Source organism: Pantoea rodasii (assembly GCF_002095465.1).
GTDB classification, from domain to species: Bacteria; Pseudomonadota; Gammaproteobacteria; order Enterobacterales; family Enterobacteriaceae; genus Pantoea; species Pantoea rodasii.
The window spans coordinates 1-57,671 of the sequence record NZ_MLFP01000019.1 but is presented as its reverse complement, the minus strand read 5'-3'; the positions used below and the strand labels follow the sequence as shown (position 1 = coordinate 57,671).

The 57,671-nt window shown below is 53.4% G+C and carries 43 protein-coding genes, 7 pseudogenes and 1 riboswitch (1 of these 51 running past the window's edge); of the genes and pseudogenes, 23 read left to right on the top strand and 27 right to left on the bottom strand.

From position 1 onward, the window contains the following. The 7 genes and pseudogenes from HA45_RS19485 to ddpX all read left to right on the top strand — a co-directional run. Positions 1 to 970, top strand: partial view of an ABC transporter substrate-binding protein gene (locus HA45_RS19485; RefSeq protein WP_100700236.1) — the 3' portion only. Its footprint begins 629 nt before the window's first position; the window shows 970 of its 1,599 coding nt (coding positions 630-1,599); its start codon lies off the left edge, out of view; it ends in the stop codon at positions 968 to 970. Between the two features lie 9 nt (positions 971 to 979). Next, the gene (locus tag HA45_RS19480; RefSeq protein WP_100700235.1) at positions 980 to 1,927 is read left to right on the top strand and encodes an ABC transporter permease; all 948 of its coding nucleotides are present in this window, start codon (positions 980 to 982) and stop codon (positions 1,925 to 1,927) included. Next, on the top strand, positions 1,920 to 2,747 hold the full coding sequence (locus HA45_RS19475; protein ID WP_100700234.1) for an ABC transporter permease: 828 nt from the start codon (positions 1,920 to 1,922) through the stop codon (positions 2,745 to 2,747). The genes HA45_RS19480 and HA45_RS19475 overlap by 8 nt, the downstream gene beginning before the upstream one ends. Continuing rightward, on the top strand, positions 2,747 to 4,384 hold the full coding sequence (nikE, locus tag HA45_RS19470; RefSeq protein WP_100700233.1) for a nickel ABC transporter ATP-binding protein NikE: 1,638 nt from the start codon (positions 2,747 to 2,749) through the stop codon (positions 4,382 to 4,384). Before HA45_RS19475 ends, nikE begins: the two co-directional genes overlap by 1 nt. Before the next feature lie 10 nt (positions 4,385 to 4,394). Next, positions 4,395 to 5,620 (top strand): annotated as a pseudogene (locus tag HA45_RS19465) (M20 family metallopeptidase). Further along, on the top strand, positions 5,620 to 6,732 hold the full coding sequence (locus HA45_RS19460; RefSeq protein ID WP_100700231.1) for a M24 family metallopeptidase: 1,113 nt from the start codon (positions 5,620 to 5,622) through the stop codon (positions 6,730 to 6,732). Before HA45_RS19465 ends, HA45_RS19460 begins: the two are co-directional and overlap by 1 nt. Positions 6,733 to 6,747: 15 nt before the next feature. Beyond that, positions 6,748 to 7,308: a D-alanyl-D-alanine dipeptidase gene (gene ddpX / locus HA45_RS19455; protein ID WP_100700230.1), complete on the top strand. Its 561-nt coding sequence runs from the start codon at positions 6,748 to 6,750 to the stop codon at positions 7,306 to 7,308. 3 nt (positions 7,309 to 7,311) lie between these two features. On the opposite strand, the pseudogene HA45_RS19450 reads toward ddpX, so the two are convergent. Continuing rightward, positions 7,312 to 8,797 (bottom strand): annotated as a pseudogene (locus HA45_RS19450) (MFS transporter). 173 nt (positions 8,798 to 8,970) lie between these two features. On the opposite strand from HA45_RS19450, the gene HA45_RS19445 reads away from it, so the two are divergent. Beyond that, positions 8,971 to 9,918, top strand: a complete 948-nt coding sequence (locus HA45_RS19445; RefSeq protein WP_244563480.1) for a helix-turn-helix domain-containing protein — start codon at positions 8,971 to 8,973, stop codon at positions 9,916 to 9,918. Between the two features lie 93 nt (positions 9,919 to 10,011). Here the strand turns inward: HA45_RS19445 and HA45_RS28710 are convergent. The 8 genes and pseudogenes from HA45_RS28710 to HA45_RS19405 form a co-directional block, all read right to left on the bottom strand. Next, positions 10,012 to 10,326: pseudogene (locus tag HA45_RS28710) on the bottom strand (iron chelate uptake ABC transporter family permease subunit); the annotation flags it as partial. A 62-nt stretch (positions 10,327 to 10,388) separates the two neighbouring features. Then, the gene (locus HA45_RS19435; RefSeq protein WP_128599008.1) at positions 10,389 to 11,843 is read right to left on the bottom strand and encodes an iron ABC transporter permease; all 1,455 of its coding nucleotides are present in this window, start codon (positions 11,841 to 11,843) and stop codon (positions 10,389 to 10,391) included. Continuing rightward, the gene (locus HA45_RS19430; protein ID WP_100700228.1) at positions 11,840 to 12,724 is read right to left on the bottom strand and encodes an ABC transporter substrate-binding protein; all 885 of its coding nucleotides are present in this window, start codon (positions 12,722 to 12,724) and stop codon (positions 11,840 to 11,842) included. Before HA45_RS19430 ends, HA45_RS19435 begins: the two co-directional genes overlap by 4 nt. Then, complete coding sequence (locus HA45_RS19425) at positions 12,724 to 15,072, bottom strand: TonB-dependent siderophore receptor (RefSeq protein ID WP_100700227.1); 2,349 nt, start codon at positions 15,070 to 15,072, stop codon at positions 12,724 to 12,726. Before HA45_RS19425 ends, HA45_RS19430 begins: the two co-directional genes overlap by 1 nt. Before the next feature lie 79 nt (positions 15,073 to 15,151). Further along, the gene (locus HA45_RS19420; RefSeq protein WP_244563479.1) at positions 15,152 to 16,192 is read right to left on the bottom strand and encodes a FecR family protein; all 1,041 of its coding nucleotides are present in this window, start codon (positions 16,190 to 16,192) and stop codon (positions 15,152 to 15,154) included. Next, positions 16,189 to 16,689, bottom strand: coding sequence for an RNA polymerase sigma factor (locus HA45_RS19415; protein ID WP_100700225.1), 501 nt, complete (start codon positions 16,687 to 16,689; stop codon positions 16,189 to 16,191). Before HA45_RS19415 ends, HA45_RS19420 begins: the two co-directional genes overlap by 4 nt. A 158-nt stretch (positions 16,690 to 16,847) precedes the next feature. Beyond that, a complete protein-coding gene (locus tag HA45_RS19410; RefSeq protein ID WP_100700224.1) occupies positions 16,848 to 17,138 on the bottom strand; it encodes a type II toxin-antitoxin system RelE/ParE family toxin in 291 nt (96 codons plus the stop codon). Beyond that, positions 17,131 to 17,373, bottom strand: coding sequence for a type II toxin-antitoxin system ParD family antitoxin (locus HA45_RS19405; protein ID WP_100700223.1), 243 nt, complete (start codon positions 17,371 to 17,373; stop codon positions 17,131 to 17,133). Before HA45_RS19405 ends, HA45_RS19410 begins: the two co-directional genes overlap by 8 nt. Before the next feature lie 239 nt (positions 17,374 to 17,612). Here HA45_RS19405 and pagP point away from each other — a divergent pair, with 239 nt between their 5' ends. Together pagP and HA45_RS19395 are read left to right on the top strand one after the other, a co-directional pair. Further along, entirely contained in the window at positions 17,613 to 18,170 is a 558-nt protein-coding gene (gene pagP, locus HA45_RS19400; RefSeq protein ID WP_100700222.1) for a lipid IV(A) palmitoyltransferase PagP, read from the top strand. Beyond that, complete coding sequence (locus HA45_RS19395) at positions 18,160 to 19,665, top strand: alpha/beta hydrolase (RefSeq protein WP_100700221.1); 1,506 nt, start codon at positions 18,160 to 18,162, stop codon at positions 19,663 to 19,665. Before pagP ends, HA45_RS19395 begins: the two co-directional genes overlap by 11 nt. Here the strand turns inward: HA45_RS19395 and HA45_RS19390 are convergent. The 3 genes and pseudogenes from HA45_RS19390 to HA45_RS19380 form a co-directional block, all read right to left on the bottom strand. Beyond that, positions 19,655 to 20,620 carry an acyltransferase family protein gene (locus HA45_RS19390; RefSeq protein ID WP_100700220.1) on the bottom strand — a complete coding sequence of 322 codons (966 nt, stop codon included), beginning with the start codon at positions 20,618 to 20,620 and terminating at the stop codon, positions 19,655 to 19,657. The two genes, HA45_RS19395 and HA45_RS19390, sit on opposite strands and share 11 nt — an antisense overlap. Continuing rightward, positions 20,617 to 23,679 (bottom strand): efflux RND transporter permease subunit, encoded by a 3,063-nt coding sequence (locus HA45_RS19385; protein WP_100700219.1) that lies wholly within the window; start codon positions 23,677 to 23,679, stop codon positions 20,617 to 20,619. Before HA45_RS19385 ends, HA45_RS19390 begins: the two co-directional genes overlap by 4 nt. After that, positions 23,679 to 24,763 (bottom strand): annotated as a pseudogene (locus tag HA45_RS19380) (efflux RND transporter periplasmic adaptor subunit). The gene HA45_RS19385 and the pseudogene HA45_RS19380 overlap by 1 nt, the downstream one beginning before the upstream one ends. Before the next feature lie 757 nt (positions 24,764 to 25,520). On the opposite strand from HA45_RS19380, the pseudogene HA45_RS19375 reads away from it, so the two are divergent. The 4 genes and pseudogenes from HA45_RS19375 (at position 25,521) to HA45_RS19360 (ending at position 31,853) form a co-directional block, all read left to right on the top strand. Further along, a pseudogene (locus HA45_RS19375) lies at positions 25,521 to 28,207 on the top strand (cation-transporting P-type ATPase). Between the two features lie 87 nt (positions 28,208 to 28,294). Then, a riboswitch (TPP riboswitch) is annotated at positions 28,295 to 28,424 on the top strand. A gap of 99 nt (positions 28,425 to 28,523) precedes the next feature. Continuing rightward, complete coding sequence (locus HA45_RS19370) at positions 28,524 to 29,606, top strand: LuxE/PaaK family acyltransferase (protein ID WP_100700216.1); 1,083 nt, start codon at positions 28,524 to 28,526, stop codon at positions 29,604 to 29,606. Continuing rightward, positions 29,603 to 31,054 carry an acyl-CoA reductase gene (locus HA45_RS19365; protein WP_100700215.1) on the top strand — a complete coding sequence of 484 codons (1,452 nt, stop codon included), beginning with the start codon at positions 29,603 to 29,605 and terminating at the stop codon, positions 31,052 to 31,054. Before HA45_RS19370 ends, HA45_RS19365 begins: the two co-directional genes overlap by 4 nt. 28 nt (positions 31,055 to 31,082) lie before the next feature. Next, the gene (locus HA45_RS19360; protein ID WP_100700214.1) at positions 31,083 to 31,853 is read left to right on the top strand and encodes a 3-oxoacyl-ACP reductase; all 771 of its coding nucleotides are present in this window, start codon (positions 31,083 to 31,085) and stop codon (positions 31,851 to 31,853) included. A gap of 168 nt (positions 31,854 to 32,021) precedes the next feature. Here the strand turns inward: HA45_RS19360 and HA45_RS19355 are convergent, their stop codons facing one another. The 7 genes and pseudogenes from HA45_RS19355 to HA45_RS19320 all read right to left on the bottom strand — a co-directional run bounded on the left by HA45_RS19355 (position 32,022) and on the right by HA45_RS19320 (position 41,028). After that, the gene (locus tag HA45_RS19355; RefSeq protein WP_100700213.1) at positions 32,022 to 33,947 is read right to left on the bottom strand and encodes a methyl-accepting chemotaxis protein; all 1,926 of its coding nucleotides are present in this window, start codon (positions 33,945 to 33,947) and stop codon (positions 32,022 to 32,024) included. A 340-nt stretch (positions 33,948 to 34,287) separates the two neighbouring features. After that, complete coding sequence (locus HA45_RS19350; protein ID WP_244563478.1) at positions 34,288 to 35,505, bottom strand: ABC transporter ATP-binding protein; 1,218 nt, start codon at positions 35,503 to 35,505, stop codon at positions 34,288 to 34,290. A gap of 53 nt (positions 35,506 to 35,558) precedes the next feature. Continuing rightward, positions 35,559 to 36,032 (bottom strand): ABC transporter ATP-binding protein, encoded by a 474-nt coding sequence (locus tag HA45_RS19345; protein WP_128599005.1) that lies wholly within the window; start codon positions 36,030 to 36,032, stop codon positions 35,559 to 35,561. Next, positions 36,029 to 37,743: pseudogene (locus tag HA45_RS19335) on the bottom strand (ABC transporter ATP-binding protein/permease). The gene HA45_RS19345 and the pseudogene HA45_RS19335 overlap by 4 nt, the downstream one beginning before the upstream one ends. 46 nt (positions 37,744 to 37,789) lie before the next feature. Continuing rightward, complete coding sequence (locus tag HA45_RS19330) at positions 37,790 to 38,584, bottom strand: ABC transporter substrate-binding protein (RefSeq protein WP_128599002.1); 795 nt, start codon at positions 38,582 to 38,584, stop codon at positions 37,790 to 37,792. Next, positions 38,581 to 38,886, bottom strand: coding sequence for a hypothetical protein (locus tag HA45_RS19325; RefSeq protein WP_128599001.1), 306 nt, complete (start codon positions 38,884 to 38,886; stop codon positions 38,581 to 38,583). The genes HA45_RS19330 and HA45_RS19325 overlap by 4 nt, the downstream gene beginning before the upstream one ends. A gap of 15 nt (positions 38,887 to 38,901) precedes the next feature. Then, positions 38,902 to 41,028 (bottom strand): TonB-dependent siderophore receptor, encoded by a 2,127-nt coding sequence (locus tag HA45_RS19320; protein ID WP_205960921.1) that lies wholly within the window; start codon positions 41,026 to 41,028, stop codon positions 38,902 to 38,904. 424 nt (positions 41,029 to 41,452) lie between these two features. Between HA45_RS19320 and HA45_RS19315 the strand changes: the two genes are divergently transcribed. After that, positions 41,453 to 42,274 (top strand): helix-turn-helix domain-containing protein, encoded by an 822-nt coding sequence (locus HA45_RS19315; RefSeq protein ID WP_158087321.1) that lies wholly within the window; start codon positions 41,453 to 41,455, stop codon positions 42,272 to 42,274. 445 nt (positions 42,275 to 42,719) lie between these two features. Here HA45_RS19315 and HA45_RS19305 read toward each other — a convergent pair whose 3' ends face one another. Further along, entirely contained in the window at positions 42,720 to 43,592 is an 873-nt protein-coding gene (locus HA45_RS19305; protein WP_100700207.1) for an EamA family transporter, read from the bottom strand. A 68-nt stretch (positions 43,593 to 43,660) separates the two neighbouring features. Here HA45_RS19305 and HA45_RS19300 point away from each other — a divergent pair, with 68 nt between their 5' ends. After that, entirely contained in the window at positions 43,661 to 44,182 is a 522-nt protein-coding gene (locus HA45_RS19300) for a MarR family winged helix-turn-helix transcriptional regulator (protein ID WP_100700206.1), read from the top strand. 228 nt (positions 44,183 to 44,410) lie between these two features. Here the strand turns inward: HA45_RS19300 and HA45_RS19295 are convergent, their stop codons facing one another. Further along, complete coding sequence (locus tag HA45_RS19295) at positions 44,411 to 44,812, bottom strand: winged helix-turn-helix transcriptional regulator (RefSeq protein WP_100700205.1); 402 nt, start codon at positions 44,810 to 44,812, stop codon at positions 44,411 to 44,413. A gap of 85 nt (positions 44,813 to 44,897) precedes the next feature. Between HA45_RS19295 and HA45_RS19290 the strand changes: the two genes are divergently transcribed. Further along, the gene (locus tag HA45_RS19290) at positions 44,898 to 45,836 is read left to right on the top strand and encodes an aromatic alcohol reductase (protein ID WP_100700204.1); all 939 of its coding nucleotides are present in this window, start codon (positions 44,898 to 44,900) and stop codon (positions 45,834 to 45,836) included. Between the two features lie 256 nt (positions 45,837 to 46,092). Here the strand turns inward: HA45_RS19290 and HA45_RS19285 are convergent, their stop codons facing one another. Beyond that, positions 46,093 to 46,413, bottom strand: coding sequence for a putative quinol monooxygenase (locus HA45_RS19285; protein WP_100700203.1), 321 nt, complete (start codon positions 46,411 to 46,413; stop codon positions 46,093 to 46,095). A gap of 59 nt (positions 46,414 to 46,472) precedes the next feature. Next, complete coding sequence (locus HA45_RS19280) at positions 46,473 to 47,486, bottom strand: NADP-dependent oxidoreductase (protein WP_100700202.1); 1,014 nt, start codon at positions 47,484 to 47,486, stop codon at positions 46,473 to 46,475. An 88-nt stretch (positions 47,487 to 47,574) separates the two neighbouring features. Between HA45_RS19280 and HA45_RS19275 the strand changes: the two genes are divergently transcribed. After that, positions 47,575 to 48,477, top strand: coding sequence for a LysR family transcriptional regulator (locus HA45_RS19275; protein ID WP_100700201.1), 903 nt, complete (start codon positions 47,575 to 47,577; stop codon positions 48,475 to 48,477). Positions 48,478 to 48,603: 126 nt separating this feature from the next. On the opposite strand, the gene HA45_RS19270 is transcribed toward HA45_RS19275, so the two are convergent. Continuing rightward, entirely contained in the window at positions 48,604 to 49,539 is a 936-nt protein-coding gene (locus HA45_RS19270) for a LysR family transcriptional regulator (protein WP_100700200.1), read from the bottom strand. A gap of 97 nt (positions 49,540 to 49,636) precedes the next feature. Here HA45_RS19270 and HA45_RS19265 point away from each other — a divergent pair, with 97 nt between their 5' ends. Both HA45_RS19265 and HA45_RS19260 read left to right on the top strand, forming a co-directional pair. After that, a complete protein-coding gene (locus HA45_RS19265; protein WP_100700199.1) occupies positions 49,637 to 50,071 on the top strand; it encodes a DMT family transporter in 435 nt (144 codons plus the stop codon). 9 nt (positions 50,072 to 50,080) lie between these two features. Further along, complete coding sequence (locus HA45_RS19260) at positions 50,081 to 50,572, top strand: DMT family transporter (RefSeq protein WP_100700198.1); 492 nt, start codon at positions 50,081 to 50,083, stop codon at positions 50,570 to 50,572. 494 nt (positions 50,573 to 51,066) lie between these two features. Here the strand turns inward: HA45_RS19260 and HA45_RS19255 are convergent, their stop codons facing one another. Further along, positions 51,067 to 53,091: a helix-turn-helix domain-containing protein gene (locus tag HA45_RS19255; protein ID WP_100700197.1), complete on the bottom strand. Its 2,025-nt coding sequence runs from the start codon at positions 53,089 to 53,091 to the stop codon at positions 51,067 to 51,069. Between the two features lie 131 nt (positions 53,092 to 53,222). Between HA45_RS19255 and HA45_RS19250 the strand changes: the two genes are divergently transcribed. The 3 genes from HA45_RS19250 to HA45_RS19240 all read left to right on the top strand — a co-directional run bounded on the left by HA45_RS19250 (position 53,223) and on the right by HA45_RS19240 (position 57,030). After that, on the top strand, positions 53,223 to 54,476 hold the full coding sequence (locus HA45_RS19250; RefSeq protein WP_100700196.1) for an MFS transporter: 1,254 nt from the start codon (positions 53,223 to 53,225) through the stop codon (positions 54,474 to 54,476). Positions 54,477 to 54,488: 12 nt separating this feature from the next. Continuing rightward, the gene (locus HA45_RS19245; RefSeq protein WP_100700195.1) at positions 54,489 to 55,886 is read left to right on the top strand and encodes an amidohydrolase; all 1,398 of its coding nucleotides are present in this window, start codon (positions 54,489 to 54,491) and stop codon (positions 55,884 to 55,886) included. 67 nt (positions 55,887 to 55,953) lie between these two features. Then, positions 55,954 to 57,030 carry a porin gene (locus HA45_RS19240; protein WP_100700194.1) on the top strand — a complete coding sequence of 359 codons (1,077 nt, stop codon included), beginning with the start codon at positions 55,954 to 55,956 and terminating at the stop codon, positions 57,028 to 57,030. 63 nt (positions 57,031 to 57,093) lie between these two features. Here the strand turns inward: HA45_RS19240 and HA45_RS19235 are convergent, their stop codons facing one another. Together HA45_RS19235 and HA45_RS19230 are read right to left on the bottom strand one after the other, a co-directional pair. Next, positions 57,094 to 57,360 (bottom strand): DksA/TraR family C4-type zinc finger protein, encoded by a 267-nt coding sequence (locus tag HA45_RS19235; RefSeq protein WP_100700193.1) that lies wholly within the window; start codon positions 57,358 to 57,360, stop codon positions 57,094 to 57,096. Between the two features lie 38 nt (positions 57,361 to 57,398). Then, positions 57,399 to 57,671 (bottom strand): annotated as a pseudogene (locus tag HA45_RS19230) (polyphosphate kinase 2); the annotation flags it as partial.

Sequence of the window (57,671 nt, the reverse complement as noted above, 5' to 3'; positions counted from 1 at the left end):
GCTGGTTTCCTACGATCCTGAACGCAAAATTGTGGTGAAGCGTAATCCGCATTACTACGATCCGGCACGTCCTTATCTGGATGGCGTGGAAGTGGTGGTTTATCCCGATGGCATCGCGGAAAGCTCGGCGCTGATCTCCGGCGATACTGATTTGATGTTGAGCGCACAGTCGAGCGAATTTGCCCGTCTTTCTAAATCGTCCGGTGTATTGCCACTGCGCGTGGCGTCTGGTCAGTTCCTCAATGTGAATATGGGCTGCGATCAAAAGCCGTTTAATGATGTGCGCGTGCGTCAGGCACTGGCCCTGTGTGTGGATCGCCCGGCATCGGTGGATTTTGTTGCCGATGGCCTCGGTTCACCGGGCAACGATACGCCGATCAACGCCGCTTACCCTTACTTCGCCAACCTGGCAAAAAAAGCGGTGGATTACAGCAAAGCCAAAGCATTACTGGCGGATGCGGGTTATCCCAACGGCCTCGATTTAACCTTGATTGCCTCGGATAAACCGGCGACTCGTACCCAGCTAGGTATCGCGCTGCGTGAGATGGCCAAGCAGGGCGGTTTCCGCATTGACGTGCAGACCATGGCACACAGCACCTATCTCGATCAGGTGTGGAAAAAAGGCAACTTCTACGTCGGCTTCTACAACATGCAACCGACGCCGGATGCGGTGTTCTCGCTGCTGTACACCTCGACCGCATCATGGAATGAAACCCGCTGGAACAACGCCGATTTCGATAGCGCAGTCAACGCCGCCGGTGAAACCAACGATGATGCCCAGCGCACCACGCTGTACGGCAAAGCGCAGCAGCTGATGCATGACGAAGTACCTTCGCTGATCCCGACCTTCTTCGATTTGCTGGCAGCCAGCCGCGATTACGTCGGCGGCTATCATCTGCATCCGCGCGGTGCGGTGTTCCGTCTCGACCATACCTGGTTAACTGACAAAGCACCCAAGCGTGCAGTGTAAGGAGCGATCGTGACAGCGAGTTATCTGCTTAAACGCCTGCTGCTGATGATCTACACCTTGCTGGTGGTGTCATTGCTGGTCTTTGGCATCACGCAGCTGTTGCCAGCGGACGCCGCTGTCACCTTGCTGGGTCAAAACGCCACGCCAGAGGCGCTTGCCGCCGTGCGTGAGCGGCTGGGATTGGATGCGCCCGCCTGGTTGCAGTATTGGCATTGGTTAAGCCAGGCGTTGCAGGGCAATTTTGGTGTGTCGATGCGCAATGGCCTTGAAGTGGGGCCGACCTTGTTAACCGCGCTGTCGCGTTCTCTGCTGCTGGCGGTGTGCGCACTGCTGCTGATGCTGGTGATCGCCATTCCGCTCGGTATCTGGGCGGCAGTCCGGCGCGGCAAAACCGCTGATGTGCTGGTTAGCGTCATCTCCTATATCGGCATCTCATTCCCGGAATTTGTCACCGCCACGCTGGTGCTGCTGCTGTTTGCCGACGTCTGGCAGATTCTGCCCGCCACCGGCTATGTGCCGCTGAGTGAAAACTTCATCAGCGGCGTGCAGCACCTGATTTTGCCGTCGATTACCGTGGCGCTGATTCTGGTGGCACACGTCTCGCGCATGGTGCGTTCGGAGATGGTCGATGTGCTGCACACCGACTACATCCGCGCCGCCTGGCTTAAAGGGCTGTCGCGCCGCCGCATTCTCTGGCGTCACGCGCTGCGCAATGGCTTGTTGCCGACCATCACCATTGTGGCGTTGGATGTCGGTTACCTGCTTGGCGGCATTGTGGTGGTCGAGGAAATCTTCGCCATTCCTGGTATCGGTCGTGAGCTGATTGTTGCCGTGCAGGCACGCGATCTGCCCACCATTCAGGCCGGCGTGATGATTCTCGCCGCGATCTATTCAGTGGTGAACTTCCTCGCCGATTTGACCTACGTGGTACTGGATAAGCGGATTTCTTATGCCTGATATTTTAAAACGTTTACTGCGTTCACCGCAGGGCGCGGTGGGTGTGCTGATTATCCTGCTGTCGCTGCTGATGGTGGTGGGTGGCGCGCATGTCGCGCCCTTCGATCCCGAGTCGATCTCAATTCTGACGCGTTACAAACCGCCAAGTGCCGTGCACTGGTTTGGCACCGATCAGATGGGCCGCGACATCTTCAGTCGGGTGATGGTCGGCGCACGCTCTACCATCGTGCTGTCATTACTGGCAACCGCATTAGCCATGGTAATTGGCTCGATACTGGGCACCGCTTGCGCCTATCTGGGCGGCAAGATCGATGAGTTTATGATGCGCACCATGGATGCGGTGATGGCGATCCCCAGCCTGCTGTTTGCCCTGTTGATTGTCAGCACGCTAGGTCAGAGCAGCATGAATGCGGTGCTGGCGATCACCATCGCGTTTGTGCCGGGCATGGTGCGTATTTCACGCAGCGTGGCGCTGGCGGCGCGGCAGCAGGATTACATTAACGCGGCGATTGCCCGTGGTGAAGCTGGGCACTACATCATCCTGCGCGAGATGCTGCCGAATATCCTGGCACCGATCATCGTTGAAGCCACCATCCGCGTTGCCTTTGCCATCATGCTGTTTGCCACGCTGAGCTTCCTTGGTTTGGGCGCACAACCGCCTGAGCCAGAGTGGGGATTGATGGTCTCTGAAGCGCGCACTTATTTCTTCACCGCGCCGTGGATGATGATGATTCCCGGCCTGGCGATCGCGCTGGTGGCGATTGGTTTTAACTTACTGGGTGATGGGCTGCGAGATGTGCTCAATCCAAGGAGCCACTGATGAGTGTGAAACCTGAGCCGGTGCTGTCGGTGGAAAATTACAGCCTTGATTATGCGTTACAAAACGGTGAGTTACTGCCGGTGCTGCGCGACATTACCTTGAACGTGATGCCCGGCGAGGTGCTGGGTTTAGTCGGGGAATCCGGCTCCGGTAAAACCACGCTTGGCTGGGCAATCATGCGCTGGCTGGCGGGAAATGCGCGAGAGAAGTGGGGCGACATCCGCCTCAATGGAGAGAGCCTGCTGAGTTTACCCGCCCCAAAACTGATGGCCTTGCGCGGCGCGAAGCTGGGGATGATTTTTCAGGACCCGAGCGCTTCGCTCAATCCTACTCTCACGCTGGGCGAACAGGTGACGGAAGTGCTGCGTCGCCATCGTGGCTTAACCGCGCGTGAAGCGCAGGCGCTGGGCGAGTCGCTGTTGCATGACGTCGAATTAAAGCATCCAGCGCGCATGATGCGCCGTTATCCACATCAGGTTTCCGGTGGTGAGAAACAGCGCATCCTGATCGCCACGGCTTTCGCCTGCCAGCCGGACTGCATGATATTCGATGAGCCCACCACCGCGCTGGATGTCATCAGCTCGGCACAGATCCTCGATCTTTATGAACGCCTGCGTGAAGAGACGGGCGTGGCCTCGCTGTATATTTCGCACGACCTGGCGCTGGTGGCGAAAGTCGCCGATCGCGTTTGCGTGCTGGAAAAAGGGCGGATTGTGGAGCAGGCCGACACGCATAGCCTGTTTAGCGCACCGCAAAGCAGCTACACCCGCAAGCTGATTAACGCTGTGCCGAATCCGCAGCAGCGTCTGGTACAGGATGCTGCGGGCTTACAGCCGTTACTGACGCTGGACAACCTCACCATCGACTACGGCCATCAAGGCTTTGTCGATCGCTTGCTCAAGCGTGAAGCCAATACCACGCGTGCCGCCAACGCGGTTTCGCTCACCGTGCATCAGGGCGAAATCCTCGGTGTGGTCGGAGAGTCGGGCTCAGGGAAATCCTCGTTGGGCAAAGCGATTACCGGACTGGTGCCGTTCAGCGGCGAACTTGATTTCTGCGGCTATGTGCTGCAGGGCCGGGCGCAGATGGATAAAGAGTATCGTCGCCGCGTACAGATGATCTTCCAGCATCCTGATGCCTCACTGAATCCGCGCATGACCATCGGCGAAATCATCGCACGTCCGCTGCGCTTATACGGTTTGCCACCGGGGGAAACCGAAGCGCAGGCCGTTGCACGTTTATTAGAGGAAGTGCGACTTCCGGCTGAATTCGCCTCGCGCTATCCGCACGCGCTGTCCGGTGGTCAGAAGCAGCGTGTTGCCATTGCACGCGCGTTCGCCAATCCACCGGATCTAGTGATTTGCGATGAGATTACCGCCGCGCTGGATGTGTCGGTGCAAGCCACCATCATCGAACTGTTGCTGGAATTGCGCCGCCGTTACGGCACCGCGTATCTGTTTATCACCCACGACCTCAACCTGATACGTCAGATCGCTCATCGCGTGGCGGTGATGTATCGCGGCGATGTAGTGGAAGTGTTGCCCGGTGAAAACATGACCGCGCTGGCACAGCATCCCTATACCCGTGCACTGCTTGAAGCGGTGCACGTTCCCGACTTATCCCAATCCGTTGCTTAACGAGAAAAGCATGAATCCTGAACAGTTAATTCATCATATCGATCGCGAGTTCTGCCTCTCTTTCCTGGCCAAAATGGTGCAGCACAAGAGCTATAGCGCCACCGACGGCGAACGTGAGTTAGCACGCTACATGGCAGAACAGATGGCGCAGCTGGGCCTGGAAACCGAACTGCAAAAAGTGCCCGGCGATCGTCTCAATGCCATCGGCCGCCTGGCGGGCAGCGGTGGCGGTAATAGCCTGCTGTTCAACGGTCATCTGGACACTAATCCGGTGACCGAAGGCTGGACGGTGGATCCTGGGCGGGAAAAATTGACGACCAGTTCATTTACGGCATTGGCGTCTCCAACATGAAAGCGGGCGATGCCGCCTATTTCTGCGCGCTGAAAACGTTGATTGATGCCGGCGTGAAACTGAAAGGCGATGTGATTCTGACCTACGTGGTGGGCGAATTGCAAGGCGGTATCGGCACGTTGGCAGCGATTGAGCAGGGCGTACGCGCCGATTACTTTATCAATGCGGAACCCACCGATCTCCAGGCACTGACCATGCACGCGGGATCGCTGATGTTCACCATTGAGTTGACGGGCGATACGCGTCATCTGTCGAAACGTGAAGACGCGGTGGATGCGATCAATGCCGCCGTCGAACTGATTCCGCAGATAAACGGCATGGTGTTCAGCGGCGCAAAAAGCGATGAGCATCTGAAGGTCAACCGGGGGCATATCGGTACCGTACACGGCGCACTGGGGCGCGATCTGGAAGAGTGGCGTCCGCCGCAGGTCGCAGACTTCGTGCGCTTGAAAGGTTCAGCCCGCTTTGCACCGGGTCAAACCGTTGAAGGCGTGTTAGCGGACCTGCAAGCGCTGCTGGATACGCTGTGTCAGCGCTTCCCCGGCCTGAAAGCAGAGCTGTTTGATGATGGTATCCGCGACAAGCCAACCATGCTGCCGTTTGAAGTGTCGCCAGAGTCACCGATTGTCAAAGCGGTGAATCGCGGCTGGAAAACGGTGCGTGGCACCGAACAGCCTACTGGCGTCATCACGCCGCCAGCGTTCTTCGGCACTGACGCCGCACATCTTTATCAGCATGCGGGTATGGAAGGTATCGTGTGCGGCCCCGGCGGCAAATACAACACCATGCCGGACGAACGCGTTGAGATCACGGAATTCCTCGATATGGTGCGCATCTATCTGCTCGCGATACTGGAGATCTGCCAGCCGGTCGAGGGCGCATAATGAATGCTGCCGCGCTAAGCCGCCTGCGTGCCGCGATGCAGCAGGCCAATGTGGATGTGATGATCGTCGATCATGGCGAACTGCTGGCCTGGCTGACTGGTTATACCGTGTCGGAAACCCTGTATCGCGCTTGTCTGGTTCCGCTTAACGGCGATCCCTGGATGGTGCTGCGCCAGTTGGATGAAGCACCGTGCCGCGCGCAATCGCCCACGCTGGCGGTAGAAAGCTATCGTGACGATCAGGACCCTTGGTCGGCGGTGGCGCACAGTCTGATTCGACGCGGTTATCAGCGTGCACGCCTTGGCGCGGATTACACCTCCTACGGCATGACGGTGCACAGCTGGCAGCAGCTGTCGCGCCATCTGCCAGACGTGCAGTGGTGCGATTTAACCGGTGTGAGCGATCGGCTGCGCAGCGTGAAATTCCCGGCGGAGCTGGAGGCGCTGCGTCAGGCCTCCGCGATTGCGGATAGTACGATGGATAAGATTGGCAAAGCCGTACAGGGCGGCTGGCGCGTACGCGATGTCGCTGCGCTAGCGGCGGGCGAATTTTTGCGTTTGGGTGCAGACACCGGAGAAACCGGGCCCATCGTCATTGCCAGCGGCGATAACGGTTTTCTGCATGCCAGCGGTCACGAGCAGCGTTTACAGCGTGGCGATGTGCTGCACGTTGAGCTGATCCCCAAAGTGAAACACTACAGCGCGCGCCTGATGCGTCCGTTTATTGTGGGTGAGATTTCCGCCCAGCGTGCTGAGCTGGCGCAGCAGCTCATCGCGATACAGGATGCACAGTTTAGGGCCATGAAACCCGGCGTTAGCGCACGGGAAGTGGATGCGATTGTGCGCGAGGGGTTATTGAATAAGGGACTCCGCGCGGATTACCCCAACATCACCGGTTATGCGCTCGGGCTGTATACGCGCACGCCGCGCCCGAGTGATTTTTCCTGTAGCTTCCATGCAAAAGCGGAGTGGTTACTGGAGGAGGATATGGTGTTCCATATGTATACTTCTGCGCAAAGTCTGGCGTTCAGTGAGACCATCCGCGTGACGCCGCAGGGCGCAGAGCGGCTGACAACGCTGCCGCGCCAGCTATTATCATTGCCGGAACATTGATCAACAGGATAAAGGATGACGCAGGACCTTTTACTCACCGACTTAGCCGCTACTTTTCCGACTTTGGCTTTTGATCTGAAATACGCCACGACCGATAACATCACCGGGCACGCCATTTATTGCGAAGCGCGGGCCTTGCTGCATCCAGAAGCGGCGTGCGCGCTGCAAAAAAGTGTCGAAGTTGCCCGACTGGCTGGCTTAACCTTATTGGTCTTTGATGCATATCGCCCGCAGCAAGCGCAGTGGCATCTGTGGGATGCCTGCCCGGATGCCGACTACGTAGTACCGCCCGCCACGGGCTCGAATCACAGCCGTGGCGTGGCAATTGATCTGACGTTAGTGGATGACGCAGGCAACGTGCTGGATATGGGCACCGCCTTTGATTCAATGGAAGATCTGTCGCATCCGTTTCATCCCGATGTGCCGCAACAGGCGCAGCGGCACCGTTTGATGCTTAACGCGATTATGCTGGCAGGCGGTTTTGTCGGCATGCCAACCGAGTGGTGGCATTTTGAGTTACCGAATGCGCAGCGATATCCGCTGCTGGAAGACCGCTTTGGCTGCGTGGCGCGATAGCCGTTAATCTCGCCGGCATTCACTGACCGCCCGATTAGCGGTGTTGGGCATTTTCAGGTTAAACAGCAGGTAACTCGCCAGCGCCAGAACGCCCACACCTAGCGCGCCATAGGTCAGCACTGCGGAAAAACCGTCGGCCAGCACCTGCGAGGCGATATCGCGGCTAAGTGCAACCTCCGCGCCAGCCGCTATCCGCTCTGCTAAAGCGGCCACATCGCTGGAGGCAGGGATCCGCTGCCGCAAACTGGCGGCGATACCGGCCACCAGCAGGCTGCCCATCAATGCGATGTTGATCGCCAGCGTAATTAAACGCGCACTGATATCAATCCCAGATGCCATGCCGACCCGATTGGCCGCAACGGAACCGGTGGTTGTATTGGTCACAGGTGTATTGGTGAGTCCTAGCGCTGTTCCCGCCAGCAGGGCACCGGGCAACAAACTCAGCTGATACGCAACGGCCAGCTTCATCAACACAAACCCCAAACCGATCGAAAATAGCCCGAGGGGGAATGATGCGGGCAGCGCCAAATCGCAGCACCAGCTTTTCCCCTATCGGCGGCATCAATAAGGTGGGCAGGGTATAAGCAAGCAACGCGATGCCGGTTGCGATACTGCTGTACCCGAGCCCGCTCTGATAATAAACCGGCAGGTAAATCATCAGCGGCCAAAAGCTGAAGTTCATGCCAATCGAACCCATCAAAGCCCCCGAAAAGGAGCGAATGCGAAATACCGAAAAATCAAACATCGGGTGCGGATGGCGCTTCTCCGTTCGGATAAACAGGACCGCGCTAATCAGGATCACCAGTATGATTAGCCGGGCCTCAAGGCTACCCCAACCGATGCTGCCGCCCTGGGTGATGAGATAGGTCACCCCGACCACGCATATCGTCAGCGTCATCAAACCGCCCACATCGAGTTTTTTAGCCTGGCTATCCTGGGATTCCACCACATTTTTCAGCGCCAGCACCAACGTCAGCAGCGCGATAAAGCCGTGCACCAGAAATACCCATTGCCAGCTCAAAACCGCCACCAGTATCCCGCCGATGATAGGACCGAAACCGAGGCCAAAGCCAAAGGTAATCCCCCACGCGGCAAATGCCCGGCTACGCGCTTTTCCCTGGGGAAACTGGAACGACAGAATGGCGATCAGACAGGTCAACATCGCGCCGCCGCTCAGTCCTTGCAGGAAACGTCCCACAATCAGCCAGAACGCACTCCCGGCCAGCCCACACATCACTGAGGTCAGGCCAAAGCCGATGATGCTGATGATAAAGATGCGTTTGCGGCCATAGTTATCTGCCAGCGTGCCGGTCGCCATTAAAACGGCGGTACAGGCCAGCGTATAGGCATTCATGATCCACTGCAGATCGTGAAAATTTGCCTGCATCTCCTTTTCCAGTACCGGTAAAATCACTGGCACGCTGGAGATTTCCAGCCCCGACATCAATGCGGCTAAGCACACCGCCATCAGCGCCAACATGTTTTTCATCCTGAATTCCTGCGTAACGTTTAGAGCGTGCCAGCATGGAAGATTGAGGTAGCAGTGGAAATCCATGCCGATGCCAGATATCGTCAAGATCGTGCCAACATCATGGTTAAGGCTCACATGCAAATCACATCTTATCTGCGTTCCCATCCTGCTGCGCCGAAAACCGGCGGCTGGTGCTCCTGGCATATGAATGCCTCTGTACATTTGAATTTGGTACTGCCGTTGAGGCCTTTGGTCGCGCAGATGAAGTGCTTGGCCATCCGCTGTATGACCTGAGCGTGGCGTCGGTGGAAGACGGCGTGTTTGGTGCGCAGGGCGGCGTTCGTTTGGTGGTGGATGGCGGGCTTGAGTTACTGGAAGACGCCGGAACCATCGTCATCCCCGGCTGGCGCAGCGTATCTGCACCGGCATCTGATGCGCTGATTGCGGCATTACAACGTGCCCATGCTAATGACGCACGGATTGTCTCGATCTGCGCCGGAAGTTTTGTGCTCGGCGAAGCGGGTTTGTTGAATGGCAAGCGTGCCACCGCCCACTGGAACAGCACTGAGATCCTTGCCGAGAGATTTCCGCAGGTGCAGGTGGAACATGGCATGATCTACGTGGATGAAGGCAGCATCATCACGTCAGCGGGCGGTGCGGCCGGCGTCGATTTATGCCTGCATTTGATTCGACGCGATTACGGTATCGACGTCGCCAACCGCACCGCGCGCAGAATGGTGACGCCGCCGCTGCGGGAAGGCAGCCAGGCGCAGCTGATTCAACAACCGGTTCCACAACGCCGCAACAATAGCCTCGCGCCTCTGCTGGACGACTTGCGTAATAATCTGAACGCGCCACTGGTGATTGAGCAGTTGGCACGGCAAGTGGGCATGAGCCGTCGAACCTTTATTCGTCGCTTTCATGATGCTACCGGCACGTCGCCGGGCGAATGGTTGCTCGGCATTCGGCTGGAAAAGGCCTGCGCGATGCTGGAGAACAACGGGCTCAGCATTGATCAGGTCGCTGAGCAGGCGGGGTTTGGTTCTCCCGAAGCGCTGCGCCATCACTTCAGACAACGGTTCAACACCACGCCGACAAAATGGCGCAAGGCGTTCAGTGAGCGAGTTGTGATGGGGTGAATGTTGCTCAGCCTGACGTTCTGCGCAGCTGCCACAAAACCACGGTGCACCGATAAACGCGGTTAACAGCCCGGCGGAGATCGGCCACGGCCAGGCAATATTGCGCCCCAACCAGTCGGCGAGCACCATCAACAATCCTCCCATCAACGCGGCGGCACACAGCTGATGACGCAATAGATTGGCACCCAAGGCTCTGGCGCATTGCGGTGCCAGCAAGCCGATAAAACTCAGCGGGCCGACCAGCAGCGTGCCGGCGGCGGTGAGCAGGGCCGTCAGCAGCAGGATCAACAAATTTGTGCGGCGCAAGGCGATGCCCAATGACTGAGCGGTCGGCTGCCCTAATCCTAATAGCGTCAACCAGCGTTGCATCATCAACGCCAGCGGACACAACACCATCGCGGCAACCATCGCCCCGATGGCCATGCTTGCATCAATGTTGGCGGTCGAACCGGTGCTCCAGTTCAGCAGCATCAGGCTCGCGGGTCGCCACTCAGCATCAATATCATATTCAGCGCGCTGGCGAGGCTGGTGAGGCTCAAACCAATCAGCACCATTTTCTGTGGGTTAAACCCACTGCGTGCGCCAAACAAAAACAGCAACAGCATGGCGAGCAGACTTCCGACCACCGCAGCAGGCAGCATAAAAGTGAGTGGCCAGGAGGTGAACAACACGGTCAATAACACCGCCAGCGCTGCACCGCTGCTGATGCCGGTCAGCTCCGGGCTTGCCATCACATTGCCGGTTAAGCGTTGAATTAACACGCCCGCACACGCCAGCATCATGCCAGCACAGAGTGCACCGCTGATTCTCGGCCAGCGCCAGACCAGCAATTGCGAAGTGATTGCGCCCGGCGGTGTGCGGTTGAGCCAGAGAGACGCCGGCAGGACCAGCAGCAAAAGCAGCAACAGGATCCCCAGTTGACGAGTGTTGAAACGTGGTGTGGCGCTGACCCGCGTTTGCCCGGCCGGAAGATGTGTGGTGCGTTGCCGCATCAGCAGTATCAATAACAACGGTGCGCTTAACAGTGCCGTCACCGCACCTGTCGGAATATCGCCCGCCGCTGGGGAGAATCGAAATGCGAGCTGATCGACCAGCAGCAGTAAGGTTGCACCGGTGAGCATGCTGGCGATCAACTGCTGTGGGAAGCGGCGCAGGCCGCAGGCTTTCACCATGGCCGGAGCCGCCAGCCCGATAAAACTGATAATCCCCACCTGACTGGTGATCATCGCACTCAGCAAGACCGCCACGCCCAGCGCCATAATGCGCACCTGCACCGTGGCCAGGCCCAATGCACGGGCATTTTGTTCGGATAATCCCAGCACCGTTAGCGGCCTGACCAGCAGCAGGCTGGCGATCAGCGCGCAAGCCAGCGTTACCGACAATACCAGGCTGCTGCTCCAGCCGCTTTGCGTCAGTGTCCCGGCCTGCCAGCTAAACAGATCGCTGAGGTAGTCATGATTGAACAGCACCAATAGCGTGTTCAGCGCGTTGCCGTACAGGCTGAGAACCATGCCCACCAGAATCACGCTTAGCGGCGCGAATCGGCGGCCAGCGGTGAGCGCGATCAGGATCAAAATAGCCATCCCCGATCCGATCAGCGCCAGCAACGGCAAGCCGATGACCAGCAGGCCCGGCGCGAACACCAGCGCTGCGGACATCGCCAGATTGGCTCCGGCAGCCACACCGAGCGTTCCCGGCTCGGCCAGCGGATTTTGCAGCACCTGTTGGAATAGCAAACCGGCCAACGCCAGGCCCGCGCCGCACAGCAGGCTGATAGCGATGCGCGGCAGAAAGCTTTGCTCAACCAGCAGTAATGCAAGTGAGACGGGATAGCGTGCCAGCAGCGCGGTGTAATTGACGGTGACCAGCGTCAGTGCCGCAATAAAAGCAGCGCACACCAGCACCATGGCACTAAGGGGTTTCATGATGTGTATTCCAGCACGCGAGTGATATCGTCCGCCAGCCCAAGCGCCGTCGCGAGGCTGCCGAACGGGAAGAAATGATCCAAACGGGTGACACGCCCTTGTGCCACCATCGGCAAATGGTGCCATAAACCGTTCGGCTGTCGGGCGCGCATCAAACGCGTCATCGCCGTGGGTAACTCGGTGTAGAACAGCCAGTCGCACGGCAGATCGGCCAGTTCCTCAATGCGCACTCGCGCCACGTGCGCAGCGTTGACGGACGTTTGCCAGGCGTTGATCAGGCCCAACTGACGTAACACCGCATCAGCCAAACTGCCGCTGCCGTAAAGGGTCGCGTATTTTCCATCCTGATCCAGCACCATCACCAGCACGCGCTTGTGTTGATGATTAACCAGGCGCTGGCGATAAGAGTGCATTGCCGCATCGACCTGTTGCAGCCACTGAGTTGCGCGGAGGGTAACATCCAGGCGCGCGCCAAGTTGCTGGGTCCAGTCATGCAGGGTTTGCCATAAATCACCGGACGTCGCATATGCGGTGACGGTTTCTAGCGGGGCGATGGTCGCCATTTTGGTCATGACGGCCGCCGGGAGTGCATCGCTGATAATCAGTGCGGGGCGCAGGGCTGCGAGCATTTCGAGATTGGGCTCCCAGAAAGGCCCGATATCCTGCACGCTGGCAGGTAATAACGGTCGCGGAATGCGTTGGCGAAAATAGTGGCTATCGGATATCGCCAGCGGTGTGACGCCCAGGCTCAGCAGCGTTTCCGCTGCCGCCCAGTTAATCGCCACGATACGGTGGCGATCGAGATGCACCTGGCCCGCGCGTGCCGCCATGGGCAGCACGACGAGCATTTTAAGGCAGGTGCGACGACTGATGTTGGACATCAGAAGTTCAGTTTCAGCGAGCCTATAAAGGTGCGTTCCTGGCCAGGATAGCAGCTGGTATCGCCATCGCAGGTGCCGACATAGTGATGATCAAACAGGTTCTGCACGTTGAATCCGACCTGAATATTTCTGTTCACCTGATATTTCACGCCCGCATCCACCAGAGTGAAATTCTTCACCGGGATGGTGTTGGCGTTGTCGCCGTACATGCTGCCGATGTAACGCACGCCAGTGCTCAGCAACAGACCATCAAAGATGCCCTGATGGAAGCCGTAGTTCAGCCATGCCGATGCCATGTTTTTCGGCACGTTAGCCTGCTGCTTGCCCTGATCGCCATTGTTGCTTTTGGATATCTCGGCATCGGTGTAGGTGTAGGAAGCCAGCACATCGAGGTTAGACGTCAGCTGGGCCTGCGTTTCCCACTCGATGCCGCGTGAGCGCACTTCACCCGATGCCACCTGATAACCCGTGGCGAGGCCATCGACGATTTCATTGGTGAGCACGTTGGATTTGGTGATATCAAATGCGGCCAGCGTCATCAGCAGGTTGCTGTCCGGCTGATATTTCACCCCAATCTCATACTGATGCGCCTTGCTCGGGTCGAAGGTGCGGTTCTGGCTGTCGGTGCCGCTGTTGGGTACGAAAGACTCAGCGTAGCTGATGTACGGTGCCAAACCGTTGCCGACCAGATAGGTTAATCCCGCGCGGCCCGTCCAGGCATCTTTGTCCACCCATGAGCTGCTGCCGCTCAGGTTGTTCTGCGTGCGCATGCTGATATCGTCATGACGTCCGCCGAGCGTCACCAGCCATTGGTCGGTCACATGAATTTGATCCTGCAGGTACACACCCAACTGGGCGGTGGTTTGATCGTTGTTGTTCACGGCGTTGGTCGGATCGGCAATATCCAGACCGTAAACCGGATTAGTGATGCTGAGCGCAGGCGCAACGGCGCTGAAGCGTTTGGCGTTAGCATCCAGCCAGCTGTAATCCACCCCGGCCAGCAGCGTGTGCGCGACAGACGCCGTGTTGAAATCCATCTGCAGCTGGTTATCGATGTTGAAGGCTTTCATGTGCTCATCAAAACGAATGGCGTTGCGGGACACGGTGTTGGTGGTGAAGTCCGGATCGCCCGGCAGCAGGTTATTCAAAATGGTGTCAGTCTGGCCATAGCGCAGGTTCTGGCGGAACTTGATGCCTTCTGAGAGCTGCTGACTGAACTCATAGCCAACGCTGTATTGCTCCTGACGGAAGCGGTTGTAGTTGTAATCGCCGAGCAGCGTATCGGTGGTTTTGTTGCCTGGATTGGTCAACACTGCCACGGTGCCGCCGGAGGTATCACGCAGGTAATCAGCGCGCAGCGTCAGGCTGGTATCGGCGGAAGGCAGCCAGGTCAACGTTGGCGCAAGGTAAAGGCGATTATCTTCGACGCGCGGTCCATCGCGATACTGGAACTGGGTATCGCTGTCACGTGCAAGACCGACCACGCGATACAGCCATTGACCTTCATCATCGAGCTTATCGCTCATATCAAACTGCGCCTGGCGGCGGTTGAAATTCCCCAGTTGAACTTCGACTTCATGCACGCCGCGTGCGTCAGGCATTTTACTGACGCGGTTCACGATCCCGCCAGCATCACCGAGGCCAAACAGGGTTGATGAGGGACCGCGCACAATATCGACACGTTCGAGCGCGTAGGGCTCGGTACGGAAATAGCTGTAGCTGTTGTTGAGCTGGCGCAGGCCGTCACGGTAATCGTTGGTGGTCAGGGCGTTGAAGCCGCGAATGTAAATCCAGTCATAGCCTTTTGGATCGACTCCGTAGGTTTCGGTTTTCACTCCCGGCACGTAGCGCAACGCTTCGGTGACGCTTTGGACATTCTGGCGGTCCAATTGCTGACGCGTAATCACGGAAACCGACTGCGGCACTTCAAGCAGTGGCGTATCCGTTTTGCTGGCGCTGGTGGTTTGCTGCGGCACGGCGGAAGAGGCGTCGAGCGATTTGTTCACGGTGAGCGTGTCTTCACCGGTAGCGGATGGCGTGATGGACACGGTATCACCGTTCAACCTGGCGTTGAGCCCGCTGCCCGTTAATAACTGGCTCAGCGCGCCTTCTAACGTCATCGATCCGCTGACCGCCGGGGCCATTTTATTGGCAAGGGTAGCGGGTGCCGCAATCAGTTGCACATTGGCCTGGCGCGCCAGTTGATTAAGTGAGGTAGCCAGCGGTTGCGCGGGCAGAGCCAATGACAACGTCGCCGCTGCGTAGATACCCGCAGCCGGTAACGCCGCCGCCAGCGCGACCGCAAGATGCGGTGTACGCAACGCGCGTAAAACAGAAATAACAGCCATTCGTAATCCCCAGATTTAAGATGAATAATAATCATTCTCTTCTGAAGACGACGCGCAGGGTAAAACCCTGACGTCCCTTTTAATTATTTTTTAACGTTTCCATCGATGAGGTGACAATCATCTGATTTTTAACATTTTTTATTTTCACTGGCAGCACGCGTGGCAGCGCCCTGGCAAAGCTATCGACACGTTCGGTGTCAAAACTGCCGCTCACGCGTAATGCGGCGACGCCCGGCGAATTCAGCACCAAAGAGACATCGCGATAGCGGGCAAATTCCGCTAATGCCATATCCAACCGGGTGTTATCCAGCACTATGCGGTCATCACGCCAGGCGGCAATGCTCTCTGCTGGCAATGACGAACGCGATATCAGTCGCCCCTGTGCATCGGTCAATGAACGTTCCGATGCGCGCAGCACGGTGATATGGCGCTGAGCCTGAGGAAGGTGCAGATGCTGCATGGCGCGCCACCAGCGGTTCTGCCAGTTCTCTCGTGGGCCAACGCGCACGGCGCCAGCGCTGACCGCCACATAGGTTCCGTCACCGCTCATGGTGTGTGGCAGGTAGCGCACGCTAAACTCGGTGCCGACCACGGTGACGCGTGAGGGGCCGCTCAACACGTTGAACGGTTGCTGAGGATTGTGCGTAACCTGGAAGAAAGCCTGACCTTGCGGCATGTCCACTTCTCTGCGATTAGCAAAATAGCGCACGTTTAGCCGGGTACCCGCATCCAGCGAGACGCGGCTGCCATCAGGCAATTCAACCGTGCGCATCTCGCCTCGTCCGGTATGCCAGCTCGCGCTGTAAGTGGGTGCCGCAAACTCGTTGCGCAGCGGGAAGTACAGCACCGCTGCCAGCAACAACAGGGCACAGCCAGCCAGCACAGGACGCCATAAGCGGCGAGGAGCGGGTGCCGGGCGAAGATGCGTGACAGATGCGACGGGTATCTGCGCGGTTTGTTGCCACAAGCCGCTTAAATCCTGATATTCCGCCTGATGAGCGGGGATGTTTAACCAGCGCTGGAATGCCGCTTCCTCGGCTGGCGTCAGGCCTTCCTGTTGACGCAGCAGCCAGTGAATCGCCTGTTCGGCAGGGGTCTGTTGATCATCACGCGTCATCATGACTTCCTTGTTGACTGTTCGGCACGCCAGCTGTCACGGCTGGCACGACAGGCAAGCATGGCGCGGATGATGTGTTTTTCCACCATGTTGGTGGAAATGCCCATGCTGGCCGCGACTTCGCTTTGCGACTGCCCCTCAATGCGATGGCGAATAAACGCCTCGCGACAGCGTGGCGGCAGGGTCTCAATGGCGGCAACGATGTGATCCATATAGCGCTGGTTCTCCAGCAGGCTGTCGGGCTGTTCGTGCCCCGGAGCCAGCAACTCATCAGCGGCAATGTCTTGCGAAGGTTCATACTGTTTTTGCAGGCGATAGCGATCAACCAAAAGATTTCTGGCGATATGGTAGAGCAAACCGCGGTGTGAGGAAATCTGTTCCTGGGAAGCCAGCGCGCGGCTGAATGTTTCCTGGGTCATCTCTTCTGCGAGATGCTTATCCCGCAACTTACCGCTTAAAAACCGGAACAGTTCCGTGTAGTAACGCTCAAAGGCTGACAAGGTAGCTTCCCAACAACCGCACACGGCTGCATGCGTGAAAGAGTGACAGCCTGTATTTGAATGAAAATCGTTATCGTTATCAAGATGGGATGAGTGGAAAAGGTAAAAAAAGCGTTGTCGAGGAAGATTAGGGGCGAGGTAGGGAGCTTGAGGTGGAATTAAAAGTCGGGTAAGTGACGAGCCGTGTCCATCTGTTGATGTAAAATTCGGGCAATAAATATCCCATAAGGAGAGGCAGTATAAAAAATGGTGTGCGACTGGAAAACAATACGTTTTACATCCTGCACCCGCGGGTAATCCTGTCCCATCTCAGGCATTTTCGACAATGTTTCAAGAAACTCATCCAATGCGTCGGTGTAGCGATCGGCTTGTGCTTCACCAAATTTAAGCAGGGTGTAGTCATAAATATTGGAAAAGTCACTGTCGGCAAGTTCAGACAGTTTATACACGATTGAGCTTCTTTCTTTCAGCGGCAATCTCACGCAGTGAACGCGGGCTTTCGCCACTTTCCAATCCTTCAACTACGGCATTTCGGACAACTTGATCATGTGATTCCTGTTGTTCCAGCAGCCGCAAAGCCGAACGCATCACTTCACTGGCTGATCCATATCGCCCTGAATCAACCATGCGGGAGATAAAGTTATCGAGTTGTTCACCAACGCTAACTGACGTTATTTTTCTCATTGAACTCACCGTGTATTAACTGTTAATACAAAAGAGCATAGTTTGCTTAAGTCTTCACCTCCAGTCAAATCGACCTCGTTCTTATGGAATGTGCCACGCAACAGGATACTTTGCGCAGCCCCTTAACCTTCACTCAACAACTATAATATTCCCTGACGGTCTGCCCGGTATGGGCACACAGATCATCCCGGCTGTTTACCTTGCTCACTATCATCGGTGCTTTTGCAAAAGGATCACCCATGCGAACTTTTCTGGTGGCGTTGTGTATCTCATTAAGTGTTTTGACCTTCCCGGCCCTGGCGGCGGGCACATTGAGTGACGGCTGGGAATGGCTCAAGCAGGATGTCTCGCAAACCTGGGAGCAGCCACAATATTACGATCTCTATTTGCCGTTCATCAGCTGGCATGCCCGTTTCGCCTACGACAAAGACAAAACCGACAACTACAACGAATCACCGTGGGGTGGCGGTTTTGGTGTATCGCGCTACAACGAGGACGGTGACTGGAGCGCGCTGTATGCGATGGCATTTAAGGATTCGCACAATATGTGGCAGCCGATCATCGGGTACGGCTGGGAAAAGGGCTGGTATCTGGATGAGGCACGCGATGTGCGCTTAGGGTTGGGACTGACGGCGGGCATTACCGCACGTGATGATTTTGCCAACTATGTGCCGCTACCGATCGTTTTGCCGTTATTCTCCGCAGGCTATAAAAATCTTAACGTGCAGTTCACCTATATTCCCGGAACCTACAATAACGGCAACGTGCTATTTGCCTGGTTCCGCTATGGCTTCTGACACGGTGCAGCGTGCTTCTGCGCGTCAGTGGCTGAAAAGAATCATCCTGAGCCTGCTGTCTCTGCTGATTATGTTTTTGCTGATTCGCGGCTATCAGTCTGAGCAGGGGCCGCCGCTGCATCGCTGGCATACCTGGGCGGCTGATGAAATGACGGTGGATCAGATGGATCACGCCAGCTTCGCCGATTACCTGGCGCAGGAAGATGTAATTTTCCAGCAGATGAAGCGCAACGTCACCGATCAACTGAGCGACGAAGAGAAAACCTCGCTTAACCGCTATTACGCGCAAAGCCCCGTCTATCCGGCAGGATTTTCCACTGAATGGAATCGTTCGTTTGTGCTGAAACCCACGGGTGCAATCAAAGGTGCGGCGGTGCTGTTGCACGGATTAACGGATTCGCCCTACAGCATGCGTTATCTGGCTCAGGCTTATCAGCAACAAGGTTATATCGCGGTGGTGCCGAGATTGCCCGGCCACGGCACCGCACCGGGATCGTTAACCAAAGTTGACTGGAAAATGTGGCTTGCCGCCACACGTTTGGCCGTGCGTGAAGCCACGCGCCTGGCGGGCACGCAAGTCCCGTTGCATCTGGTGGGCTACTCCAACGGCGGCGCGCTGGCGATGAAATATGTGCTCGATGCTCAGCAGAATCCGAGTCTGCGCCAACCGCAGCAGGTGTTGCTGCTGTCGCCGATGATTGGCGTCACCGCTTACGCCCGCTTTGCCGGATTAGCGGGGTGGCCCGCGGTGTTCCCGGTGTTTGCCAAAGCCGCGTGGCTGAACATCGTGCCGGAATATAACCCGTTTAAATACAATTCGTTCCCGGTGCGAGCGGCACGTCAATCGTGGCTGTTAACCCAGGCGTTGCAGGAACAGGTGGTGCAACTCGCCCGCGATGGCGAAATACGTGGCTTACCGCCGGTGCTGACGTTCCAGTCGATCCTCGATTCCACCGTCAGTACCCGCGCGGTGGTCAGTGCGCTATATCGTTATCTGCCGGACAACGGCAGCCAGTTAGTGATTTTCGATATCAACCAGGCGGCCAACTTACGCGCGCTGTTCCGGCCTGCGCTGTATTCAGCGGTCAACGATTTACTGCCTGCCGCGCCGCGCCATTACACCACCACGGTGATCACCAACGCCTCACCCACCACTTATGAGGTGGTGGCGCGCATCACGGCTGCCGATCAAACCCATGAGGTGACGCACCCGCTGCAGCTGGCGTGGCCGCAAGATATGTATTCGCTATCGCATATTGCCGTGCCTTTCCCGCTTTCGGATTCGCTGTATGGCAGCGAACCTGGCGAGAAAAATCGCTATGGCATCAGTCTCGGCACCATTTCGCTGCGCGGCGAAACGGCCAGTCTCACCGTGGGTCTGGATACGCTGATGCGCAATACGTCCAATCCATTTTTCGCCTATATGATGGCGCAAATTAATCGGCGCATCGCCTGCAGCCCGCAGCCAGATCTGCAATCGTGCCTCAAAGAGTGATGACTTTTTTCAGCAACGTGATGGAAAGAAACAGTTTTGATATCAGCACCGAAAACACAAAAGTCACCACAATCAGCGTGAGTTTGGTGGCCAGCGAGGTGATCGGGATCAGCGCGGTCACGATGTGAAACACCGAGTAGTGCATGATGTATACCCCGGTCATGGTTTTACTGACGGTGGCTAACAGCGTCTCTTTAAGTGCCACATGGCGACGAAAGCGCACGCCGCTGGCGGCCAATACCAGCGCCACAACCAGCAGGTAAATTTGTGAACCGGTGAGGAGGAAGGCATTGCGGTCGGCTTTAAACAGCGCGAAGAAGAAGTGCTGCTCGTAGAACCAGGTGAACAGGTAAATCAAGGGCAGGGCGAGGGCGGCGGCGAGGGCGGCTCTTTTGCGGCTTAGCCAGTCGGCAATTACCGGCTCACATAACAGTTGGCCGGTAAGGTAAAACAGCAGCCAGGTCCAGATACGATATTGTGGCGCGAGGCTGAACACCCGCACTTCGGGATACAGTACCGACAGCAAATCGTAACCATAGGAAAACAGCAGCAGGGCAGCGACCAGCGCGCAAAATGCCACCCGATGCAGACTGAGCCACGAAAGCAGCGGATTGAAGCTGTAAATCACGATAAACGAGAACACAAACCACGGCTGAATCAGATAGCCACGCTGGTAAGGCTCCCAGAGATAGTAAATCGTCATCCAGAACAGAAACACGATCACCACATTGCGGATCTTATTGAGCTGCCAGCGCAAATCCTGCTCGGCATGGGCATCCATGATGCCGGCCACGACGAAAAACAGCGGTGTAGCGATGGTTGAGATAAACGTCAGAAACGCCAGAATCCAGTGGTAATCATAATCGTAGCGGTCCCAGGTGTTATACAGCGTGAAAAAGGTCACGGCCGCCATGCAGCCGAGTGTCTTGATGACATTCAGCCCGGTGGCATTCATGCTGATGTCGCTTTCTCAGGGCGGTGGAAGCAGGCGTAAATCACCGGCAGAACCAACAGCGTCAGTATCGTCGCAAAGCCCAGTCCGAACATAATCACCACCGCCATGCTCTGGAAAAACACATCGCGCAGCAGCGGTGCCAGGCCTAACACCGTAGTGAAAGCGGTGAGCAGGATGGGACGCAGGCGCGACGTGGCGGCATACAGAATCGCCTCATGCTGCGCTTTGTCCTGCTTCTGTTGCTCAATCTCTTCCACCAGCACAATGCCGTTACGAATCAACATGCCGCTCAGGCTCAGCAAGCCAATCAGCGCCATAAAGCCAAACGGAATGCCGGTGAGTAAAAAGCCTGGTGTCACGCCAATCAGCGCCAACGGCACCGTCAGCCAGATCGCCACCGCGTTTTTCAGCGAGCTGAACATCAGTACGGTAATCACAAACATCACCAGATAGCCCAACGGCAACGTAGTGAACACACCTTGCTGCGCTTCGCTGGAGTTTTCGGCATCGCCGCCCCATTCAATGCTGTAGCCGTGAGGCAGCGGGATGTGATCGATTTGCGGTCTTACCCGCGCCAGAATATCGCCGGAAGTATCGCTGCTGAGCGGGCTGGGATCGGTCAGCACCGTCAGCACGCGGCTGCGATCGCGTCGCAGGATCAGGGGATCTTCCCACTCCAGATTGAAGCCGCTCACCACATTGCTGAGAGGAATGTAGTGCTGCTGGCTTTGGCTCCACACCAGCACGTTATTCAAATGGTTGGCGTCCTGGCGCTCGCTGGCGGGCGGACGTACCACCACCGGCAGCAGATCCGCTCCTTCACGGTATAAACCGACGCGGCTGCCGGAGAAATTCATTTGCAGCGCGTTATCGATTTCCTGCTTATCCACGCCCAGCTCGCGGCCCAGCGCCGGATTGAACTGCGGACGGATTACCTTGCTGCGGTTTTGCCAGTCGTTACGTACGCTGTCGGTGGCCGGATCTTGAGACAGGATGTCCCCGACTTCGCTGGCAATCAGCCGCATGCGATCGGGATCGGGGCCTTTGATGCGTACCTCAATCGCGCTGCCGCCAGAAGGGCCAAACATCACGCGTTTGGTGCTGGCGTTGACCTGCGGATAATCGCGGGCGATGTCGTCATCCACGCGGCGTGACAGCGCGGCGATATTTCGCTGATCGTCCATGCGCACCATGATTTGCGCATAGTTGCTGTACTGTCGCTGCCCATTGTAGGTGAGAATAAAGCGCATGCTGCCCTGACCCACGGTGGTCACCGTGGACACTACGCCCGGCTGGCCGGTGATCGATTTTTCAATATCGCCTGCCATTTGCTCGGTGGCTTTAATGTCCGTGCCGTAGGGCAGCCACAGATCAACAAAGAAAATCGGCGTGTTGGAAGAGGGGAAGAAGTTTTGCCGGACGCCGCCAAAGCCCCAGATCGCCAGCGCCAGCAGGGCGGCCATCACCGCCAGCGTGACGGTTTTTTGCTGTAACAACGCGTTCAGCGTGCGTTGGTAGAGCTGATAAAACCCTCCATCATAGGGCGATTTCTCAGCGGCGGGCGCTGCCGTTTTATCCGTTTTAAACAGCCACCATTTGATCAGCACCGGCGTGATGGTTAACGCTGAGAACCAGCTCAGCATCAGCGAAATCAACAGCACCTGGAACAGCGATTTGCAGTACTCACCGGTGGAATCCTGCGACAACCCAATCGGTGCAAACGCCAGTATCGCAATAATGGTGGCGCCCAATAGCGGGAAAGCCGAACGCCGGATAACAAAGTTGATTGCCGAAGTGCGCGATGAACCTTGCTGACGCGCAATCAGCACCCCTTCAACAATTACGATGGCGTTATCCACCAGCATACTGAGGGCGATAATCAGCGCACCCAACGAAATGCGCTGCAGCTCGATGCCCCACAAATACATGATCAGCAGGGTGCCCAGCACATTCAGTGCCAGCGAGAGCGCAATGATGATGCCGCTGCGCACGCCCATAAAGATCAGTAGCACACCCACCACAATCGCCAGCGCCATCAGGAAGTTAGCAATAAACCCATTCACGGAGTGCGCCACTTCGGCAGCCTGATCGTAAAAGGTGGTGATCTCAATGCCGGCGGGTTTTTCCGCTGACATCTGTTGCAGTTTGGCTTCCAGAGCGCGCCCGACATCAATCACATTGACGCCAGGAATAAAGGAGATGCCCATGGTGACTGCCGGACGTCCGCTGGCGTGATAGATACTGGAGGGGGATTCACTTAACCCACGAGACAGCGTAGCAATATCACGTAACCGGGTGGTGGCGGTGTCACCCATCGGGCTGATCAGCAGATCGCTCAGCTCATCGATATTTTCAAACTCCCCGGTGGGATGCAGGCGAATCGATTCGGTACCGGATTTGATTTCTCCTGCGCTGGAGACCACGTTGAGGCGGCTGAGTGCGGCGGAGAGTTGAGCTGGCGTGATGCCGCGCGCTGCCATTTTTGTCAGCGAGACATCAACGTTGATTTGCTGCGGGATCGCGCCGCCTATCGCCACCTTGCCCACGCCGGGAACCAGCACCAGTTCGCGTCGTAACTGCTCGGCATACTGCACCAGCTCCGGGTTACTGAAGTTGTCGCCGGAAATGGCGAAGAAAAAACCAAACACATCACCAAAGTCATCATTGACGAAAGGGGCCGCCACGCCGGGCGGGAAGAAGCGTGCCGCATCACCCACGCGCCGCCGTAGCTCATCCCAGATTTGCGGCAATTCATTAGAGTGATAGCGCGAAGCAATATTCACCGTGATTTGAGACAGGCCGTTAGAGGAAATTGAACTGACATTGTCCAGGTAGGGTAATTGCTGCAGCGCATTCTCCAGCGGTAGCGTCACCTCTTCTTCCACCTGCTGAGCGGAAGCGCCGGGATATTGCGTGACGATCACCGCTGTTTTGATGGTGAAGGCAGGATCCTCCAGCCGGCCAATATTGAGCAGAGCAAAAATACCGCCCAGCCCTAACAGCAAAATGGCCAGCCAAACGCGAATAGGGTTATCAATAAACTGTTTGGAGATGTCCATTACAACCCTCGCTCACGCGTCCAGATGCGTACCCGCTGTTGAGCATGTAATTCATTAACGCCAGCGGCGACCACGCGTTCACCGGCTTTTAACCCTTGAGTGATGACCACGCCGCGATCGGTGACGTCACCCACCGTGACTTTACGATCCTCCAGCGTCAGCTGCTCGCCGCTGCCTTGCACCACCCAGACGTGCGGGTCATTGCGCTGGCTGTTATCCGGGTTGAATACGGCCTCCACCGGCACCACCAGCGATTCGCGATTAATGTTAGCGGGGAGATTAGCCAGATTAATGGTAACGGTGCCGCTCACCCCTCCAACGGCCGGAAAATCGGCGGGGCGCGGCATGGTTAAGATCACCTGCCAGGTCAGGGTATTGCTGCTACTGCTGCCAGTATGCTCTTTGTACTCGGCCTGAAACTCGCGATCCGGCAGCGTGTTGATGCGCACTACCGGGCGATAGGTCATGTTGCGAATATCCAGCGCGGTGAACAGGTTTTCCGGCACGTTAAACACCACATCGAGCAGGTCGGTGCGCGTCAACGTGGCAATGGTCTGGCCCGCCGCAATCACCTGATGATTACGCACGTTAACCATCGCCGCAGTGCCGCTAAACGGAGCGGACAACGTCATCTGGCTTAACTCTTCTCGGGCGATTTGCAGAGTGGCATTGGCGGCATCTCGATTGGCGCGTTGGACGTCCATTTCTGCCTGAGAAATCGCCTGGCGACCCGCCAGCGTCTGGAAGCGTGCAAACTGCCGTTGGGCTAGCGTGGCGGCGGTCTGGCGTTCGTTGACGCGCTGTTGCGCCTCACGTGCCACCAGTTTGGCGATCACTTGCCCCTGCGTCACATTGTTGCCCTGCCGAATTTCCAGTGAGTCAATCTGCCCACCCCGTTTAAAGGAGAGGTCTGTGGAATCACCCGATTCAATACGTGCGGGAAAGATGCGCTGCTGGGATTCACCGGAAGCGACCACGTTGGCCACTTTCACCATGCGCGGCAGAGGGGCAACTTCCGTTTTTTTTGATCGCAACCTGTTGTTATAAATATAACAATGGCGATCAGCGGAAAATAACGCGTCACGAGTTTATCCTCAATCAGCAATGTTAAATTAATTATTGGCGTTATTATTAGCGTGGTGTTTATTCGCCGAGCATAGAAACAACGGCGTAAGTAAATAACCCCACGGCAGAACAGGTTACAATTGCGAGAACCACATAAAGACTCAGGCGGAGCAGACTATAGTCCGGCATCGTTACCTCCATTAACAGTGGGCGAAATAGAGTCATCTCACTGCGGACGGATAGGAGTGACGGTTAAGGTTTGTTTGTTATGCATGAGCATAGCTGCGTATTTCCAAAAATGTAAAGTTTGATAAATGCAATATCTTTGGCGCAACTCATGGAATTTAAATCTGAATTATTTGTTATAAACAGAGTTATAAACCATGATAACAACATAAGAACAAAGTTAAGCTTTTCCCGCTATTTCATTAACATAGGGGCGGTTTAATTTATCGTCATTAAAATTGGCTTATTTATCCTTGGTTTAAAGTCTGCCTGTAAGCTGGTTTTTTATTACGGATAACTTTTCTCATAAAAGCAGAGTGAGTTGAATGGCCTGTGCTACGTTTATAACGTTCATTTCTCTTGTCAAAGTTCGCCGTATAGATTATTTCCCTGCTCAATTTCAATGAGCAGCCATTAATGACATATCTTTCAGTTATAAACGGGACTCACCTCAGGCAGTGCGTGGATGTTTGTCTTTGTATTTGAAGTGGATCTGTTAATAACGCGATGTCACCGCCTTGGCTTCCGAAACAGGATTTGAGGAGAAAGCGATGAATACTGCTAAATCGGACCGGTCGTACTATCAGCTCTCTGTCGATGAAACGTTGAGCCAGACAGAGAGTTCAATCGAAGGAATCACAGGCAGCGAAGCAACGGCACGCTTACAACAATATGGTGAAAATGCCCTGCCGCAAAAGCCTGGCAAGCCTGCATGGCTGCGTTTTCTCGCCCATTTTAACGATGTGCTGATTTACGTGTTACTGGCCGCCGCGCTGCTCACGGCGGTGATGGGCCATTGGGTAGATACGCTGGTGATTTTGGGTGTGGCGGTGGTTAACGCCTTGATTGGCCATATCCAGGAGAGTAACGCGGAAAAATCCCTGCAAAGCATTCGCAATATGCTCTCCAGCGAAACGGTGGTCATCCGCGCGGGCAACCCCGAAACACTGCCGACCACCGCGCTGGTGCCGGGCGATGTGGTGATAATCCGCGCTGGGGACCGTATTCCCGCCGATCTAAGGGTGATTGAAGCCCACAACTTGCGCGTCGAAGAGGCGATACTTACCGGGGAATCCACCGTGGTGGAAAAAACCACCGATGCGTTGTTCGGGGAACTTCCGTTGGGCGACCGCACCAATTTGCTATTTTCAGGGACGACTGTGAGTTCTGGCGGCGGCAAAGGGCTGGTGGTCGCGACTGGCGGAGAGACCGAACTGGGGCACATCAATCAGATGATGTCCGACATCGAAAAACACCGCACACCGCTGCTGGTGCAAATGGACAAGTTAGGCAAAGCCATTTTCCTGATCATTCTGGCGATGATGGCCGCGCTCTTTGTCTTCAGCCTGCTGTTCCGCGATATGCCGGTCTCTGAACTGATGCTGTCGTTGATCAGCCTGGCGGTGGCGTCCGTGCCCGAGGGCTTACCGGCCATTATCTCTATTATTCTTTCGCTGGGCGTGCAGACCATGGCGAAGCAGCAGGCGATTATTCGTAAGCTGCCGACGGTGGAAACGCTGGGCGCGATGACGGTGATCTGCTCGGATAAAACCGGCACCCTGACCATGAATGAGATGACGGTCAAAGCGGTGATCACCGCAGATCATATTTATCGGGTAGAAGGTGATAGCTATGAGCCGGTGGGTGCTATTCACAAAGTGGATGATGCAACCCCCATTACGGTGAGCGCGGGGTCGGTGCTGGAACACTATTTACGCACCATCGATTTGTGCAATGACGGCCACCTTATCAAGGATGAAAGCGGGTTATGGAAAATTACCGGTGGGCCGACCGAAGGGGCGCTCAAGGTGCTGGCCGCCAAAGGGCAACTGCCGGTGGTCACCACTGAATTGCGCAGTAAGATTCCGTTTGATTCGCAATACAAATATATGTCGACGCTGTATCGCATTGGCGATGAGGAGCGGGTGCTGATCACCGGTGCACCGGATGTGCTGTTCCGCCTTTGCCAGCAGCAGCAAACCGAGAACGGGTTGCAGCCGCTCGATATCAGCTGGTGGGAAGGCAAGATTGAAGAGTATGCGCGCGAAGGGCTGCGTATGGTGGCCGCAGCGTGGAAACCGGCGTTGCCGGGTCAAACTGAACTGACGCATCAGGATCTGCAGCAGGGCGTGATTCTGCTCGGTATTGCCGGAATGATGGATCCGCCGCGTCCAGAAGCTATCACCGCGATTCGTGACTGCCTGCAAGCCGGGATTCGCGTCAAAATGATCACTGGCGACCATCCGCAAACTGCGATGAGCATTGGTCAGATGTTGGGAATTGGCAATGCGGGCACGGCCATCACCGGGCGTGAACTGGAAGTGATGGACGATCACCAATTGAGCGAGGCGGCGCAGGCGTATGATATTTTCGCGCGCACCAGTCCGGAGGATAAATTCCGCCTGGTTCAGGCGCTGCAGAGCAAGAAAGAAGTGGTTGGCATGACCGGGGACGGCGTGAACGATGCGCCCGCTTTGAAGCGCGCTGATGTCGGCATTGCTATGGGCATTAAAGGCACCGAAGTCACCAAAGAAGCTGCTGATATGGTGCTAACGGATGACAACTTCGCCACGATTGCCAGCGCGGTGCGAGAAGGGCGCCGGGTTTACGATAACCTGAAAAAAACCATCCTGTTTATCATGCCCACTAACCTGGCGCAGGGCTTGTTGATCATCATCGCGCTGCTGGCGGGGAATCTCATTCCGCTCACACCGGTGTTGATTTTGTGGATGAACATGGCGACGTCGGCCACGCTGTCGTTTGGTCTGGCGTTTGAGGAGGGTGAAAAAACATCATGCGTCGGCCACCGCGCGATCCCAAACTGCATGTGATGGATGGATTCGCCATCTGGCGCGTGGTGTTTGTCGGTTCGATGATTGCGATTAGTGCGTTTGTGCTGGAAGCCTGGTTGCAGCCGCGAGGCTATTCACCGGAGTTTATCCGCACCGTACTGTTGCAGACGCTGGTGACCGCGCAGTGGTTTTATATGCTCAACTGCCGTGTGTCAGACGGCTTTTCACTGAGCAAAGGGCTGCTGATGAACAAAGGCATTTGGATCGTCAGTGCGGTTCTGCTGGTGCTGCAATTACTGATCATCTACGCGCCGTTTATGCAGCTGCTGTTCGGCACCACTGGACTGCCATTCCGCTATTGGGTGATCACCTTTATCATCGGTTTTGTGATGTTTTTGATTGTCGAAGTCGAGAAACCGCTCACCCGCAGATTCAGAACCGCTTGAATCTGTCGCCGCCCGTCGCGCTGATATTAGCGATGCGGGCGGCATCCACCTTGCTTGACACCCCTGCGCGCAACACCCTAGACTGCGGCTTGTTCCAAGGGGTGCCCAGATAGCGGGCTGAGATTCTACCCGCTGGCGTTTTTCACGCTGGCAACGTAGTGACCCTCCGAACCTGATCCGGCTAATACCGGCGTAGGGAGCGGAACACAGGGTGACACTGCGCCCTGATTCCATCTTTGTGCTTTGTAGCGGACAGACTCTCCTCATCAGGCCCGGCCTGAGAGATTTCGCGCAATCGCAACAGGTGGACCCGCTCATGACCGAAGCTGCTTTGATCGACGCCTTGCTGAATTTTATTCAGCGTCAGGACACAACCGACGACGACTTTAACCGCCTGGCGCTCGCCATCTTCGCTTATCAATTCGAACACAATGCCCCTTATCGCCGCTTCGCCATCCAGCGCGGTCGCACGCCGTTTACGGTAAAAAACTGGCGCGCCATTCCGGCGATTCCCATTACCGCGTTTAAGGATCTGACCCTGAGTTGCCATGCCACCGATGACGTCGAAGCGGTGTTTATGACCAGCGGTACTACCGGCACAGTGAAGGGGCGCAGCTATCATCCGACGCTCGATGTATGGAAATGCTCGATGACGCAGAATTTCCGCCAGCGCTTTATGGCGAATGATGAGCGGATTCGCATGGGTATTTTGTTCCCCGATAACCAGACGCTGCCCAACTCTTCGCTGGCGCATTACCTCACCTTAGCGGTTGAGACGTTCGGCACCGCAAAGAGTGAAGTGCTGCTGGATGACAGCGGAATCGCGATGGATCGCCTTTTTGCTGCACTGGAACAGGCGGAATCGCAGGGCGAACCTTATGCGCTGCTGGGCGCGAGCTACAGCTTTGTCCATCTGCTGGACGAGATGCAACGCCAGGGACGCCGCTTTGCGTTAGCGGCTGGCAGCCGCATTCTGGATACCGGCGGGTTTAAGGGGCAATCTCGGGAGGTCCAAGCCGAACAGTTTTACGCCGAACTCAGTGCTGCTTTAGGTGTGCCGCGCACACACTGCATCAACATGTACGGCATGACCGAACTGAGCAGCCAATTCTATGACGAGGGCAATGTTGCCAGCCCATCGGTGAAATCCGGCCCGCACTGGATCCGCACGCGCGTGGTCAATCCGCTGACCGGCGAAGAGGTGCCGGAAGGGGAAGTCGGAGTGCTGGTGCACCACGATCTGGCCCATTTCAATTCGGTTTCAGCCTTGCTGACGGAAGATGCTGGCCGGGCAGTTGCGGGCGGCTTCCATTTGCTGGGCCGGGTCACCGGGGCGGATGCGAAAGGCTGTTCACTGGCGATGGAAGAATTTTTGGCTGCTGCGCAGGGTACGGTGTGAAAGAGATCGCGGGCTATTTGCCGGGATGCTTATCACCGGCAGACGTGCAGTGGCGCACGCTCAGTTTTAGCCATCACGGCCAGCATCTAGATGTTGACGTCCCTGACCTTAATTCGGCACAGATCGCCGCCGTCAGCGCGCATGTGCGCGATCACGCTCGCGCCTATTTAAAGACGCTCAGCGTGGCGAAGATCGTGGCGATTATTGATCAAGCCATTGCGCGTTTACTGGATCGAAGCCATCCGCTGCGCCGCAAAGCCGAAACGCTGCTGCCGATTGTCACCGGCTACGATGCCGAGATGATTCGCCTTGGGCTGACCGGATACCTCAAAACCTTTCGGCAGCCACAGCTCAAGCGATTTCTGGCCGAAGACTTCAACGATCCACAACTGCTGGATGACTTCCAGCCGCGAGCCAATGGCGGTTTCGCGCGGGCGTTTGGCCCCGATCTTCTGCTGCATATCTGGGCTGGGAACGTGCCAGGCTTGCCGCTCTGGAGCCTGATTTGTGGATTGCTGGTAAAAGCGGGCACCGTGGGCAAACTGCCCGGTGCCGAACCGCTGATGGCGGGCTGGTTTGCCCAACTGCTGGCCGAGATTGATCCCCAACTTGGCGAGTGCATGGCAGTGGTGTGGTGGAAAGGCGGAGATGCGGAGACAGAGAAACATTGGTTTACGCAGCCTGACGTGGTGATGGCGTACGGCGGAAACGCAGCGCTGGCTGCTATCAAACAGCAACTGCCGGTGACGACGCGTTTTCTGCCGCACGGCCATAAAATCAGCGTGGGTTTGGTCGCTCGTTCAGCGCTGGACACAAGGCAGGGCGTCGATTTGGCGCATCGCGTAGCCTACGACGTGATGCGTTATGACCAGGCAGGCTGTTACTCACCGCAAATGCTGTTTATTGAACGTGGAGGGCGCATCACGCCGCAGGAAATTGCGGAATATATTGCCCATGAACTGCGTGCGCTGGGGCATAAATATCCGCGTCGTGCGCTGTCATCGTCTGAAGTTAACAGCGTAGCCGCCTGGCGCAGCCGTGAAGAGGTTCGCGCTTTGCAGGGCGATCGCATCCTGTTTGGCGATCCCTCAGACGGTTGGGCGGTGGTGATAGTAGACGGGCCCGAAGCCCTGACGCCCTCGGCACTCGGGCGCACGCTAAAAGTGGTGGCCGTTGACGAGATCGACGACGCCATTGCCCTGATGGCGCAGCAGAAAATCTATCTGCAAACGGCGGCGGTAGCGGCCGAGCCACAAGAACTGTTCCACCTCGCTACACGTCTGGGACAAGCCGGCATTACCCGCATTACCGCCTTTGGCAGCATGACGTCGCCCGCCGCCGGATGGCATCACGATGGGCGCTTTAGCCTGCTGGATCTGGTCACTATCACGGAAATTGAGGCATCTGCCGAAACTGCCGCCGAGCGCTATGCGCCGTATGCGGATTGAACCCATGTCTTTCTACAGGAGGTAACCTATGAAGTTTGCTGATCAAACGATTCTGGTGACGGGCGCGAGCCGGGGAATTGGCGCGGCTATCGCGAAAGCGTTCGCTGCAGAAGGCGCGCTGGTGGTGGTGAATTACCTGCGCAGTGAAGAAGCGGCGATGGAAGTGGTAAAGTGCTGCGAAGCGCTGGGCGGTTCAGCCTTAGCCATTCGCGCCGATGTCACATCAGCGGAGCAGGTGGCGGCGATGATGGAACAGATCGCCCACACCACCGGCCGTTTGGATGCGGTGGTTAACAATGCTTTCGCGCCCTATGTTTTCGATACCGATAATCGACAGCGCTTTTGGGAAACCTCATGGCAGGGTTACCAGAACCAGTTTGAGGGTGCCGTCGGCGCAGCTTATAACGTCTGCCAGGCTGCGTTGCCGCTGATGCGTTCACGGACGCGCGGCAGCATCATCAATCTTTCCAGTGATTTGGTGGCCCGTCCATCGGTGCCTTACCACGATTACGTCACGGCGAAATCTGCGTTGATAGGCTTCAGCCGGTCACTCGCGGCAGAACTGGGGCCGCTGGGCATTCGCGTTAACTGCGTCGCACCGGGTCTGGTGTATCCCACCGATGCCAGTAGTGCCACGCGGGAAGACGTGCGCGAATTTATCACCGCACAAACGCCACTGCGCCGTATTGCCGAGCCCGTGGATGTAGCCGGTCCGGTGATGTTTTTAGCCTCAGAGTGGAGCGAGTTTGTCACCGGGCAAACGCTGTATGTGGATGGCGGGTTGGTGATGGGAGGCTGAGCACAGGAGCTTCCTGCGAGCTGTTGGCGGCTTTTCAACAGCATTCTCACGGAACTTAGAAGCGCTTCGTTTTCGCGATTGATCAGGCAGGTTTGGCAGAGAGTGATGGTGGGAACGGAAGCGAACCAGGCACGAGGGAATGCCTGGTTCTTATTATGTCTTAAGGGATCAGAACGAACTCCAGTTATCCTCGAGTGAGGTACCTGCAGTGGCCGGCACTGACCGTGGTTTAGAGGGAGAGATAACCCGTTTTGTCACGTCACCTGCAAGCCTGGATGACATTGAATCAGCGTTATCCATCAACTTGAATGAACTGACCAGAGAGGCCATCAATGCCGCCTGCTCTGACATCGATTGTGCTGCGCTGGCCGATTCTTCAACCAGGGCGGCATTCTGCTGCGTCGTGGTGTCAATTTGCCCCATCGCAATATTGATCTGACCAATGCCATCACTTTGCTCACGACTGGCATGCGCAATTTCATCAATCAGCTGCGTCATATTCTGAATATCAGACACAATGCCTGCCATTCCTTGATCCGCTTTTACCACCAGTTCCCGGCCTGAAGCCACTCGTGAAACCGTGTCATCAATCAGTGTTTTAATCTCGCGTGCCGCGCCAGCACTGCGCTGTGCGAGGCTACGGACTTCACTGGCGACGACCGCAAAACCTCTGCCCGATTCTCCTGCTCGCGCAGCCTCTACAGCCGCGTTGAGTGCCAGAATGTTGGTCTGGAAAGCAATGCCGTCAATGACCTTAATAATTTCGGACATTTTGTTCGAATCGTTTGAGATTTCCAGTATCCGCGAAGAGACAGCGTTCATCACGGTGCCGTTATCTTTGACCGCTGAAGCCACACCGCTGACAAACTGTCGTGCCTGCTCAGTATTATTTGCAGTATTGCTGAGCGTTGACGTCAGCTCCTCAAGGGTTGCTGCCGTTTGCTCTAAACTTGCTGCCTGTTCTTCGGTACGAGAAGCCAGGTCATTGTTGCCCCCGCTGATTTCTGTTGATGCCAGAGCGATGTTGTTTGCACCTTCACGCACGCGAAGAAGCACTGTCGAGAGTTTACCGACAAATTGGTTGAATGCCGCTGAGATGTGCGCCAGTTCGTCTCCACCCTGAACATCCAGCCGACGCGTAAGATCACCTTCACCTGACGCCACGTCTTCCAATGCATCGCGTAAAATGGCCAGTCTTCTCAACTGCTGATTGAATATCAACCCGGCGATAAGCGCAGTAATCATCAGGCAAACCAGGGTAATAAGAATACTCTCGCGTTGTAAGGCAGAAAGTGATGCCGTGACTTCATTACGATCAACAGCAATGACCAGCGACCAGGTTGTTCCTTTTACGGGCGATGCAAAAACAAACTGCTGTTCTCCACCGATGGTCAGTTCGGCATGGCCGCCATTGCTGGCCAGATTGTGGATGATGTTGATATCCAGCGAAGGTGACAATTCGGTTAATGGCTTGAGGATAAGGTCTGACTGCGGCGCGGCAATCAGTTTGCCGCTATTGTCCACCAGGAATGCAAAGCTCTTTTCGAGTGGATGGATGGCATTAACGGTGTTTGAAACGGTATCAAGGTGCACATCGCTTCCCACCACACCCAATGTTTTGCCATTTTCGATAACGGGTTGAGCAAAGGTAATGGTCAGTTTGCCAGTCGAAGCATCGACATACGGATCCAATAAAACCGGATGTCCGGCTTTCACCGTTTCCAGATACCAGGGACGCTGGCTGCCATCGTACGTTGCTGTCATAGGATGAACGAAAACATGAGAATGCGGTTCTGGATAGACGATATAGGCATCATCAAATTCGCCTGCTTCGATCGCAGCACGAAGAAAAGGCACAGCATCATCGTGACGACCGAAAGCCGTCTTAATCGAGCCGGTTATACGTTGTTTTTCCGCAGCCCAGCCAGCCAGATCAGCCGCATGCACCCGAGAGAGCTGGCCAATCCGTTCATCAATGCTCTCAAGTGTTTTTGCTCGCACCGTTGTGTAGGTAAAAAGGGCAAGAGCGATAAGTGATACTGCCGTGATGACCACGCTGATTGCGATTAAACGCGAGCGTAATGTTTTAAACATGATTTACCTTCCACCCAACTGGAACACAATGAACGTCTACATTTTCCAGCATGCTCCATGCGTCACTGAAAATACCGAATACGGAATTTGTTATCGGTAACCGCATCGAAAACTGTAGGGAGGGTATTTGTATGGGCGCTGATAAATTTAAGTCGCGAATGGTGAGTGAAAATACTTGAGTGAGTTCAGGGGAGGGCTGAGCTGAAAGTGGTGGTTTTGTAATCTCTAAACAGATTATGGGGTAATCGACTTCAAAGGGAATTGTGACGCCAAATATTAAGGCGTCAACATGATGGACTATCTGATGCTGGACCCTCATGAGCGCGACATCACGATACGCTTACTTCGCGTGAATATTCTCCAGTAATACTGAGAGCGATGTACCTGCGATAGTTAATGCCTCGAAACTGCCCGATGCTGCAATATGTCCATTGGCTAATAGCAGAATGCGTTTGGCGGATTTCAGCATCGGGATACGATGCGCGATCATAATAAGGGTGCGGTTTTTGGGAAGAGACGTAAGGGCGGCAAGGATTTGGCGCTCATTTTCCCCATCTAACCCGGCAGAGACTTCATCCAGTATTATCACCGGTGCGTCACTGACTAAAGCTCGTGCCAACGCAATACGCTGCCGCTGACCTCCCGACAAGTTTTCGCCTCCTTTTGTGCAGACGGTTTGATAACCCTGTGGCAATACGCAGATAAATTCATCCGCGCGTGCAAATTTCGCTGCCTGCTCAATCTGGCTAAAGGTGGCATCGGGGCGGCCCAGGCGAATGTTGTTCTCAATGGTATCGTTAAACAGCCAACTCTCCTGCGATACCCAGGCAATCTGCTGTCGCAACGTTTTCAGGCTAAATGCCGACATGTCTGTGCCATCGAGTGAAAGCGTACCTGATGTCGGATCGTAGAATCGCAGCAATAAATAGGCGAGGGTGGTCTTACCGCTGCCCGACATCCCCGTGATGGCGACTCTTTCTCCCGGTTCAATGGTGAAGCTCAGGTTATTCAGCACCGGGGTATCGCTTTGCGGATAACAAAAACTGACTTTGTTAAATTGCAGTCGATGTCCCTGGGGGGTTATTGACGCCAGGCCGTCATGAAGCTGTTCAGGTAGGTGCTGAAGTAAGAAGATGCGCTCGGCACTGGCTCTCAATGCGCCCCATTGCCCACCGACCTGCAAAACTTCCAGCAGAGGAACGATTGCCGCGGCGCCGATACTCAGGATAAACGGCAGCCAGGTGAGCGGCAGGCCCGTGTGGTGATGGGTGTAAAGAGTGGCCACTAGCAATGCAATCAGTGAAAGCGCCATCAGGCCATCGCGTAATCCCTGCTCCAGTCCGCTACGCGCCCCGTATTTGCGTTGCGCGTTGTTTAATCTGGCGTTGGCCTGTTGCAACGTCATGCTGTAGCGACCTTCAGCACCAAACATCTGAATGTCTCTCCAGCCCTGTGCGAGTTCAGCAATATGGCTGTTTAATACGCTTTTGCTTTCTGCGACGGCCTTTCCCTTTTCTTTCGCCCATCGCGCAGTGAACAACGGCGCCACGACAATCATCAACACACAAGGCAAAAAAACCATGCACAGCGAGGGGCTCACGAACAGCAATATCACGAGGCAATGCCGGGCATCAGAAACGCGGTGAGATAATCCACCAGCATGTGCGCATAAAAACGCTCCATAAGCTCGGCATCGCTGGTGGCTGTCGCCGCGACATCCCCCATACGATGCTGATGTGAACGTCCGGGTGTGGCACGTGCGATGCCATCAAAAATGCCCATTTGCAGCGTTTCAATCAGTGCGAAGGCCAGGTCATGTGACAACCACGCCAGTGCCCAGCGGGATAGAGCGGTAAGCACCATGCAGAAGGCCAGAACAGCGGTGAAGAACCACATTGTATCGGGCGATGAACCGCTGAGCACCAGGGTGCAGATCCAGCCCGAGATAATCATGCAGGCGAAGGTTGTGCATTGCGCCACGGTCCCGGCTATTAGCGTGGAGAAAAGCCGGGATTGATGTGCCCTGAGTGGCGAGAGCAGCGCTCGCCAAAGTGATGGGGCAACAGGCGGGATTCTGGTGTTCAATGGGTCGTCTCCTGCGATTGAAGCAGCGAAGCGTAATAGCCGTTTTCAAGCCTCAAACTGGCGGGTGAACCCTGTTCGATGATGTCACCGTCCTGCAGCACCACGATGTGATCGGCTTGCGCAATGGTGTTCAGCCGATGTGCAATGCTAATGAGTGTGCAATGACCGCTGAGTGATGAGATGACCCGTTGGATGGCTGCCTCGTTGACGACATCAAGATTCGAGGTGATTTCATCCAGAATGAGAATGGGGGACTGTTTGAGCAACGCGCGCGCGATGGCAAGCCGTTGCCGCTGCCCGCCGGATAACAATCCGCCATTTTCACCCACCAGTGTATTCAGGCGCTGAGGCAGTGTTTGAACCCATTCTGCCAGTTGCGCTTGTTGCAATGCCTGCCAGATGGCCGCTTCAGTGGCGTCAGGGCGGCCCAACCGTAAATTTTCAGCCAGGGTGCCGTCAATTAAGAAAACCTGCTGCGACACCCAACTTACACGGCGGCGAAATGCGGCAATCGAAAGTTCACTGATCGGCTCATCCCCCAAAAAATTGCGCCTGATTCAGGTGCGATAAACCGGGTGATCAGCTGGAACAGGGTACTCTTGCCCGACCCTGAAGGCCCGATGAAGGCGGTGTGGCGATTCTCTGCAATGGTCAGCGTCAGATTATTGAACAGCGCTTTTGGCTGGCCTGGCCAGCGATAAGTGATCGCCTCTAAACGCAGCGTGTGACCAGCCGGCATCGGGTGGGGAAAATCAGGGTCGTGGACGGTAGCAGTGGAGGCGGCCATTTCCTGTATTGCCGGGCGCATCTCCTGCGCTGCCCACAAGGTATGGAATACCGTTTCCAGCTGAAGGATAGGGCGAAACGCCTCCCAGGTGATAAACAGCGTTAATAGCAACAAGGCGGGATCCACTGCACCCTGCATCGTGCGCCAGGCGTTTATGATAAGAAGCCCGCAAGTTCCTAATAACGATATGAAGCGAGTAATGCCGCCGCGCATCATCGTCACTCGCAGGGTTTTCATGGATTCGTGGCGCAGTGATGCCGCGTGACCTGCCATTTTTTCGCGAAAGCGTGGCACAGCATTACAGGCTTTGAGCGTCAGCATGCCGCGTAGCGCATCCATCAGATCCTCTGCGAAGCGCTGCATGGCCGCAAACACCCCCACAATATGCTGACGTTGCTGACGCATAAACAGATGATCCAGTACCGGGCAAGCCACCATAAACAGCAGCAATATCGCGCCCGAGAACAGGTCAAAACTGGCCAGGGTGATCACCGTGGCGGCACCGCTGAGTAAAGCCAGCAGCAGCGCGGGCAGATAACGGCTATAAAATCCTTCCATCACTTCCACGCCCTCGCCCAGCGTGACCTGTAATTTTGTCGCTGAATGGTGTTGCATGACGTCAAAGCCAGGTGTCAGCAGAGGGCGAAACAGTTGCTGGCGCAAACGGGTGCGCACATTTGCGGCTAACTGCTCGGTTTGCATGGCCCTGAAGCCAATCAACACGGCCCTGAGCAGTGCATTTCCCGCCAGCATCACAATCAGCATCATGAGCGTATTCGATGTGGATGCGTTCAGCCCGATGATCAATTGCGTGAACAGCAATGCCTGAAGCAGATAGCTGGCGGTGATCAATATGCCTGACAGCAGGTTAAGCGACAGCGCGGGCAGGATCTGCGCCGTCAGAAGCTTCGAGGGTGATTTCATCGTGGTTTCCCCAAGGGCAGCGCAATACTGCGCTGCCCTGCAGTGCTTATTTCGCAGGCAGTGCCGTCCAGAATGTGCCCTTCAGCGGCACCGACAACCACTTGCTGGTCACGGTGTTTAGCGTCGACTCAGGATGCACATCAGCAAACAGCGTGGGATGGAACATTTTCGCCATGGCCTCGATCCCGACGAAATAGAGCGGGCTGTCGAAGAAGAATAACCATACGCCACCCGCATGCCCGGCTTTGACCGCCGGTAAATGGGCGATTTCTGGCGCGGTCAGGAGATGCTGACTGCTCTGGGCGACCTGCTTTGCATCGGCTCCGGTGCCGATTTGTAATCCGTCGCGGCTCACGGCGGAGCCACCGCCCATCAGATAAAAATCAGGGTTACGTGACAGGATGTATTCCGGGTTCAGTTTGCCGATTGGCGCGCTCAGCATATCGGCGCCGATGTTATGTCCGCCTGCCGCAGCAATGAAATCGCTCATATTGCTGGGTCCCGAGGTAAAGCAGCAGTCGCCTTTACCCGGATTGAGATGGAAAAATACCGAGGGACGCGTGCTGACATTTGCCAGGCGTTTTGCAACCTCATCCATGTGCTGTTGCCAGAAAGCGATCACCTGTTCTGCCTGCGTTTCCTGACCGAGTAACTGACCGAGCATCTTCAGGCTTGGCACGGTGTTCACCAGCGGCTTACGGAAGAAATCAACAAACACATAGGGAATGTGGGCCGCATCCAGAGCATCGAGCCCCGGTGGAATCGGTCCATACAGGGTGAAGATCACCAGATCGGGTTTAGCCGCGATCGTCGCTTCCATAGAAAAGGTGCCACTGTTCATGGTGCCCAGCACCGGAATGTGGCTGGCCGCGGGATACTGTTTTTTATCGCCTCCCAGGTGGCAGGTGAGTAGCGCTGGAGATCGTCTCCCCAGCCCACCAGATTATGGAAAGGATCTTTCTCCAGCAATGCCAGCGTAATGATGTGGCGACTCTCTCCCAGCACCACGCGTTTTGCAGGTCCAGGCAGAGTCACCTTACGCTGCAGCATATCGGTGACCGTGATCGTTGCCCATGCTGAAGAAGCACTGCACATCAGGCAGATTGCGCACAGCAACATTATCAGGTTAGATTTTCTCATCATGATGTTTTCCTTAACTTACCAGCGATAGGACAAAGTGGCGCTTAACGAGCGGTCATAACCGGTGGTGCACGTGGTGGTTGAGCAACTCACCCAATAATGTTTGTTAAGCAGGTTATTGGCGTTAAGTGCCACATTCAGCCCATGGAGATGGGCGTTGATCTGACCCAGGTCGTAGTGAATGGCGGCATCAACCACGGTGTAGTCCGGTACTTTGATGGTGTTGTTGGTGTCAGCCCAGGTCGAGCCGACGTAGCGCACACCCGCGCCTAAGCCCAGTGAAGCCAGCGGGCCACTCGCGACGGTGTAATTGCTCCAGAGAGAGGCCATGTGTTCGGGCATGGCGGTGGGCGTTTTGCCCTGTGCACCGGCCACCGTGGTCTTACTGGTCTCAAGATTGTTCCAGCTGTAACTGGCAATCAGCTTCCAGTCGTCGGTGAGGTTGGCGGTGGCTGAGGCTTCGATCCCCTTCGAAGTAACCTGTCCGGTCTGAATTTTGTTCAACGAATTGTCAGGATCGGTGGTCTGCACGTTGTCCTGCGTCAGGTCGAACCATGCCAGCGTAAACAGCGCATCGAACTGCTCTGGCTGATACTTCACACCCACTTCCCACTGTTTTCCGGTGGTGGGTTTGTAGGTTTCACCATAGAAATTGGTGCCCAGCACTGGCGCAAACGAGGTGGCATAACTGACATAAGGTGCCACACCAATATCCGTTATCCAGCTTAAGCCCGCCCGCCAGGTGAAGCGCTGATCGTCCTGCGAAGTGTAAGTGTCGTTGAGGCGGTTTTTGGTGTTCACCGAAGCCCAATCCTGACGCGCAGAGAGGTCAAGGTTCAGATGCTGGAACAGCGCGAGGCTGTTAGAGAGGTAAACGCCGGTTTCGTTAGCATTCTGCTGCGTGCTGGTATACGGCGAGGTCGTTGGGAAACGGCCATTGCCGGTTGGCTGGTAAATATCAATGCTGCTGGCCCGGCCATAATTCAGATAGTAATCCTCACCAGTGTGGCGGAACGACACGCCTGCGACGCTGGAGCCGTGAACGGGTCCCGCATCCCATTCGGTCTTGAGGTTGTTATCGGTGGCGAAGATTTTCCCTTTGATACCGAACTCATAGGCCACGCGATTCAGCGTACGCATGTCCGCCGCCAGCGACGCGCCTGAAAGCGTTTGCGTCATCAGGTCAGTTTCGGTGTAGCGGCTGGCGGAATGGAAGGTCCAGCGATCGCCAAAATGGTGGTCCAGTTCGTAACCCAGATTACTCTGGGTCATATGGTTGTCGAGATTGGTCCCATCAAGATAACTGTTGTGGTTAACCTGGCCGTTAGGGTTGCTGAGCAAGGTGCCATAGAGTGGCAGGTAAGGGCGTGGCGGGCCAAATTTATTGCGGCTAACCGAGGCCAAAACGGTCAATGATGTGTCTGCATCAGGGCGCCAGGTCAATGAAGGCGCCAGATACAGAGTGTCATCAGGAACGTTATCAAATTGGGTGTTGCTGTCCCGCCCGACACCCACCACGCGGTAGAGCAGTGTTTTATCATCGTTTAGCGGCCCCGAGGTGTCGAACTGTCCCTGCATGCGGCCATGGCTGCCGGTCTGAATGGCGACTTCATGTTGTGCATTTAAGGTGGGGCGCTTGCTGATGGCGTTGATGATGCCACCCGGCGATCCGGCTCCGTAGAGGAAACCATTGGGGCCACGCAGTACGTCCAGTTGTTCCAATCCGTAAGGTTGGTATTGAACGTAGGACTGCTGAGTCGTGGATCGCAATCCATCCAGCAAAGTCCCGTTCAGTGTTGAATCAAAACCACGGATGTTGAAGTAATCAAAGCGGGAAGAGATCGCAGAGGTTGAGGCAAAAACCCCCGGCGTGTACTGCAGGGCCTGGGTGGTGCTTTGTACGTTACGATCATCCATTTCGCTACGGGTGATCACCGATACCGACTGGGGCGTGGCCAGGATGGATTCATTGGTGCGGCTTGCCGTCGTGCTGGTCTGTGCAACGTAGCCTTTCTCTGGTGCCGTTTTGCTGTCTGCCGTGACTTGTAAGGTATCTTCTGCCAGCGCACAATGTGCATGGACTAACAGCGCCAGACAGGTAAGGGGCGAGGTCCAGCGCGCCCAATTTTTATTATTGTTTTCCAAGGTATTCTCCACAATAGAAGCGACTTTTTTGTCGGCTAAAAGTGTGTCAGTGAGAATGTGGACAGACAATCAGCAACACTTTCGCTTGCCGAACTCTTTCTTTAGAAAACATGCAAAATGAAACTTCCCGGCGTGACCGGGAAGTTTATTTAGGATCTGTGCTGATTCTGCTGCCAATAGACGGTTTGTGTCTCGATATACTAATAGACAGGCATTTACAAAACACTTAGAGTGAGAATGATTATCAATATCACTCATCTCAACGGTAAGGTTAACGATGGTTTCGCAGAAGCTTTCCGCCAGAAAGAATAACCTCAGCCAGCAAGGTGACGGCGGAGTACAGATGTTGTTACGCGGTGATATTTCACTGAGCAGCGGCAGCGTTAACCCGCAACGGGCGATCTGGCAGGATGAGCAGCTGTTTGTGGGTCTGAAAATTATCATCATTGAGAGTGGTGAATTGCTATGCCGCTTCCCTCAGCAAGCAGAGCGGCATATCAAAGGCCCGGCCCTTTGTGCTGTCTGGAGTCAGGATTTAGCGCACGCAAGTCAATGCTTACTGCCTGGTGCCGATCTGAATTACACCGCCGTTAATATCTCTACGCACTCGTTAAGCCAGCATCTTTGCACCGAGTCCATCAACACCCTGACGGCTGGCATGCAGCTCGATTTATCCGCAAATCCAGGCATGCGCATTCAGGCGACGCCGAAATGCCTGAGCGGCCTCAGAGCCCAACTGTTTACCAACCCGTTGCAAGGCGTCGCTCGTCAGCTGTACATGACCGGCAAGGCGCTTGAGATCGTCGCCCACACGCTGGATAGTTTGGTGAGTGAAGACAGGTCGTTACAGCAATCAACGTTACGTTTAAGTTCTTGCGATATTGCCCGGCTGCATGATGTTAAAAACTTGCTCGCAGAACACATTGATACGCCTCCCTCCATTCGTGACCTCAGTGCAAAAGTCGGCCTGAACACGCGTAAACTGACTGCAGGATTTCGGCGCTTGTTCAATCAGAGCATCTATGGCTATTTGCAGACGCTGCGGCTGGAAACGGCCTGGCGCATGCTGTCGACGGGGGAGGTTAGCGTCTCGTCAGTGGCCTATCATGTCGGTTATTCACCCGCACATTTTTCTGTCGCTTTTCGCAAAAATATGGTTTTGCACCTAAAGATATGCGGGGGTGAAGTGCGTGAAAGTGGCATGATTGCTCGATTTCCAATACCCGACTTTAGGCTGAGGAATTGAGTGCCACTTCAACCCAACGCAGGATGGCAAAACCTACGCCAGCCATCCACAATGGTGATCAAGGCTGTTGCTACTTCTTTGGCTCGCTGATACTGGTCGGAATAGCAGCGGTGAGGAGGACAACCCTGGATATGGGTCACGATACCCGAGCCTAGGGTTGTTATCCCAGCAAATCGTCCATGCCGGACTGTTTCATCCTCCATTCGGTGTTCGCCTCACTGTCCTGCAAACCTGATGTTCCCCAATCCTGGCTGATTTATACCGTCTAAATAGAACTCACACTCACCTCGCAGCTTTTCTGGTCGCCAGACGCACCAACTCGGCAATAACATCATCCTCAAGTGGACGGCCGGGTTGAAAACGATTAATTGAAACGCGCGAGGTGATAGCGTCATGTACCGAAATTGTCATTTCTATATCCTGTTCAGTTTAAAAGTAATAAATGTTAAGGAGTGCGGGAAGACGTGCGCTGTACAACCAGTACACTGACCAGCACGATGGCGAATCCGGCAAAAGCCGTGCCGCTGATGACTTGAGAAAGGATTAACCAGCCGAGTAAAACAGCGGTCAAAGGGCTGAGTAGCCCGAGTGACGCGACCGCCACGCCGGGGAGACGTGTAATTCCACGAAACCATAAGCCATAAGCCACAAATGCGCCTGCAAAGCTCAAGTAGGTGTATGCGGCATATTGTGAGGCAGTCAGCGTAGGTAACGGTGCGTCAATCAGCCATGCAGCAGGCGCTAACATCATTCCGCCCAACACCAGCTGCCAGCCAGTCAGCGCCATTACCGGCAAATTTATCTGCCAACGGCGGGTCAGCCAGACGCCAGTTGCCATGCAACCCGCACCCAGCAAAGCAGCAGCAATTCCGACAGGTTCAAATATTGTGTGTGGCGAAAGCAACAATATTGCCATACCGAATACGCCTATGAGTGCTGCCCATAGAGTGATTTTTTCTGGCGTGCGGCGATCAACCGCCCAGCTCAGCATGATAACCAGCAACGGCTGGATTGCCCCTAACACTGCGGCCAGTCCTCCGGGCAACCGATAAGCGGCAATAAATAACAGCGCCTGAAAAAATCCGATGTTAAGTGCGCTGAGAATCAACAATCGGCCTGCATCACGGTATGCAGGCAGGCGACGGGTAAACAGCAAAATAAGAATTCCTGCCGGAAGAACCCTAAGCAGTGCCGCAGTAAATGGCCGGTCTGGTGGCAGAAGCTGAGTTGTCACGATATAGGTTGAGCCCCAGATAGCCGGAGCCAGTGAGGTCAGGAGTACATCTCGCCAGTATGAGAGAGAGAGGGAGGGGTTCATGGTTTTGCATTTACCTTCAATTCAAGATAAAATCAGTCTGTACAGCAATTACCTTGAAGTCAAGATAAATGAGCGATCTGATTAAACCCCCTAAAGATGCAGTTGATGTGATCCTGGAGCAGTGGCAGCGCGAGCGGCCGGACCTGGATTCCAGTCCGATGGGCCCTTTAGGGCGGCTCAAGCGTTGTGCCGCTCTTCTGGAACAGCGGCTTGAGTCAACATTCTCGGAGTCCGAATTATGCATGTGGGAATTTGATATGCTTGCGACGCTGCGTCGCGCTGGTGCACCCTACAGTCTGAGTCCCACAGAACTGTTCTCAACGTTGATGGTCACGTCTGGCACGATGACACATCGACTTAAGCGTCTGGAATCCCGCGGTTTAATCAACCGGATGGTTAATTTGAATGATGCGCGCAGTATGTTGGTGCAGTTAAGTGGCGACGGTCTGGCGCTGATTGACCGTGCTGTAGAAAAGCATATCGAGAACGAAAAACAAATATTGTCTGGGCTCTCTTCCAGCACCTTAGAGGCGCTGGATCATCGGCTGGCGGACTTGCTCCGTTCTCTGGAGAACTCTACCGAAAAATAATCTGCCGTTGCTGCCTAAATGATTTCCCCCGATTTGGATGTGCTGGAGTTGGAATAATGTCCGGTTCTGACATTTAACTTGCCTTAGCCTACATCACGTTAATTTTTGCAGGAATCATAGCAATTAGCCTTTTTCAGGAAGACAGTTTGCTGAACAGCCTGTTTTGATTAAAGCTTCAATATTAAGAAAGCTCTATAGTGACTTTCTGCCAGTTTTTCGCCTGAACATTCAATCACCGTCGTACTCTGTTCTTGCTGTCCGGAAATAGTTGGCGGATGTGATGATCCACGACCATAAAGGTAACATCCGCAGAAGCATGTCTTTCCCCATATCTGTAATTGTATAAACCACCCGGGGCAATTTTTCCTTGTGATCATAGCGGGATATAAGCCCATCCCGCTCCAGATGACGCAATGTTAGTGTTAGCATTCTTTGAGTGACACCGGTTAGGTAGCGGCGTAACTCCCCATAGCGAAGAGGTCCGTTGGTACCAAGAATATGGAGCACGCCAAGCGACCAGCGATTACCTGCATGCGCCAGGATCTCTCGTTTGAGGCCCTCGTCATCGTTGCTTAATTCCTCACAAAACTCCTTAGGAAATTGCAACAACGCTTCCCGTTCAGACGCCATATCACCTCCAGTATCATGTGTGTGCCTAATTGAATAAGGCCATTTCAGCTGTCAGGATGACGTTTTAAGACAACAGGAAGCAACAATGAATTCCGAAAAACCTATAAATACTGTTTTGGTTCTCGGTGCAGGAGAACTTGGTATTCAGGTATTAAGATCGATGAGCAATAAAGCGCATGAACACACCCATGTGAAAATTAGCGTGTTACTTAGAAACGAATCCGCTCATGCTGTTTCTGGTTCACGCCGGACGCGGCTGGATGAACTGATGAAGTTGGGAATAGCTGTGGTAGAGGGCGATCTGCAGGAAAACAGTGTTGATGAGCTGAGTGAGCTATTTGGTTCTTTCGACGCCGTTATCAACTGCAGTGGTTTTGTTGGCGGACCGGGAACGCAAATAAAAATTACGGAGGCGGTATTAAAAGCGGCTGTAGCTCACTACTTCCCATGGCAGTTTGGTGTTGATTATGACGTTGTCGGTAAAGGCAGCGGGCAACAAGTCTGGGATGAACAGCTTGAAGTTCGCCACCTTCTACGCCAGCAGAGCACGACAGGATGGGTCATTGTATCTACAGGTATTTTTACCAGCTATCTGTTTGAGCCCGACTTTGGTGTGATTGACGCACAAAATAAAACTGTCTGTGCACTGGGAGACTGGCAGCACGCGGTAACGCTGACCACGCCCGAAGATATCGGCCATCTAACTGCAGACATTTTCTTCCATCAGCCCACTTTTCGAAACGAGATTGTCTATATTGCAGGTGATACGCTGACTTACAGTGAGCTTGCTGATCTCATGCGTGCCCACTGGGGCACTGAAGTAAACAGAAAATTACTAGACAGGTTAAAGCTTCAGGATGATGTGCGGCACGATCCGCAAGATGTCGGGGCAAATTACCGACTTGCTTTCGCACGCCCTGACGGAGTGGCCTGGAATAAGAGCAATACTTACAATCAACGTCAGGGAATTGATACGACTACGGCCAGTGAATGGCTTGCAAAACAACGTGAAATTAAGCAGTAAGTTACTGTTAAAATTGCAATGCTATTGGTGTATACCAAATCAGAGGCCGACGTCGCTAATATATAGCTCTTTGCCTTGAGCGCATTAAAAACTCACTGACCGCTATGTTGACAAGGTTATTTTCTGACATTTCCTAATAGGTTAGAATTTAAAGTGATAGCCCTAACATGCTTATCGCGGGACTTTGTCATGGGCCATAGTTTCGATGTCCGCCCTTGGCACTGAGCGGAAAGGTCAACGAGGCATTCTGATTTTGTTATGGACAACGCGCATCTCGCATTTCACTTACGCCACGCTCATTAAAAGCATCGTATTTCCTGATATCACCCTTAATTCGTGCCTGCCAGCGACTGACGAATGTCCGAGTGTCTGAGGCCTTGAGATGGCTGCTGAGTGACTCTTCATCTGCCCAGCGTTCAGAGATAAGCAATTTTCCGCTTAAAGGGTCGGCAATTGCCGCTTCGTAAAAGAGATTTCCTTCACGCTGGCGTGTGCAGCAGGCAAGCGAAGAGAAGTCAGCCATAAATGCCTGTAGTTCTGTCGGTGGAACAAACAGATGCCCGGTCACAATGATCACATTCAGTTCCTTTCAAAATACCCCGACCCGTCGGTCTCGGCTGGTCGGGGAGATATCACTCAAACCACTAAAACGATCTTCCCCTGAATGCTGCCTCGGGCGGCGCGTTCGTGCGCCAAAGATGCCTCGGACAGGGGATAAGTGCTGTCGAGCGCAACGCGAAGAGTGCCATCTTCAAGCAGCTCTCCGGCTTTGCAAAGCTGATGTCCACCAGAGCGAACCTGTGTGGTCGATACCGTGATATCCCGCGCAGCGGCAATGCTGTGGCCGTCAAAACCCAGTGGATTTACCAGATACAACGCACCACCGGGTTTAATGATGTTAAGGAAACGTTCCATGTGTGGACCACCGACCGCATCAACGACAAGATCCACCTTTGGCGACACGGATTCGGCTGCCGTCACGGTATAGTCGATAACCTCATCCGCTCCAAGGCTCAGTAAAAACGCCTTATGTCTGCCTGATGCGGCTGCAATAACGTGCGCACCTTTCCATTTAGCGAGCTGAACCGAAAGATGCCCGACACCTCCCGCTGCACCATTGATCAGCACGCTTTTGCCTTTAAGCGCCAAAGGCTGATGTCTGAAAGACTGGAAAGGATTGGGTGCTTCATGACCTGTATCGATTAGGAACTGCCAGGCGGTGAGCAGTGACATTGGTGCAGCCGCGGCTTCGCTATGGGACAACTTGCGGGGCTTAAGCGCGAGTTCAGAAGCTGGCACGCAGACATATTCTGCGTAAGCGCCACTGCCTTTATTCAGATCGCCCGGGAATTTCACCATGGAATAAACAGCATCACCGGGTTTGAAACCGGTAATGCCTTCGCCTACGGCAGCAACAACGCCAGATATATCCGTCCCCAGGATAAGGGGAAATAGGGGGTTGGGGTGCCATTCAGGGGGGAGGGCGCGATACCCATCGCGCAAATACAAGTCAGGCGGGTTGATGCCTGTTGCATGTACTTTTACCAGCACTTCGCCGGCATTTGCCTTTGGGATCGGCGCATCTTCGTAGCACAGCGCCGTCGGGCCGCCGAAGGCATGCAGTCTTACTGCTTTCATCATGTCAGTCATCTTTTACGCTCCGGATAGGTGAACGAGTGAAAGCATAAGATGAATAGCCGTAGTTGATAATTGTGCTGTTTGTCGCTTTAATTGTGCCATGAAGGAACAAATAGGTATTGAAAGCCTGACAGGGCTTATTGCGTTTGCACGTGCGGGGTCGCTTGGCAGCTACACCGCAGCTGCAAGGGTGTTAGCGGTTTCCCCCTCTGCTGTGAGCAAAAGCATCCAGCGGCTGGAGCGGCATCTCGGTTTGGCTTTGTTCACGCGTACCACGCGTTCTCTGAATCTGACGCCCGAAGGCCGCGATCTGCATGAACGTGTGCTGCGATTGTTACAGAATGCTGAAGAGATTGAGCAGGCGGCGAAAGCCGCGCGATCGGAGCCTCATGGCACGCTGCGTATTGCAGCATCATTGCCAGTGGGCTTGCACCTGATTGCCCCGATGCTCATGGAGTGGCGCAAGCAGCAACCTAAAGTCAAAGTGGATTTGCGAATGAGCGATGAGCAAGCGGATCTTGTCGAAGAGGGGGTTGATATTGCCGTGCGTATCGGCGAGCTTCAAGACTCCTCGCTTTTGTCACGGCGTCTTCCTCCCTATCAGCTAGGGTGTTATGCCTCACCCCATTATCTCGACAAATGCGGAACCCCCACCCATCCCAATCAGCTTGTTGAGCACGAGACAATCAACCTGCGCTACAAAAGTTCGGGACAATTGTTTCGCTGGCCCTTCAGGATTGGCGAAAGAGAGGTTGAAATATTGCCCTCCGCGTCATTGGTTATGGATGCAAGTGAAGCCATCCTCTCCGCAATAGCGTCGGGAGCCGGGATCGGTATGGCGTCGAGTTTTATGGTCAAACCTTGGGTGGAGCGAGGCGAGCTGATTCCGGTACTCACTGAGTTTGCAGTAGAGCGGCAAAACCTCACGGTTCTGTGGCCTGAAAGTCGGCGTGCTAATCCCGCGGTGCGTGCTTTTCTGGATATGCTTTTCGATGAAAACTGAGTTTTGCCACTGGCTCAGTTGAGTATTGAGTGAATAATGCCTTCTTTTGCTAAGAAGCTAGCCGACTAACGCTGCATAAATTCCCCAATATTCGCATTAATTATTAACCGGGGTCAGAATTTCTGGTTATTCAAATTGCCAGTAGAGAGGGGTACCGAATACGTCGACAAAGTAATCAATTACGGTCCTTACGTTCAACGGAGGGTGTCGCGCATTAGGGTAGATGGCGGCTATATGCTGAGGTTCTGTTTTAATTGCGCCCTCGTAATCTAACATCACTCTCTCAAGGCCCCCTTTTTTTAGGCTGTCACCAATAAGCCAGTCAGGAAACAGCACCATCCCCATGCCGCCAAGGGCGCTGGTCAGCAAAGACTCTGCGTTATTGGAAGTCAGTAGTCCGTTAACAGGTTGGTGAATCCAGTTGCCCCCGGGTTCTCTGAACAACCACCTATTTGGACCTGATGAACCCCTGTACACCAGACATCTGTGATTATTCAGCTCAGCGGGAAACGCTGGCTTTCCATATTTTTCTATATAAGCAGGAGAGGCTACAAGGTGATAATACTGGGTTCCAAAAACGCGGGCATGAAAAGAAGAATCAGTCAGTGTTCCAATTCTGAAAATAACGTCAGAGGCATCCCTGTGGGGATCGATATAGTCATCAGTTTGCGTTAACTCAATCTGTAGCCTTGGATAACGTTCTGACAGTTCTGTCAGCCAGGGTGCGATATGGCGCTGGCCGAAGAAGACAGGTGCATTGATTCTTATCAGCCCTGCCGGTTCAAGAGACCTGTCCAGCATCTCTTTACGGGCTTCACTCAGTTGCTCTGTCATGGTTCGGGCATAGTCGATAAACAACCTTCCGGCTTCTGTGGGGATAACCGCGCGGGTATTACGATAAAAAAGCTGCTGTCCAAGCGTGTCTTCGAGTTGGAGAATTACCCGCGAAATCATAGAAGCAGAGACACCTTCACGTCTCGCTACAGCTGAAAAACTCTGAGCATCATAGACACCAATAAAAAACAAAAGAGTCCGAAAATTTATCGCACTTGGATCGTACATTATCCTGATTCCTGCAAAGGTGTTTCCTGAATTATACCGTTTTTCATTATTCATGGCTGCTATAGAATCCTCCACCTAAACCACTGGAGACTGTTTTATGCAGCTTTTATTAATATTGCTTGTCGTGGCTGGCGGGATGGGATTGTCCGTTGAAGCCGGATTGTTGGGGCCACTAGGAAGTGAAGTTGGAGATTTATGGGCAACGTTTAGTATTTTTGGCGTCGGTGCAGCGCTGACATTCCTGCTAATGCTGTTCTTCAGCCCTCGTAACAGTCCATCTTTCTTTACTCAACCATCATGGACTCTGTTAGGTGGCATTCTGGGGCCGGTATACGTTGTCATTTTGACCATTGCCGTTCCCAGCATTGGGATCGCGATGACGATGATAGGTATTCTGGCAGGACAGGTTTTGAAAAGCCTGGTGATAGACCACTACGGTCTGTTCGGCACTGCACATCGTAAGATTGACAGCAAACGTATCATTGCTCTGATTTTTATTACTGCTGCTTTGTTCCTCGTGGCAAAAGGCTGAGGTAAATCTGTGAATATTTTGATGATTATTCTGGCTGTAGTGGGTGGCGCCTTTCTGAGTATGCAGGCTGCAATTGGTGGCAAGTTAGGAAGCAACGTTGGTGTTTTTCGCAGTGCATTTCTGACATTCTCTGTAGGCGCACTGGTGACCGCGTTGCTTATTTTCTTCTTCGAACCCAAACAAGCACAAACTCTGCTTGATGTGCCTAAATGGCAGTTGCTGGGTGCACTTTGTGGTGTCCCTTACATCGTCATTATGGTACTTGCTGTGCAGCGAATTGGTGCTGCCGTGGCTACTGTTGCTGTGATCTTTGGTCAATTGGCCATGAGTATGCTGATTGATAATTATGGCTGGTTAGGCAATGAAGCGATTCACTTCTCTGGGACACGCCTTGGCGCCGTAATCTGCCTTGGAATTGCACTCTTTTTCATTTACTCCAGCAGTAAAGCCAAGAATATTCCAGCTGAAATAAAAGAAAGTCAGTCATCAGCCCGCAACTAAGACTGGGGTCATTGAAGAATCTCTCGTTAATTTTCAGTTTGTTAACGATGGCGGATTGACAAATTAACGCTGTGAAATATGTTAATCCGCTTTTCAGATAGATGCCTGTTCATAGTGACCTCTCGTTGTAAATTGATGGTGGTGTATCAGGAAGCAATCTATTGTTTGAAGAGTTAAATATACAGGCACTTAATCGTTCAGCGCGCCCTTGAAACTTATCCTTCATGACAGTTAAGTTTGGTGCCATAGCGGCTCGAACCCGTTCAATCGGGCTGCAGAGTTTGGTTATGGTGCTGGGGGATGGGTAAAACCCTTATTGCGAGGAAAGTGAAAGAAGAAAGTTAAGCAGATTTATAAAAATCAGTAAGCACTGACCATACCATTGAGATCGCTTGAATACGCTAGTGAGAGGACTTAATAAACCTCCGCTAATGGCAACGTGAGTTCTACCGAGATGCAGTAGTTAAGTTGAAAAAATATCGGTGCATAAATGCTCATGATAAGCTGAGCATATGACATGCAACGCTGATTATAAGAAAGTCCTCTGAACGAGATAAGTCCATTTTCGTCAGTGATTCGACTTTTCTAATTCGTTGGTAGAGCGTATTTGCATGTATGTCTAAAGACTTTGCCGTATTGTTCACCGAACAACCATGGCCAATATATGCATTTAATGTTTTAAGCAAAACCTGACTCTTCTCACTACCATCAACCAATGGCGAAAGTACATCGTGAATAAATTGTTTGATTTCTTCCTTTTCATGATTAACAAACAATCTCTCAATGCCAGTATTGTTAAATCGCAGGGCACCCTCTTTGTTTCTTTTCTCAAGAACAGCAAGAGTGGTTAAGGCCTGCTCTAAAGATTGTTTAATCCTGATGGTAGGTATTATATTACTGAAGCCTGCCTGATGAAATCCAACATTAACAAACTCCTTTTCAAGTTTAGTAAAAGTGGAGTTAATCTTATCCAAAGAGTTATCAGAGGAGTAAATCATGAACTTTTTTTCATCGTAATAAATAAAGGCATTGCTTCGTACCAAGAGGGATTTTAATTTGTTATGTACGTCCAGCATTTTTACATCTTCACCTCCCTTTGTAGGGTTCGCTAAAGATAAAACTGCGCATCCAATCCATTCCTGAATCATAAAACCATTTTCAGATAGGGTGGACGTTGTGTCTTCGTTGATCCCATTGGACAAAACTTTATTCATTATTGATGACTTTCTTTTGTTTTCAATGAGCAAAGAACTGACTTTTTTCATGATATCCATAATCAAAAAATCGCTCAGTCGAGATAGCATTACTCGTATATAATCACTGGCATCGGATTTATTGACCACAACAAACCCTACAGCCTGTTGATTTTGCATCATAGGCTTAATATAGAGATCATCTCGGATGTATCCTGTTTCACCACTCATTTCGTTTATTTTTATATCGGTCAAAGATACCCAAAGTTTATGAATATTATTCAGCTTTCCATACATCTCTCCTGAAATGTCAATATAGCTTACTTCAATATTTATTTTATTGGATATGGCTTTAATGAATGACTCTATAGTGTTGTTTTTTATGGATAATCTTATCATTTCATTATGAAAATCTAAGTTGCTTCTTAGCATTTCGTTCTGCATTTCAAGTTGCTGTCTGAGAGAGTTAACTTGATTGAAACTTTCAACCTTTTCGTCATATTGTTTTGCATTACGCCACGCCAGGGCCACCTGAGATGCAAAGGTCTCAAGCAGCGAAACTGCAAGGGAATTAAAAACAGAACTGCGATCAAGTGACAGAATGGTTAACGTCCCATAGCAATAGTGCTGGTCTAGCACGGGTACGCATATAAGTGAGTTTGCTATAGGGTTGTTTTCCATAACAGATGCTCGGATTGCTGAATAACGCCTAAAGGATGCAAGGATGTCATCTTTGGAATTTAGTATAATTGGTTTTCTACTTTCAAAAACCTTGCCTGATATTGATTCCTGGGGTGACACAGAGTAATCATAATAATTATCCTTGAATCCGGAAACTGCAACTGGGCGGAGGATATTATGCTCTTCGTCATATATCCTGAAAATTACAGCATCGCTGAACGGGATAGTCTTTAATGCTCCATCCACAACATGTTGAGTAATAATCTGATGAGAGAGTCCTGAAGCCAGGTGCCACGTATTCTCGCTGATTCGCTGGAAAAGCCAGCTTTGCTGCTGGAGGATTTTGGCATAAAGATAATTTTTGACATCGGCATCGATCGTTTCGATTGGTATGGAATCATATGATCTGTCCGGTGCTTCAATCTTTAATGTCAACGACGGAATGTATAAAGAGATGGCATCTAAAATTATACAGCTATCCACTTTGCACAAAATAATAATGAAGTGATCATTGCGGAAGTCATATTTATCAGAATTGTCACTGATAAGATCATCATAACGTTTGGGTGAATATAAAATACTAAAAGTTAAGCGAGGGTGTTTTAGGGTTAGGATTTTTTCTAATTCATTAATATATTCGCTCATATATTCCTGTGTGTGTATGTCTATAAATTAATGTCAGTGTATGTTGGTTTACACATAGATATATAGCATTTTTTTGCAAGGGTAGCAAGACAGTTACGCAACACATCATCATTCGTTCCGGAGAAAGTGCTATGGGCAGCTTGAAATCGAGTACCAGAAATAAGCTGATTATTTTCATCTTGTTTTTATGTTGGGTTGTAGGCTTCATCGACAAAACAGCAATAAATATCGCCATTATTCCTATTAGTACGGATTTCAATCTGGGGAGTGAAGAAACCGGTCTTATTATCAGCGGTTTTTTTCTGGCCTACTCGCTGACTCAGCTGGTAGGGGGTTATTTGGTCGACAGATTTGGTAGCAAAGTGATACTGACTGGTGCAGTCGGTTTCTGGTCACTTGCAACCGCATGTACCGGGATGGCCGGGGGGATCGTTAGCCTTGTGATAGCACGCTTTTTTACCGGCATGGGGGAAGCAGTATTCCCTTCAGGAAGTTCTGTCGTCATTGCTCAGCAATTTGATAAATCCAAAATGGGCCGGGCAAAATCATTCTTACAGTCGGGGGCTTCAGTTGGATTTGCTCTGGGTGCTTTAGTTGTCTCAACACTGATTGCGTTTTTAAACTGGCGCATCATGTTTATTGTTTTGGGTGCAACAGGACTGTTGCTGGCTTTTGCACTTTGGAAAGTTTTAAAAACGACCGATAATTCACAAGAAATCGCTGAAACAACAAAAATTCAGCGTCCAAAGGGCTATGAAAAGCAGCGCCTGAAAAACATCATCACACGCCGTCTTACCTGGCAGATCGCTACCTGTTATTTCTTCACTAATATCGTGTTTTGGGGTTTGCAGTCATGGCTTCCTTCCTATTGGGTCAAAGTAAAAGGAATGAGCATGATCTCCATGGGAGCGTGGTCAATGTTGCCTCCTACGCTTGGTTTTATCTCCTTCTTGACCTGCGGCTGGCTTCTGGACCGCTTTTTTAGCGGCCGTGAAAAGTATCTTATTGCTATCGGCGCAGCAGTATCAGCGGTGTTTATCTGGCTGATGTTCAATGCGACATCCATTCCTGTTGCTTTTGCATGGCTTTCTCTGTCGAACATTTTTCTGAATGCGATCAGCATCAGCGTGTTTGTCACCATTATCAAACAGTTCCCTAAAGATTCAGTTGGCACCGCAACCGGCTTAATAAATTCTTTCGCCCAAATTGGATCTCTGCTTTCACCCATCATCATTGGCTACATGCTGAAAGCAACAAATCAGAACTACTCAAGTGCTTTCATGATGATCGTGGCCTGTGCAGTTATTACGTGCCTCATCGCGCTGACAATCAAACATTCGAGTGCTTCTGCAAATGCGGAGCCTCAACCCACCCCTACGCATTAATGAGAGTTGAATATGGACTATCTAGACATTATTAAACAAAGCCTTAGCAAAGAAGCGGCACGACTTATTTCTGTCAGTGACAAAATATGGGATTTTGCTGAGGTGCGCTATGAAGAAAAGCAATCATCAGCGTTGATGGCACAAACGCTTGAAGATTCTGGGTTTGAGGTTGTTCGAAATGCTGGCGGCATAGAAACTGCGTTTGTTGCAACCTTTGGAAAGGGACAGCCCGTTGTTGCTTTCTTGGGTGAGTATGACGCTTTGCCCGCTCTGAGTCAGGAAGCGAATACAAACTGTTATTCCCCAGTAGAGAATGCCGGTAATGGCCATGGATGCGGTCACAATCTTTTGGGAACAGGAGCGCTGGCTGCTGCATTGGCTACCAAAGCATGCATAGAGGAGCTGGGGCTGAGCGGGACAATAAAATACTACGGCTGTCCTGCTGAGGAAGGTGGTGGCGGTAAGGCCTTCATGGCTCGCGCTGGGCTGTTTGACGGTGTTGATGTTGCGTTCACCTGGCATCCCTGGGATGAAAACCTCGCATACAATGCCCGTATGCTTGCAACAAATCAGATCAAATACCTCTTTAAGGGTAAAAGTACGCATGCAGCCTTCAGTCCTCATATGGGCCGAAGTGCCCTGGATGGTGTTGAGTTGATGAACGTAGGTGCTAACTTCCTCCGTGAACACATTATCCCTGAAGCCCGTCTTCATTATGCCATTACCAATGCCGGCGGAAATGCGCCAAACGTTGTGCAATCTGACGCGCACGTACTTTATAAAGTGCGCTCACCAAAAATGCATCAGGTGCGCGAAATTACCGAAAGAGTCAAGGATATTGCTCGTGGCGCGGCACTTATGACCGGTACTCAGGTGACTATGGAATTTGATGCGGCCTCCGCTGACCTTATTCCTAACGTGACTCTGGCAAGCATGATGGATGAGGAACTCAGTAAATTCGGGCCTGTTACCTTTACCGATGAAGAAAAAGCCTTTGCACAGTCCATTCAGGCAACCTTCTCGGACGAAGAGAAACGCCGGGTTGAGAAAAGCGGAAAAATCCTTTCTGAAGATTTAACTGCCTTCCGTAAAGAGCCTGATTTTCTCAATGGTTCCACCGATGTGGGTGACGTTAGCTGGCTGGTCCCGGTTGGCCAGGTCTATATCGCAACCTGCGCCTGGGGAACGGCTCCTCATTCCTGGCAGATGGTCACCCAGGGGAAATCATCTTATGCTCATAAAGGCATGCTGCTGGCGGGAAGTGTCATCGCGGCTTCTGCTGTTCGCGCATTGACCAACCCTGCATTAATTACTGCGGCAAAAGAAGAGCATATTCTTCAACTGGAAGGAGAAACCTATAATTCTCTTCTGCCTGAAGAAGCACAGCCTCGCCCATTAAATCGCAAATAGAAACATTGAGTGGAGATTTACCTCCACTTATTAATTTCCCAATACATTCTAATTAAAGAGATAGATGATGAAAGCATTTAATTTATCCATTCTAATGGTGGCATTGCTATTGGCGGAGTCAGCAAGTGCCGCTGAAATTTACAATAAAGACAGCAATAAATTAGATCTATATGGCAGTGTGCGCGCTCGACATTATTTCAGTGATGATACAACGGTAGACGGTGACGCTACATATGTGCGATTTGGCTTCAAAGGTCAGACGCAAATAAATGATAAGCTGACGGGGTACGGCCAGTGGGAATATAATATCCAGGCCAATAATTCAGAGGCTGATGGAACGCTTGGCAATAAGACCCGCTATGGATTCGCCGGTATAAAACACAGTACTTTAGGGTCATTGGATTATGGCCGCAACAACGGAATCATATTTGATGTCGGAAGTATCACGGACTATGCGCCTATCTTTGACATCATGACCGATATCTATACTGATGGATTCATGACCGGCCGTTCAAGTGGGCTTCTTACCTATCGCAACAATAACTTTTACGGGCTTAATGATAACCTGAAGTTTGCTCTGCAATATCAGGGTAAAAATGGTGAGGGTAGTAATAACAGCAGTCGGTCAGTTTACGCTTCAAACGGCGATGGTGCGGGTGCTTCTGTAAGCTATGAGTTCGATTGGGGCGGCACCATGCTTGCCGCTTACAGTAATTCAAAACGTACTCAGGCACAGCAGGCTCTTGCATACGGTGACGGTGAACGTGCTGAAATGTGGGCTGTTGGTTTCAAGTACAATCCGAATCAGTTCTATGCTGCGGTGAAATATTCACAGGGAAGTAATATTACCCCGATTCGTGGTTATGGTTATGCCAATAAAACTGAAAATATTGAGATGTACCTGAGATATGTTGCGCTAAATGGGTTCGTTCCAGGCATAGGCTGGTTCCAGTCACAGGGTAAAGACATTGAGGGTTATGGAGATGTTTATTTAATGAAATATATTGATGTCAACATTTCTTACTTCCTCAATAAAAATATGTTTACCTATGCGGATTATAAAATCAACAGACTTAACGATTCGACACCCTTTGGTATTTCAACGGATGATACGTTTGGTGTTGGGCTGACATATCAATTTTGACAAGTTGACCCATACTATAATGTATATGACGCTCTCAGGTGGGTGTTAAGCAGCACACCAACCCTACCGCAGCTGACTGTCCTTGCTGCCACGGCGGTTATACCCGCTGTGGCTGGCTTCTTGTTTATCTATCGCACTTTGGCACTTCACGCAGTAACGCACTCCAGGCAATGCACTGCGACGCGCTTCGGGAATGGCATCCCCGCACTCGTCGCAAAACTCTGCGCTTTCGCCATGGTTGAGATGGCTTCTGGCGCGCGCAATGGCATCATCCACGGTTGCGTCAATTTGCTTTTGCACTGCACCATCTTCAGACCAGCCGCCTGCCATAACTCCTCCTGACGATTGTTGACTGGCTAAAGTATAGTTCAGTAGCTATCGGGTACGATCATGCCCTCTGGCACCGGATGCCGCGCGTAATTTTCATGATGAATGCGGGAGGGCAGTGAAATCTCCGCACCTTCTGCCGCCTCATACGGGACCTGTTGTAGCAGGTGGGAGATGCAGTTCAGGCGTGCTTTCTTCTTATCGACACCTTGCACCACCCACCATGGCGACTCGGCAATGTTGGTGCGCTCCAGCATCATCTCCTTGGCCGCAGTGTAATCTTCCCAGCGACGTCGGCTTTCCAGTGTGAGTTC

Excerpts from the sequence above, each read along its gene's own strand:
- HA45_RS19475 (WP_100700234.1), top strand. The coding sequence starts at position 1,920 with ATGCCTGATATTTTAAAACGTTTACTGCGTTCACCGCAGGGCGCGGTG.
- nikE (WP_100700233.1), top strand. The coding sequence starts at position 2,747 with ATGAGTGTGAAACCTGAGCCGGTGCTGTCGGTGGAAAATTACAGCCTT.
- HA45_RS19460 (WP_100700231.1), top strand. The coding sequence starts at position 5,620 with ATGAATGCTGCCGCGCTAAGCCGCCTGCGTGCCGCGATGCAGCAGGCC.
- ddpX (WP_100700230.1), top strand. The coding sequence starts at position 6,748 with ATGACGCAGGACCTTTTACTCACCGACTTAGCCGCTACTTTTCCGACT.
- HA45_RS19435 (WP_128599008.1), bottom strand. The coding sequence starts at position 11,843 with ATGAAACCCCTTAGTGCCATGGTGCTGGTGTGCGCTGCTTTTATTGCG.
- HA45_RS19430 (WP_100700228.1), bottom strand. The coding sequence starts at position 12,724 with ATGTCCAACATCAGTCGTCGCACCTGCCTTAAAATGCTCGTCGTGCTG.
- HA45_RS19425 (WP_100700227.1), bottom strand. The coding sequence starts at position 15,072 with ATGGCTGTTATTTCTGTTTTACGCGCGTTGCGTACACCGCATCTTGCG.
- HA45_RS19420 (WP_244563479.1), bottom strand. The coding sequence starts at position 16,192 with ATGATGACGCGTGATGATCAACAGACCCCTGCCGAACAGGCGATTCAC.
- HA45_RS19405 (WP_100700223.1), bottom strand. The coding sequence starts at position 17,373 with ATGAGAAAAATAACGTCAGTTAGCGTTGGTGAACAACTCGATAACTTT.
- pagP (WP_100700222.1), top strand. The coding sequence starts at position 17,613 with ATGCGAACTTTTCTGGTGGCGTTGTGTATCTCATTAAGTGTTTTGACC.
- HA45_RS19395 (WP_100700221.1), top strand. The coding sequence starts at position 18,160 with ATGGCTTCTGACACGGTGCAGCGTGCTTCTGCGCGTCAGTGGCTGAAA.
- HA45_RS19390 (WP_100700220.1), bottom strand. The coding sequence starts at position 20,620 with ATGAATGCCACCGGGCTGAATGTCATCAAGACACTCGGCTGCATGGCG.
- HA45_RS19385 (WP_100700219.1), bottom strand. The coding sequence starts at position 23,679 with ATGGACATCTCCAAACAGTTTATTGATAACCCTATTCGCGTTTGGCTG.
- HA45_RS19370 (WP_100700216.1), top strand. The coding sequence starts at position 28,524 with ATGACCGAAGCTGCTTTGATCGACGCCTTGCTGAATTTTATTCAGCGT.
- HA45_RS19360 (WP_100700214.1), top strand. The coding sequence starts at position 31,083 with ATGAAGTTTGCTGATCAAACGATTCTGGTGACGGGCGCGAGCCGGGGA.
- HA45_RS19355 (WP_100700213.1), bottom strand. The coding sequence starts at position 33,947 with ATGTTTAAAACATTACGCTCGCGTTTAATCGCAATCAGCGTGGTCATC.
- HA45_RS19350 (WP_244563478.1), bottom strand. The coding sequence starts at position 35,505 with ATGATTGTCGTGGCGCCGTTGTTCACTGCGCGATGGGCGAAAGAAAAG.
- HA45_RS19330 (WP_128599002.1), bottom strand. The coding sequence starts at position 38,584 with ATGAACAGTGGCACCTTTTCTATGGAAGCGACGATCGCGGCTAAACCC.
- HA45_RS19325 (WP_128599001.1), bottom strand. The coding sequence starts at position 38,886 with ATGATGAGAAAATCTAACCTGATAATGTTGCTGTGCGCAATCTGCCTG.
- HA45_RS19305 (WP_100700207.1), bottom strand. The coding sequence starts at position 43,592 with ATGAACCCCTCCCTCTCTCTCTCATACTGGCGAGATGTACTCCTGACC.
- HA45_RS19300 (WP_100700206.1), top strand. The coding sequence starts at position 43,661 with ATGAGCGATCTGATTAAACCCCCTAAAGATGCAGTTGATGTGATCCTG.
- HA45_RS19295 (WP_100700205.1), bottom strand. The coding sequence starts at position 44,812 with ATGGCGTCTGAACGGGAAGCGTTGTTGCAATTTCCTAAGGAGTTTTGT.
- HA45_RS19290 (WP_100700204.1), top strand. The coding sequence starts at position 44,898 with ATGAATTCCGAAAAACCTATAAATACTGTTTTGGTTCTCGGTGCAGGA.
- HA45_RS19280 (WP_100700202.1), bottom strand. The coding sequence starts at position 47,486 with ATGACTGACATGATGAAAGCAGTAAGACTGCATGCCTTCGGCGGCCCG.
- HA45_RS19275 (WP_100700201.1), top strand. The coding sequence starts at position 47,575 with ATGAAGGAACAAATAGGTATTGAAAGCCTGACAGGGCTTATTGCGTTT.
- HA45_RS19270 (WP_100700200.1), bottom strand. The coding sequence starts at position 49,539 with ATGTACGATCCAAGTGCGATAAATTTTCGGACTCTTTTGTTTTTTATT.
- HA45_RS19265 (WP_100700199.1), top strand. The coding sequence starts at position 49,637 with ATGCAGCTTTTATTAATATTGCTTGTCGTGGCTGGCGGGATGGGATTG.
- HA45_RS19255 (WP_100700197.1), bottom strand. The coding sequence starts at position 53,091 with ATGAGCGAATATATTAATGAATTAGAAAAAATCCTAACCCTAAAACAC.
- HA45_RS19250 (WP_100700196.1), top strand. The coding sequence starts at position 53,223 with ATGGGCAGCTTGAAATCGAGTACCAGAAATAAGCTGATTATTTTCATC.
- HA45_RS19245 (WP_100700195.1), top strand. The coding sequence starts at position 54,489 with ATGGACTATCTAGACATTATTAAACAAAGCCTTAGCAAAGAAGCGGCA.
- HA45_RS19240 (WP_100700194.1), top strand. The coding sequence starts at position 55,954 with ATGAAAGCATTTAATTTATCCATTCTAATGGTGGCATTGCTATTGGCG.
- HA45_RS19235 (WP_100700193.1), bottom strand. The coding sequence starts at position 57,360 with ATGGCAGGCGGCTGGTCTGAAGATGGTGCAGTGCAAAAGCAAATTGAC.